This is a genomic window from Streptomyces sp. NPDC057253, assembly GCF_042669125.1.
Lineage (GTDB): Bacteria > Actinomycetota > Actinomycetes > Streptomycetales > Streptomycetaceae > Streptomyces.
Genome location: NZ_JBHUXV010000024.1, coordinates 1 through 57,201, shown reverse-complemented (window position 1 = coordinate 57,201; position 57,201 = coordinate 1). Strand labels below are relative to the sequence as shown.

47 protein-coding genes and 3 pseudogenes (1 of these 50 only partly in view) are annotated in these 57,201 nt (G+C 69.6%); 24 read left to right on the top strand and 26 right to left on the bottom strand.

All coding sequences use genetic code 11. The features are described from left to right. The 5 genes from ACFULQ_RS16055 to ACFULQ_RS16035 all read right to left on the bottom strand — a co-directional run. On the bottom strand, window positions 1–921 hold the 5' end (the start) of the coding sequence (locus ACFULQ_RS16055; protein ID WP_383543702.1) for an AAA family ATPase. 1,854 nt of this gene lie to the left of the window's left edge; 921 of the gene's 2,775 nt are visible here — the first part of the coding sequence; the start codon lies at window positions 919–921; its stop codon lies off the left edge, out of view. A 146-nt stretch (window positions 922–1,067) separates the two neighbouring features. Further along, window positions 1,068–3,869 carry an ATP-binding protein gene (locus ACFULQ_RS16050; protein WP_383543699.1) on the bottom strand — a complete coding sequence of 934 codons (2,802 nt, stop codon included), beginning with the start codon at window positions 3,867–3,869 and terminating at the stop codon, window positions 1,068–1,070. Window positions 3,870–3,913: 44 nt separating this feature from the next. Further along, the gene (locus ACFULQ_RS16045) at window positions 3,914–4,222 is read right to left on the bottom strand and encodes a WhiB family transcriptional regulator (protein ID WP_383543696.1); all 309 of its coding nucleotides are present in this window, start codon (window positions 4,220–4,222) and stop codon (window positions 3,914–3,916) included. Continuing rightward, a complete protein-coding gene (locus tag ACFULQ_RS16040; protein WP_383543693.1) occupies window positions 4,219–5,652 on the bottom strand; it encodes a sugar porter family MFS transporter in 1,434 nt (477 codons plus the stop codon). Before ACFULQ_RS16040 ends, ACFULQ_RS16045 begins: the two co-directional genes overlap by 4 nt. Before the next feature lie 105 nt (window positions 5,653–5,757). Further along, a complete protein-coding gene (locus ACFULQ_RS16035) occupies window positions 5,758–6,756 on the bottom strand; it encodes an ROK family glucokinase (protein ID WP_383543690.1) in 999 nt (332 codons plus the stop codon). A 219-nt stretch (window positions 6,757–6,975) separates the two neighbouring features. On the opposite strand from ACFULQ_RS16035, the gene ACFULQ_RS16030 reads away from it, so the two are divergent. Together ACFULQ_RS16030 and ACFULQ_RS16025 are read left to right on the top strand one after the other, a co-directional pair. Further along, the gene (locus tag ACFULQ_RS16030; protein WP_383543800.1) at window positions 6,976–7,371 is read left to right on the top strand and encodes a cupin domain-containing protein; all 396 of its coding nucleotides are present in this window, start codon (window positions 6,976–6,978) and stop codon (window positions 7,369–7,371) included. A gap of 53 nt (window positions 7,372–7,424) precedes the next feature. Continuing rightward, window positions 7,425–10,250 (top strand): ATP-binding protein, encoded by a 2,826-nt coding sequence (locus ACFULQ_RS16025; RefSeq protein WP_383543687.1) that lies wholly within the window; start codon window positions 7,425–7,427, stop codon window positions 10,248–10,250. Here ACFULQ_RS16025 and ACFULQ_RS16020 read toward each other — a convergent pair. Then, window positions 10,204–12,894: an AAA family ATPase gene (locus tag ACFULQ_RS16020; RefSeq protein WP_383543685.1), complete on the bottom strand. Its 2,691-nt coding sequence runs from the start codon at window positions 12,892–12,894 to the stop codon at window positions 10,204–10,206. The genes ACFULQ_RS16025 and ACFULQ_RS16020 overlap by 47 nt on opposite strands. Before the next feature lie 297 nt (window positions 12,895–13,191). Between ACFULQ_RS16020 and ACFULQ_RS16015 the strand changes: the two genes are divergently transcribed. The 4 genes from ACFULQ_RS16015 (at window position 13,192) to ACFULQ_RS16000 (ending at window position 15,884) form a co-directional block, all read left to right on the top strand. After that, a complete protein-coding gene (locus ACFULQ_RS16015; RefSeq protein WP_383543683.1) occupies window positions 13,192–13,602 on the top strand; it encodes an SsgA family sporulation/cell division regulator in 411 nt (136 codons plus the stop codon). 76 nt (window positions 13,603–13,678) lie between these two features. Further along, window positions 13,679–14,056 (top strand): DUF1003 domain-containing protein, encoded by a 378-nt coding sequence (locus tag ACFULQ_RS16010; protein WP_383543680.1) that lies wholly within the window; start codon window positions 13,679–13,681, stop codon window positions 14,054–14,056. Window positions 14,057–14,151: 95 nt separating this feature from the next. After that, entirely contained in the window at window positions 14,152–15,507 is a 1,356-nt protein-coding gene (locus ACFULQ_RS16005; RefSeq protein WP_383543677.1) for an NAD(P)/FAD-dependent oxidoreductase, read from the top strand. Beyond that, complete coding sequence (locus tag ACFULQ_RS16000; protein WP_383543675.1) at window positions 15,504–15,884, top strand: hypothetical protein; 381 nt, start codon at window positions 15,504–15,506, stop codon at window positions 15,882–15,884. Before ACFULQ_RS16005 ends, ACFULQ_RS16000 begins: the two co-directional genes overlap by 4 nt. A 10-nt stretch (window positions 15,885–15,894) precedes the next feature. On the opposite strand, the gene ACFULQ_RS15995 is transcribed toward ACFULQ_RS16000, so the two are convergent. Next, window positions 15,895–16,308: a hypothetical protein gene (locus tag ACFULQ_RS15995; RefSeq protein ID WP_383543674.1), complete on the bottom strand. Its 414-nt coding sequence runs from the start codon at window positions 16,306–16,308 to the stop codon at window positions 15,895–15,897. A gap of 187 nt (window positions 16,309–16,495) precedes the next feature. Here ACFULQ_RS15995 and ACFULQ_RS15990 point away from each other — a divergent pair, with 187 nt between their 5' ends. Then, a complete protein-coding gene (locus tag ACFULQ_RS15990; RefSeq protein ID WP_383543671.1) occupies window positions 16,496–17,455 on the top strand; it encodes a sigma-70 family RNA polymerase sigma factor in 960 nt (319 codons plus the stop codon). On the opposite strand, the gene ACFULQ_RS15985 is transcribed toward ACFULQ_RS15990, so the two are convergent. Further along, entirely contained in the window at window positions 17,412–18,263 is an 852-nt protein-coding gene (locus tag ACFULQ_RS15985; protein WP_383543670.1) for an RNA polymerase subunit sigma, read from the bottom strand. The two genes, ACFULQ_RS15990 and ACFULQ_RS15985, sit on opposite strands and share 44 nt — an antisense overlap. Window positions 18,264–18,454: 191 nt before the next feature. Here ACFULQ_RS15985 and ACFULQ_RS15980 point away from each other — a divergent pair, with 191 nt between their 5' ends. Both ACFULQ_RS15980 and ACFULQ_RS15975 read left to right on the top strand, forming a co-directional pair. Continuing rightward, window positions 18,455–18,685: a WhiB family transcriptional regulator gene (locus tag ACFULQ_RS15980; RefSeq protein ID WP_383543667.1), complete on the top strand. Its 231-nt coding sequence runs from the start codon at window positions 18,455–18,457 to the stop codon at window positions 18,683–18,685. After that, window positions 18,682–20,247: a cytochrome bc complex cytochrome b subunit gene (locus ACFULQ_RS15975; RefSeq protein ID WP_383543664.1), complete on the top strand. Its 1,566-nt coding sequence runs from the start codon at window positions 18,682–18,684 to the stop codon at window positions 20,245–20,247. Before ACFULQ_RS15980 ends, ACFULQ_RS15975 begins: the two co-directional genes overlap by 4 nt. On the opposite strand, the gene ACFULQ_RS15970 is transcribed toward ACFULQ_RS15975, so the two are convergent. Next, on the bottom strand, window positions 20,244–23,015 hold the full coding sequence (locus tag ACFULQ_RS15970) for an AAA family ATPase (RefSeq protein WP_383543662.1): 2,772 nt from the start codon (window positions 23,013–23,015) through the stop codon (window positions 20,244–20,246). The two genes, ACFULQ_RS15975 and ACFULQ_RS15970, sit on opposite strands and share 4 nt — an antisense overlap. A gap of 316 nt (window positions 23,016–23,331) precedes the next feature. Between ACFULQ_RS15970 and ACFULQ_RS15965 the strand changes: the two genes are divergently transcribed. After that, a complete protein-coding gene (locus tag ACFULQ_RS15965) occupies window positions 23,332–24,018 on the top strand; it encodes a sigma-70 family RNA polymerase sigma factor (protein ID WP_383543659.1) in 687 nt (228 codons plus the stop codon). On the opposite strand, the gene ACFULQ_RS15960 is transcribed toward ACFULQ_RS15965, so the two are convergent. The 8 genes from ACFULQ_RS15960 to ACFULQ_RS15925 form a co-directional block, all read right to left on the bottom strand. Then, complete coding sequence (locus ACFULQ_RS15960) at window positions 24,004–24,171, bottom strand: hypothetical protein (protein ID WP_383543656.1); 168 nt, start codon at window positions 24,169–24,171, stop codon at window positions 24,004–24,006. The genes ACFULQ_RS15965 and ACFULQ_RS15960 overlap by 15 nt on opposite strands. Window positions 24,172–24,241: 70 nt before the next feature. Continuing rightward, window positions 24,242–24,988 carry an SDR family oxidoreductase gene (locus ACFULQ_RS15955; protein WP_383543653.1) on the bottom strand — a complete coding sequence of 249 codons (747 nt, stop codon included), beginning with the start codon at window positions 24,986–24,988 and terminating at the stop codon, window positions 24,242–24,244. Between the two features lie 85 nt (window positions 24,989–25,073). After that, window positions 25,074–26,774 (bottom strand): FAD-binding protein, encoded by a 1,701-nt coding sequence (locus ACFULQ_RS15950; RefSeq protein WP_383543797.1) that lies wholly within the window; start codon window positions 26,772–26,774, stop codon window positions 25,074–25,076. Window positions 26,775–26,877: 103 nt separating this feature from the next. Beyond that, window positions 26,878–27,375, bottom strand: coding sequence for an Ohr family peroxiredoxin (locus ACFULQ_RS15945; protein ID WP_383543651.1), 498 nt, complete (start codon window positions 27,373–27,375; stop codon window positions 26,878–26,880). Between the two features lie 76 nt (window positions 27,376–27,451). After that, complete coding sequence (locus ACFULQ_RS15940; RefSeq protein ID WP_383543649.1) at window positions 27,452–28,348, bottom strand: RNA polymerase sigma-70 factor; 897 nt, start codon at window positions 28,346–28,348, stop codon at window positions 27,452–27,454. A gap of 80 nt (window positions 28,349–28,428) precedes the next feature. After that, window positions 28,429–29,193 carry a class I SAM-dependent methyltransferase gene (locus ACFULQ_RS15935; protein ID WP_383543647.1) on the bottom strand — a complete coding sequence of 255 codons (765 nt, stop codon included), beginning with the start codon at window positions 29,191–29,193 and terminating at the stop codon, window positions 28,429–28,431. Beyond that, on the bottom strand, window positions 29,190–31,844 hold the full coding sequence (gene aceE, locus ACFULQ_RS15930; protein WP_383543644.1) for a pyruvate dehydrogenase (acetyl-transferring), homodimeric type: 2,655 nt from the start codon (window positions 31,842–31,844) through the stop codon (window positions 29,190–29,192). The genes ACFULQ_RS15935 and aceE overlap by 4 nt, the downstream gene beginning before the upstream one ends. 52 nt (window positions 31,845–31,896) lie before the next feature. Continuing rightward, entirely contained in the window at window positions 31,897–32,637 is a 741-nt protein-coding gene (locus tag ACFULQ_RS15925; RefSeq protein ID WP_383543641.1) for an SDR family oxidoreductase, read from the bottom strand. A gap of 161 nt (window positions 32,638–32,798) precedes the next feature. Here ACFULQ_RS15925 and ACFULQ_RS15920 point away from each other — a divergent pair, with 161 nt between their 5' ends. The 7 genes from ACFULQ_RS15920 to ACFULQ_RS15890 all read left to right on the top strand — a co-directional run bounded on the left by ACFULQ_RS15920 (window position 32,799) and on the right by ACFULQ_RS15890 (window position 38,317). Then, window positions 32,799–33,242 carry a cupin domain-containing protein gene (locus ACFULQ_RS15920; protein WP_383543639.1) on the top strand — a complete coding sequence of 148 codons (444 nt, stop codon included), beginning with the start codon at window positions 32,799–32,801 and terminating at the stop codon, window positions 33,240–33,242. A gap of 10 nt (window positions 33,243–33,252) precedes the next feature. Continuing rightward, window positions 33,253–33,831, top strand: coding sequence for a DUF5134 domain-containing protein (locus tag ACFULQ_RS15915; RefSeq protein WP_383543636.1), 579 nt, complete (start codon window positions 33,253–33,255; stop codon window positions 33,829–33,831). 20 nt (window positions 33,832–33,851) lie between these two features. Continuing rightward, a complete protein-coding gene (locus ACFULQ_RS15910) occupies window positions 33,852–34,787 on the top strand; it encodes a patatin-like phospholipase family protein (RefSeq protein ID WP_383543634.1) in 936 nt (311 codons plus the stop codon). Further along, window positions 34,784–36,016: a macrolide family glycosyltransferase gene (locus ACFULQ_RS15905; protein WP_383543630.1), complete on the top strand. Its 1,233-nt coding sequence runs from the start codon at window positions 34,784–34,786 to the stop codon at window positions 36,014–36,016. Before ACFULQ_RS15910 ends, ACFULQ_RS15905 begins: the two co-directional genes overlap by 4 nt. Next, a complete protein-coding gene (locus ACFULQ_RS15900; protein WP_383543627.1) occupies window positions 36,016–36,504 on the top strand; it encodes a hypothetical protein in 489 nt (162 codons plus the stop codon). Before ACFULQ_RS15905 ends, ACFULQ_RS15900 begins: the two co-directional genes overlap by 1 nt. Next, window positions 36,501–37,439 (top strand): hypothetical protein, encoded by a 939-nt coding sequence (locus tag ACFULQ_RS15895; RefSeq protein ID WP_383543625.1) that lies wholly within the window; start codon window positions 36,501–36,503, stop codon window positions 37,437–37,439. Before ACFULQ_RS15900 ends, ACFULQ_RS15895 begins: the two co-directional genes overlap by 4 nt. A gap of 551 nt (window positions 37,440–37,990) precedes the next feature. Further along, complete coding sequence (locus ACFULQ_RS15890) at window positions 37,991–38,317, top strand: hypothetical protein (RefSeq protein WP_383543622.1); 327 nt, start codon at window positions 37,991–37,993, stop codon at window positions 38,315–38,317. 364 nt (window positions 38,318–38,681) lie between these two features. Here ACFULQ_RS15890 and ACFULQ_RS15885 read toward each other — a convergent pair whose 3' ends face one another. From ACFULQ_RS15885 to ACFULQ_RS15865, 5 genes and pseudogenes are all read right to left on the bottom strand, one after another. Continuing rightward, window positions 38,682–40,301, bottom strand: coding sequence for a serine hydrolase domain-containing protein (locus ACFULQ_RS15885; protein WP_383543619.1), 1,620 nt, complete (start codon window positions 40,299–40,301; stop codon window positions 38,682–38,684). Next, window positions 40,298–42,157, bottom strand: coding sequence for an alpha/beta fold hydrolase (locus ACFULQ_RS15880; RefSeq protein WP_383543616.1), 1,860 nt, complete (start codon window positions 42,155–42,157; stop codon window positions 40,298–40,300). The genes ACFULQ_RS15885 and ACFULQ_RS15880 overlap by 4 nt, the downstream gene beginning before the upstream one ends. Window positions 42,158–42,998: 841 nt before the next feature. Further along, window positions 42,999–43,298: pseudogene (locus ACFULQ_RS15875) on the bottom strand (transposase); the annotation flags it as partial. 178 nt (window positions 43,299–43,476) lie between these two features. After that, a complete protein-coding gene (locus ACFULQ_RS15870) occupies window positions 43,477–43,776 on the bottom strand; it encodes a hypothetical protein (RefSeq protein ID WP_383543613.1) in 300 nt (99 codons plus the stop codon). Window positions 43,777–43,908: 132 nt separating this feature from the next. Further along, on the bottom strand, window positions 43,909–45,303 hold the full coding sequence (locus ACFULQ_RS15865; protein ID WP_383543794.1) for an alpha/beta hydrolase family protein: 1,395 nt from the start codon (window positions 45,301–45,303) through the stop codon (window positions 43,909–43,911). Window positions 45,304–46,127: 824 nt separating this feature from the next. Between ACFULQ_RS15865 and ACFULQ_RS15860 the strand changes: the two are divergent. The 3 genes and pseudogenes from ACFULQ_RS15860 to ACFULQ_RS15850 form a co-directional block, all read left to right on the top strand. Then, window positions 46,128–46,453, top strand: a pseudogene (locus tag ACFULQ_RS15860) (helix-turn-helix transcriptional regulator); the annotation flags it as partial. A 247-nt stretch (window positions 46,454–46,700) separates the two neighbouring features. Beyond that, window positions 46,701–46,997 (top strand): hypothetical protein, encoded by a 297-nt coding sequence (locus ACFULQ_RS15855; protein WP_383543610.1) that lies wholly within the window; start codon window positions 46,701–46,703, stop codon window positions 46,995–46,997. Window positions 46,998–47,184: 187 nt separating this feature from the next. Continuing rightward, window positions 47,185–47,331, top strand: a pseudogene (locus ACFULQ_RS15850) (IS30 family transposase); the annotation flags it as partial. 267 nt (window positions 47,332–47,598) lie between these two features. Here ACFULQ_RS15850 and ACFULQ_RS15845 read toward each other — a convergent pair. The 3 genes from ACFULQ_RS15845 to ACFULQ_RS15835 all read right to left on the bottom strand — a co-directional run bounded on the left by ACFULQ_RS15845 (window position 47,599) and on the right by ACFULQ_RS15835 (window position 51,611). Further along, on the bottom strand, window positions 47,599–48,765 hold the full coding sequence (locus ACFULQ_RS15845) for an acyl-CoA dehydrogenase family protein (protein ID WP_383543608.1): 1,167 nt from the start codon (window positions 48,763–48,765) through the stop codon (window positions 47,599–47,601). A gap of 12 nt (window positions 48,766–48,777) precedes the next feature. Then, entirely contained in the window at window positions 48,778–49,893 is a 1,116-nt protein-coding gene (locus tag ACFULQ_RS15840; protein ID WP_383543605.1) for an acyl-CoA dehydrogenase family protein, read from the bottom strand. Window positions 49,894–50,051: 158 nt separating this feature from the next. Beyond that, window positions 50,052–51,611, bottom strand: coding sequence for a class I adenylate-forming enzyme family protein (locus tag ACFULQ_RS15835; protein ID WP_383543603.1), 1,560 nt, complete (start codon window positions 51,609–51,611; stop codon window positions 50,052–50,054). Between the two features lie 90 nt (window positions 51,612–51,701). Between ACFULQ_RS15835 and ACFULQ_RS15830 the strand changes: the two genes are divergently transcribed. Together ACFULQ_RS15830 and ACFULQ_RS15825 are read left to right on the top strand one after the other, a co-directional pair. Then, the gene (locus ACFULQ_RS15830; RefSeq protein WP_383543600.1) at window positions 51,702–52,874 is read left to right on the top strand and encodes an acyl-CoA dehydrogenase family protein; all 1,173 of its coding nucleotides are present in this window, start codon (window positions 51,702–51,704) and stop codon (window positions 52,872–52,874) included. 26 nt (window positions 52,875–52,900) lie between these two features. Continuing rightward, window positions 52,901–53,920, top strand: a complete 1,020-nt coding sequence (locus ACFULQ_RS15825; protein WP_383543598.1) for an acyl-CoA dehydrogenase family protein — start codon at window positions 52,901–52,903, stop codon at window positions 53,918–53,920. 161 nt (window positions 53,921–54,081) lie between these two features. Here the strand turns inward: ACFULQ_RS15825 and ACFULQ_RS15820 are convergent, their stop codons facing one another. Continuing rightward, complete coding sequence (locus ACFULQ_RS15820; protein WP_383543595.1) at window positions 54,082–55,560, bottom strand: class I adenylate-forming enzyme family protein; 1,479 nt, start codon at window positions 55,558–55,560, stop codon at window positions 54,082–54,084. A gap of 156 nt (window positions 55,561–55,716) precedes the next feature. Here ACFULQ_RS15820 and ACFULQ_RS15815 point away from each other — a divergent pair, with 156 nt between their 5' ends. Together ACFULQ_RS15815 and ACFULQ_RS15810 are read left to right on the top strand one after the other, a co-directional pair. Next, entirely contained in the window at window positions 55,717–56,517 is an 801-nt protein-coding gene (locus tag ACFULQ_RS15815) for an enoyl-CoA hydratase/isomerase family protein (protein ID WP_383543593.1), read from the top strand. A 262-nt stretch (window positions 56,518–56,779) separates the two neighbouring features. Further along, window positions 56,780–57,201: methyltransferase domain-containing protein (locus tag ACFULQ_RS15810; protein ID WP_383543590.1), on the top strand; the 422-nt coding region annotated here is incomplete at its 3' end.

Sequence of the window (57,201 nt, the reverse complement as noted above, 5' to 3'; positions counted from 1 at the left end):
CGCGCCTTCGTGCGACACGGCGGCGTCGGCGTCGATTCCGAGGTGCTCGGCCACGCGCCTGAGCAGGGTCACGTCGCCCAGCGGTTCGGCGGCGGCGATCAACAGGAGAGAGCGGGTTTCGACGGGAAGCGCCTGAATGCGGCGGAGGAACTCCTGTTCGAGCTGGCTCGACAAGGGCCATGCGTCCGGACGCTCGAACCCTCCGGCCATCTCCGCTGGGGACAACCCGCGGGGCAGTTCGAGCAGGGCCAGCGGGTTTCCGCGTGACTCGGCGACTATGCGTTCACGCACCCGTTCGTCCAGCGGACCTGTGACGACCGAGTCAAGCAGGGTCCAGGAGTCGCGTTCGGTCAGTCCCGTGACGGACAGTTCGGGAAGGTTGCCGAGCGCGTGCTCCGCACCGGTGTCACGAACGGCGAACACGAGCACAACCGATTCCGCGAGCAGTCGACGGGCCACGAACTCCAAGGTCAGCGCAGACGCCCTGTCCAGCCACTGCGCATCGTCGACGACGCAGACCAGCGGCTGGTCACCCCCGGCGTCCGCGAGGAGACTCAGCGTGGCCAGACCTACGAGGAACCGGTCGGGGGCAGCGCCCACGCGCAGGCCGAAGGCCGTGCCGAGCGCGTCGCGCTGCGGTTCGGGCAGCTGGTCGAGACCTCCGAGCAGCGGAGCGCAGAGCTGGTGCAGACCCGCGTAGGAGAGTTCCATCTCGGACTGGACGCCGGCCGCCCTGATGGTGCGGCATCCGGTGGCGCGAGCAAGGAGGTGGCTCAGCAGCTCGGTCTTGCCGATCCCGGGCTCACCGCGCAGGACCAGGACACCGCTGCGCCCGGCTCTGGCACCTGCCACGAGATCGTCGAGAATCTTGCATTCGCTCGCTCTGCCGAGAAGCCCGGCCCGCGCACCGCGCCTCGCCATGGCAGCTCCCTTGTCAGGACTCCTCGCTGGATATGGTAATCCGTCTCCTGATCACCGCGCTCATGGTCTACCGGGACGACGGCTTTGCCTCGGGTCGGCGCAGGCAGTTGCCGGATCCCATGGCGTTCGGAGTGCGGTCGGCCGGCTCAGCCGACGTCGGCCTCCGACGGGTCGGTCGCCGGGTGTCCGTCCTGGAGTGCGGCGAGCGCGGCGCCGAGCTTGCCCCGGCTGGTGATGCCCAGGCGGGGATAGATGCGGTACAGGTGGGCTCCTACGGTGCGATGCGAGATGAACAGACGCTGGCCGATCTCCCGGTTGCTCAGCCCCTGCGACGCGAGCACCGCGATCTGCATCTCCTGGGCCGACAGCCGGTCGCTGGTGTTCGCGTGCCGTCGGCCGCTCGACTCGCCGGCGGCCCGCAACTGCTCGCGAGCCATCTCGGCCCAGGGCCGCGCGCCGATGCGGTCGAACTCGTCGCGGGCACTGCGCAGCGGGTTACGGGCGTCGACGTAGTGCCGTTGCCGACGCAGCCGGCGGCCGTGGTGCAGGTGCAGCCGGGCCCGCGCCAGAGCCCAGCCGGCGGGCAACGCGGCCAGTGCCGCGGTGTAGTGCTCCTCCGCCGTGTCGTCCGGCGCCAGCGCTGCCTCCGTGTAAGCGTGGGCCACCACCATCATCTCCGAGGGCAGCCGGACGGCCGACTCGGTTAGTTCTCCCAGTAGTTCCCGGGCCTGCTCTACGGTGCCAGCGGCCACCGCGGCGTCCGCCAGATCCGGTGCGAGCAGCCAGCGGCTGACCGAGTGGTAGTGCGGGTCGTCCGGGTCGAAGGCGCGGGCGAGGACGTCGTACGCCTCGGCGGAGCGGCCGTCGAAGAGCGCGAGCAGGCCCTCGATCTGCTGCGCCATCACGGCGGCGAACGGCATGCCGGGGAACAGCCGGTGGGTGCGCAGTTCGCCGAGCATCCGTGCCGCGGCCTCGGTCTCTCCGCGTATCGCCGCCACCAGGCCGCTCGTCGCCTTCACGCCCAGCCAGACGATCCACTCGCCGGTCTCCTCGGCAAGGGCGAGTCCTTCACCGGACTCCTCACGGGCCCGGTCGAGCTGACCGAGGTAGACCCGAGGCCAACTGCCCGCGAGCGACCGGGCGAGCAGCCCGAGTCTGCCCTGCGACCGCCATGCCGTGGCCGCCCGTGACAGGTGGCGGGCGGCGAGGGAGACCTCACCCAGGACCATCGCGCCGCTGCCGAGGAAGTGCATGGTCCGGCCGTCCTGGCGGTCCGGCTGGAGGTTGCCGAGCCGTGTGATCACCTCGGCGCCGTACCGGTACGGCTCGGTGTACGCCCGTACCGTCAGAACGACGGGAGCGTCTGGATCGGGGTTCCACCGGTCCAGCTCGGCCGCGGCCAGCGAGCGCACCCGTGCGTCACCGTCCTGGAAGAAGCACCGGGCGGCGGCCCGCCACAGCAGGTTCTCGGCGACCCGCACGTCTCCTGTGTCGAATGCGCCGGCCGCAGTGGTCACCATGTCCTCGATCCGGCGCTGCGGTTCGTCGGGTTCGAAGGCCGCCTTGTCCGATACGACCATGAGGCGCGCCCGCTCCAGCGGGCCGAGTTCGCTCATGTCGGCTCGGTCCAGCAGAAGCTGGGTGTGGACCCGGTCGTTGATCTCGCTGGCGGACTCGGCCGCCCGGACCAGGATCTCGGTCCTGCGGCGCGGATCCTGGACGAGTTCGGCCGCCTGGCGCAGTGCCGGCACGGCCGAGGCCACCTTTCCCCGGGCCAGCGCCGTATCGGCGAAACGTTCCAGCTGAGCGGCGAGTTCCTCGTCCGGACCGATCGCTGCGGCAGCCAGGTGGAAAAGCCGGCGCTCGGGGGTGTCGGCCATCGCCTCGGCGACGGCGCGGTGGGTGGCCAGCCGGTCGGCGACCGCGGCGCGGGTGTAGATCGCCGAGCGCATCAGCGGATGCCGGAACTCGAGGGCGCGGCCGATCAGACCGACCAGGCCGGCGTCGACCGCCTCCTGCACCGCGTCCAGGGTGACCTTCGTGCCCGTGAGACCGCTCGACACGTCCAGCAGCCGGTTCAGTGGTGCGTTGGGCTCGGCAGCCAGGGCCAGCAGGAGCGTTCGGCATTCCGGGCTCGCCGAGTCCGTACGCGCGGCGAACGCGTCCTCCAGCCGCTGAGTCAGGGGCAGATCGTCCAGCTGCGGCGCGGCGTCCCGCACCGTCTTGGGGAGCTCGACCAGGGCCAGCGGGTTGCCCGCGGCTCGCTCCAGGACAAGGGCCCGCAGCGGCGCCGACAGGTCCGGTGCACCTGCGTCGAGCAGTTCGGCGGCGGCCGACCCATCGAGCGGTCGCAGGGGAAGGTCCGGCTGCGCGCTCGGGGCGTAGGAGCCAGGACTGTGGGTCCGGGACGCCGTCACCATCAGTACGGGGAGATCGCGGGTGCGCCGGGCGACGAAGGCGAGGACATCCCGGCTCGGCGCGTCGATCCACTGGAGATCGTCGACGAGGAGCAGGAGCGGTTGCCGGTCGGCCTCGTCGGCGAACAGTTCGAGCACGGCGAGCGCGACCTGGAAGATGTGGGGCTCGGTCTGCGTGGCGCTGAACGCGTCGACCAGTGCGGTCCGGTGCGGGGACGGCAGCTTCCGGATGCCGTCGGCGGCCGGTTGCAACAGCAGTTGCAGGGCCGCGAACGGCAGCCAGAGCTCGGTCTCCACACCGGCCGTGCTCAGCACCTTGAAGCCGCGCTCGGTGCCCGCTGTGCCGACCGCCCGCAGCAGAGCCGACTTGCCCACGCCCGCGGTGCCATGGATCAGCAGCGCGCCACCGCGTCCGGCTGCCGCGTCCGCGAGCAGCCCGCGCAGGATGTGCAGTTCCTCGTCCCGGCCGATCATGGCGCGGGGGCTGCTGCTGGGCTGGGCATGTGCGGCTTCCTCCGAGCGGAGAGTCACGTCGCACCGCATCCTAGCCGTGGCCCGTTACACCCTCGGGTCTCTCACACCATCGGTAGAACGACTTGAGCAGTGTCTGCGGCCCAGCGCGGAGACACAGATTCCGCAGCTGTCACTCCCGGTTCAGCCGGCGGCGGCCCGATGCGCAGGAGCGTCTCGCGGGTTTCTTCGGTCAGGCCGCCCCAGATCCCGTACCGCTCCCGGTGGTCGAGCGCGTACCGGCGACAGGGGATCAGCACCGGACACCGGCCGCAGATCAGGAGCGCCCGCCGGACGGTCGCCAGATCGCCAGGAGCGGGGAAGAAGGTCGCGGTGTCGGTGCCCCGGCAGGCCGCGATACGTGGCGCTGTCATCCCATCTCCTCCAGCTTCCTGCCATTGGTCTCCCGCACCCGGACGGCGACGAACACGAACGAGAGCAGCGCGAAGCCCGCGTAGAGCGCGTAGGTGGACGACAGGTTCCAGTCCGACATGCGCGGGAAGCTCTCGGTGACGGCCCAGTTGGCGATCCAGTTCGCGGCCGTCGCCACCGACATCGCCGCGGCACGGATCCGCAGCGGGAACATCTCGCCGACCATCACCCAGAGCACCACACCCCAGGAGACCGCGAAGAAGAACACGAAGCTGTGGGCGGCGACCAGCGCCACGGTCCCCTGGGTGTCCGGGATGGACAGACTGCCGCCGCTGCCCGTCTTGTACGAGAACGCCCAGGACGCGAAGGCCAGCGACACGGCCATGCCGGCTGAACCGGTCAGCGCGAGCGGCCTGCGGCCGACCCGGTCGATCAGCAGCATCGCCACGACGGTTCCGACGATGTTGACGATCGATGTGGAGAGGCTGATCAGAAGGGAGTTCGCCTGGTCGATGCCCACTGACTGCCACAGCAACGACGAGTAGTAGAAGATGACGTTGATGCCGACGAGTTGTTGGAAGACGGCCAGTCCGATGCCGACCCACACGATCGGCAGCAGGCCGAAGCGGCCGTCGAGCAGATCGCGTACCCGCGGCTTGTGATCGGTCTTGAGAGCGTGCCGGATCTCGGTGATCCGGTCTTCGGCGCCCGTGTATGTGCCCTGGAGTTCACGCAGCGCGGCGAGGGCCTCGCCCTCACGGCCCCTCGCGACGAGGAAATGCGGCGACTCGGGGATGCGCAGGGTGAGCAAAAGGTAGGCGAGCGCCGGTACGACAGCGGCCATGAGCATCCACTGCCAGGCGTGCAGGGCACCCAGCGGGTTCTCGCTCCTGCCGTCGGCTCCCTGGGCGATGCCCCAGTTGACGAGCTGGGAGGCGGTGATGCCGAGCACGATGGCCGCCTGCTGGAACGAGGCCAGCCGCCCTCGATGGTCGGGTGGGGCGACCTCGGCGATGTAAGTGGGCCCGATCAGCGAGGCGAGGCCGATCGCAGTGCCCCCGACGACGCGCCAGGCGCCCAGGTCCCAGACGGAGAAGGGCACGGACGAACCGAGCGCGCTGATCGCGAAGAGGACCGCGGCGAGGTGCATCACGCGCCGACGGCCGATGCGGTCGGCCAGTCGCCCGGCGACGGCCGCTCCGAAGGCGGACCCGAGCAGGGCCGAGGCGACGATGGTGCCCGTCTCGCTGGAGGTGACGTCGAATCGGTGCTGGATCCCGGTGACGGCGCCGTTGATGACGGCACTGTCGTAGCCGAACAGAAAGCCGCCGATCGACGCGGCCGCCGAAATGTAGGTGACGCGTCGGAGGTTGGTCGGGCGGAGCGCGGCCCTTGGGTGGGCTCGCCCCTCGGATGAGGCGTTCGCGGTCATGGAAAGCAACTCCTTCACGGGACGGGGCCCGGCACGCTGACAGGATCACCAGTCGGAGAGGACGTGGATCGGGAAGACGGCTGGCGGCTGACCAGTGCGCACGGCTCAGACGCCGGCCACCGGGGCTACGAGCAGTTCGTGGAGGCGGGCGAGGTTCGCCGCGCCGATGAGTCCGGCGTCCGATCCGGCGGTGGCCGTGCGGACCTCGGCGTAGACACGGTGTTCGCCGCCGCCGAGGGCCCGTCGGTAGGCAACCTCGGCCGGGCGCCTGATCAGCTCGCCGGTGTCGCCGAGGCCGCCGCCGATGACGAGGACGGACGGGTCGAGGATGGAGGCGAGGTCGGCGAGGGCCTGGCCCAGCCAGCGGCCTGACTCGGCGAACACGTCGAGGGAGAAGGGGTCCCCGGCGAGGGCGGCCTCGGTCAGATGGCGCCCGTCGAGGCCGGCGGGCGTGCCGTCGCCCAGCGCGAGCACCTGAGCGGCGCGAGCCGGATCGGCGGCCGCCATCACGCGGCCACGGCGCGTGTGAGCCGCCCCGCTGGCGTACTGCTCCATGCAGCCGAACTGACCGCAGGGGCACGGCAGTCCGTCGGGAACGGCCCGGTAGTGGCCGATCTCGCCGGCCATACCGAAGCGGCCGCGGAAGAGCCGGCCCCTGCTGATGATGCCGCCGCCCAGGCCGGTGCCCGCCATGACCATCAGCATGTCGTCGTGTCCGGCACCGGCACCGTGGATGAACTCGCCCCAGGCGGCGGCGTTCGCGTCGTTCTCGACGACGACCGGAAGCCCGGTGGCCTCCTGGACGAAGTCCCGGATCTCCTTGTCGTGCCACCCCAGGTTGGGTGCGAAGCGCACCGTCGCGCGGTCCGCGTCCACGTATCCGGCGGCTCCGACACCGACCGCTCTGACGTCGTCCCGGTCCTTGCGGACCTGCTGGACCGCCTCGGCGATCGCCCGGGCTATCCGGTCCGGGTCGCGCGGGGTGGGGACCCGCATCCGGGAGACGACCTCTCCCGCGGGGTCGACCGTCCCTGCGGCGATCTTCGTGCCGCCGAGATCCACGCCGACGGTCAGCCCGCCGTTCTGTTCGAGACCGAGAGACATGGTGTGGTTCCTCACGTTGTGATTCCGTGTGAAGACGGTGCAGTGCACCGTCGATTCGACTACCGGCTCAGCTTCCTTGTTGCTGTGGCGAGTTGCATGAGTCATTCGACTGCGGTCAACCGGAGTCGCTCGTTGTGTCACACATCCGGGCCGCGCGTTGTCTTCTTCCTGAACAGTCGGATCGACCGGAGGTAGGACACGGTGTTGGACAACGAATCGATGAGCGGGACCGGGCCCAGGATGCTGGCGGACGTCAAGCCGCCCTTCGTGCCGGAGGGCGCTTCGGCGATGACCGTGGTGGTCGAGTGGCCCCCGGGACACCCCGGGACCCCGCCGCACCGCCATTCGGGGCCCGCCTTCGGCTACGTCACCGAGGGTGCCGTCCGCTGGGAACTCGAAGGTGAGCCGGAGCGGGTGATCAAGGCCGGTGAGACGTTCTGGGAGCCCGGCGGGGACGTGATCCACTACCAGAACGGCAACGCCCTGTCGGACACGCCCGCCAAGTACGTCGTCATCATGCTGTGCGCGCCCGGCCGCCCCATGCTCACGCTGGTCGACGAGGAGGAGCTGGAGAAGCGGTCACACCTGCGCGCCCCACGACCTGACGCCGACTGAATCACGGCCCAGGACGAGTAGTCCGCCACGTCAGTTTCCGAAGGGGGCCAAAGGTGGCCGGTCACGGCTCGGTGCCGCGCAGCACGACCGGGGCACTGGTGGGACGCGACAGGGAGCTGGAGCTGCTTCGGTCGTACGTCGGCCAAGTGCCCGAGCGCGGTGGGGTGCTGGTGCTGTCCGGGGAGCCCGGCGTCGGCAAGTCCGTGTTGTTGGACGCCGCGGCGACGGTGGCAACGGCGGCCGGTGTGCTGGTCCTGCGCTCCGACGGGATCGAGTTCCTCGCGGATCTGAGCTTCGCCGGACTCCACCACGTGCTCGAACCCTTGCTGCATGAGTGCGAAGGGCTCGACCCGGTGCACCGCCAGGCCCTTGACGTGGCGCTGGGCGGAGCTCTCGGCGCGGCTCCGGGCGGAGGCGACGGCGCCCCGGTGGACCGACTGGTCCTCTACGGGGCCGTACTCGCGCTGCTCCGCCGGGCCGCGCGCGAGCGCCCGGTTCTGCTGGTCCTCGACGACCTGCAATGGGTCGACCGAGCCAGTGCCGCGGCGCTCGCGTTCGTGGCCCGGCGGCTGAGCGGGAGCCGGGTGGGCCTTCTCGCCGCCTACCGTCCGGGATTCGAGAGTTTCTTCGAACGGGCGGGACTTCCCGAGCTCACCGTGTCCCCGCTGGACGGCGGAGCGGCGGCCGACCTGGTCGGTTCCCGGTTCCCGTCGCTCGGCGGTCGCGAGCTGCGACGGGTCCTGGCGCAGGCCCGCGGCAACCCGCTGGCACTGCTGGAGCTGCCGACAGCGCTCGGCGACTCGCGGGGCAGTGCGGGCGTGGTGCTGCCCGAGGTGCTCCCGCTCAGCCGTCGGCTGCAGGACCTGTATGCCTCCCGGGTCGCGGAGATGCCTGCCCCCACCCGCAGGCTGCTGCTCCTGGCCGCGCTGGAGGGCGGCGGCGACCTGTCGGTGCTGCGGGCCGCCACCCCTGGCGAGGACGTGCTGTCCCTTCTCGCGCCAGCGGAGCGGGCGCAGTTGGTGCGGATCGAGCACCGCGGACTGGGGCGGCTGACCTTCCACCATCCGCTGATCCGCGCGACCGTCGTGTCCGGCTCGACCAGCGGTCAGCGCCTTGCCGCCCACCGCACTCTGGCCGAGGCCCTGACCGGGCAGCCCGATCGCCGGGCCTGGCACCTGGCCGAGGCCACGCCCGATCCGGACGAACAGGTCGCGGCGCTCCTGGAGCGCACCGCCCACCGGGTCCGCCGGCGCGGCGACGCCGTCGGCGCGTTCAACGCGCTGGTGCGGTCCGCGGACCTCACTCCGGGTCCCGCGGACCGCGGCAGGCGGCTGGCCGAAGCCGCCTTCGTGGGCGCGGACGTCGCCGGCGAGTTGCGCACGGCGGCCGAACTACTCGTCGAGGCCCGGCGTGCCGACCCCGAGCTGAGGGGGTCGCTGCGGGCGGCGGCCGCTGCGTCCCAGGTGCTGCTCAACCGCGACGGTGACGTCAATACCGCGCACCGGCTGCTCGTCGGTGCCATCACCACCCGCGACGGCCGGTCCGACGGCGACGACGAGGCGCTCTTCGAGGCGCTGTGCACCCTGCGCAGGGTGTGTCTGTGCGCGGGCAGGCCCGAGCTGTGGGCCGCGCATCATGCAGCGACGGCGCAGCTGACCGTGCCGATGCCGCCCCTCCAGGAACTGCTCGGCGACGTCTACTCGGACCCGGCGCGCTCCTCCCCCGCAGCCCTCGGCCTGCTCGACGCGGTGATCCAGGACCTGCACCGGGAGACCGACCCGAGCCGGATCGAGCGGATCGCGATGGCGGCCCTCTTCGTGGACCGGGCCACGGGGTGCCGTACGGCGCTCTGGCCCGTGGTCGAGGACGGCCGCGAAGGCGGCGCGGTGACGTCGGCCCTCATCGCGCTGGTGGTGCTGTGCCTGGACGACTTCATGACAGGCCGGTGGGACGAGTGCGGCCGTCTCGCCGCGGAGGGGCTGGCGCTGTGCGAGGCGCACGGCTACCAGATGCTGGCGCAGCAGTTCCGCCGGGCCCAGGGCCTGCTGGCCGCCGCACGGGGCGAGGACGGCACGGTGCGGGGACTGGCACAGGGGATCACGGACTGGGCGGTACCCCGCGGGGCACGGACCGTCGAGCACTTCGCGCGGCACATGACGGCGCTGGCAGCCTTGGCGCGCGGCGACCACGAGAAGGCCTACCTCGAAGCATCGGCAATCAGCCCTTCAGGCGTGCTGGTCCCCCATGCCCCGCTGGCTCTCTGGGTTCTCCTGGACCTGGTGGAGGCCGCCGTCCGCACCGGACGCCGAGCCGAGGCGCTCGCCCATGTCGCCGTGATGCGACAGACCGGTCTGCCTGCCGTCTCCGGCCGTCTTGCGCTGGTCACCGAAGGTTCGGCGGCGCTCGTCGCCCCCGAGGACCGGGCCGTCGACGCCTTCGAGAAAGCCCTCGCCGTTCCCGGTGCCGAGCGCTGGCCTTTCGAGCTCGCCCGGGTCCGGCTGGCCTACGGACAGCACCTGCGTCGCACACGGGCCGTCGCTGACGCGCGTACGCACCTGTCCGCCGCCCTCACGACCTTCCGTCGTCTCGGAGCCGCTCCCTGGGCCACGCGGGCGGCGGAGGAACTGCGCGCGACCGGCCGTACCGGCCTCGGGGCCCTCCAGGATCCGGGAACCAGTCCGCTCACCGAGCAGGAGCACCAGATCGCCGCACTCGCCGCCGCGGGACTGACCAACAAGCAGATCGGTGAACGTCTCTTCCTCTCCCACCGCACCGTGGCGGCCCACCTGCACCGGATCTATCCGAAGCTCGGCATCACCTCGCGGGTGACCCTCAGCGAGGCCCTCGCGGCGCGGGGAGAGACGCCAGCGCATCCCTGAGGGCCGCCCGTTTGGCGATTCCCAGCTTCGGAAACAGCTGGTAGAGGTGCGTACCCACGGTTCGGGGCGACAGATGGAGACGTTCGCCGATCTGCTTGTTGGTCAACCCGGAAGCGGCGAGTACGGCGATCTCCCGTTCCTGTGCGGTCAGGGTCACGGAACCGTGCTTCGCTCCGGTGCGGGAGCGGTGGGTGGCGCGGAGTTCGCCCGCAGCCCGATCCGCCCACGGCCGGGCGCCCAGATACTCGAACGCCTCGCCCGCCGCTTCCAGTTGGGCTCGTGCCTCCGTGACGAAACGCATGCGTCTCAGACGCTCCCCGTAAGCCAGCCGGATACGGGCCAGATCGAAGGGCCGGTCCTGCGCTCCCGGGACGGCGAGGGCTTCCTCGAAACGTACGATCGCGCCGTCATCGGGTGCGACCAGTGCGGCCGAGCCCGCCACCAGCAGCGCCAGTCGCGGGGAGCGGGTCGCGACACCGGCCTCCTGGAGCGCCCGCACGTGTGCCCGCGCCTCGGCGGAGCGCCGGGTGCGCGTGGCCGCCTCCACCAGGTCCATGCAGCCCCACAGCGTGTGCGGAGGTCGGGAGGCAACTCGGCCGACGGGAGTGATCGCCACCGCGTGGCGGTACGCGCACTCGTAGTCGCCCGCGCCGAGTTCGGTGAGGACACGGGCATGGTCCGCGAAGTCGGCCGCCGTCAGAACCCCGCGCGGCACAGCCCATTGCGTGATCCGGTCGGCCGTGCTCCGGCTCTCCTCGAAGTTCCCCTGGACGGCGGCGAGCAGGGCCCGGTGGTACTCGAAGTACCAGGAGAAGAACGGGTATCGGCGCTCCTCGCAGACCCTCAGGCCCTCAGCGGCCAGAGCTCCGGTCTCCTCCCACCGGCCGGCCGGGAAATTCTCCAGGCACAGGTACATGAGCCCGTCGATGTGCCTGCGTACGTTGCCGCCCCGGCGTCCCCGACGGACCGCGTCCCAGGACACGTCCCGTGATTGCCTCAACCAGTCGGCACGGGCGGTGTCCAGGTGCGGCGCCGCCGGCTTCAGACGGTCGAGGGCGGCTCGGAAGGGTGTCCACCGGTCATCCCGGCCACCGGACCAGCACACCAACCGCAGCATGCGCAGTGCCTCACGGAGGGCGTCGTCCTCGCCGTCGTCTCCGGTCTCGACTGCGTCCACGAGGAGTCGGTGCGCCATGTCGAGGTCGCCGTCGCCGTCGCCGTTGAGCAGGAGGAGGGCCGCCGTCGCGGCGGCGAGTGGGGACCCGGTCAGTTCCGGGGCCGCGCGCCGGGCTCGGTCGAGGAGTCGTGACGCCGTGCGCAGTTCACCGGTCGCGTCGGCAGCGAGGTGGGCGGCCAGGACCAGTCGGCGTGCGCGGTCCGCGGCTCGGGAACTCAGCTCGGCGGCCCTGGTGAAGGTGGCAACCGCCGCCGTGGCGTCACCCCGCCGGGCGGCGCACTGCCCGGCCTCTTCCAGCAGGGCGGAGACGCGCTCGTCGGGAACGAGGGTCGCCCGGCCCAGATGCCAGGCCCGCCGCTCGGGTGCCTCCGCACGGATCTCGGCGAGCGTGCGATGGGCCTGACAGCGCTCGGTCAGAGTGCTGGTCTCCATGACCGCGGCCCTGGTCAGCGGATGTCTGAAGACGAACCGTCGGCTCGTGTCGTCGAAGGCGACGAGACGGTCCGGCGTCGCCGCCGACAGCGCCGCGAGCACCTTCGGGTCGTCCGATCCGGCACGGAGGACTCCCGGGTCTCCGGTGCCGTCGAGGGCGAGGAGCAACAGAAGTCGGCGTGATGCGGCCGGAAGGCGAGCCACGCGCGAGGCGTGGCGGCTCCGAAGGCGTGGGGAGAGAGGCAGTACGTCGGGCAGATCGGCCGACGTGTCGTGTTGGGGGCCGCTCAGCGCGGCGGGCAGCTCCACGAGAGCCAGCGGGTTGCCCCGCGCCTGCGCCAGGACACGCTCCCGCGCCGGTGAGGCCAGCCCGGGAAAGCGGGCCCGGAGCAGTTCCGCCGCCGCGTCGGGGTCCAGCGGCGGCAGCTCGCACTCCGTGAGTCCGGCTCGTTCGAAGAAGGTCTCGGCTCCCGATCTGCAAGCGGCGAGAAATCCGACCCGGATGCCCGCCGACCGGCGGGCGACGACGCCCAGCACCGCCGAACTGGCCCGGTCGAAACTGGCGAGTTCGTCCACGACGACGAGCACGAGACCCTCGGCTGCCGCCCGACGCAGCAGGACGACCACCGACTCGGCGACGTGCCGCCCGTAGGGAACCCCATCGCCCCCGTAGCCCAGCGCGCTGCGCAGCACCCCGCGATGTGGATCAGCCAAGCGCTCGATCCGGTCGTTCAGCGGCAACAGCAACTGGTGGAGTCCGGCATAGGCGAGTTCGGCCTCGGACGGGACGCCGACGGCCGACAGCACCCGGGCCCCGGCCTCGGACATGACCCTGCCGACCTCCGCGAGCAGTGCGCTCTTGCCCACGCCGGGCTCCCCGGAGAGCAGCACGGCACGGCTGCTCGCGCCAGCGCCCTGCCCGAGTAGCGCCATGAGCTCCTGAAGTTGCCGCCCGCGTCCCACCACCTCAAAGGGCCGACCGCCGTCCTCAGCAGGGGTCCGGGGCGACCGTTCGACACGTGAGCCGACTGACATGGGGTACTCCGTACGTTCGCGCCGTCCTTCCCACCGCACGCTGGGAAGGCCTGGGTTCACCGTGCACCGGCCCGCGAGGACAAACATCAGTCACGTGACTGCGTGACGACTTGCGGGTCATTTGACTGATGGTGCCCACCCACACAGGTCTCGCAGAATCGGGTTGTCCCTGGATCACATGAGAGGGCACATGAGACAGCACACCGTGTGTCTTCCGATCCTCCTTTGAGCCCCACCGATTCATCGAGCGGTGATGTGATGAGAGAACCCGACAGTCGCACGCCGGTGGTGTGCCGAATGATGGTCCGCCTGGTCGTCGCCGAAGGAGTGGACCGGCCCGTGCTGCTCGATCTGTCCTACGACAGAGCCGATCCCTACGCGGTGTCGCTGAAGTTCCACATGTGCACCGACGCGACCGTGCGGTGGGTGGTCGGCCGCGATCTCCTCCTGGACGGGCTGGAGAGGCTCGCCGGCCTCGGCGACGTCCAGGTCTGGCCCTGTCGGGACCCGCTGGCGGACAGGGTGCACATCGCGCTGTGCCCATGGCCGAAGGAGAAGGCGGTCGTCGTGACCGTCTCGGCTCAAGCCCTGAGGGCTTTCCTTCGGCGGACCCTCGCGCTGGTGCCCACCGGCGGCGAGGAGTGCCACCTGGACATGGACGGAGCCGTCCACCAACTTCTGGGCGGCCCCGGTGAATCGCGCCGATAGGGGGCGTCGGATCCGGACCGACCGGCGCCGGTCGAGATCGCCGTCCCAGGCGCGCAGGCACCCGGTCTATCTGGAGGTGCAGAAGGAGCGCGCCGAAGACGTCCAGTTGCGGATCGCCGACGGGATCACCCGGTTCGCCGGGTCGATGTGGTTCGTCTACGTCCACGTGGTCGGGTTCGCCGCGTGGATGATCTGGACGGAGAGGAGCCCGTGGCCGACGCTGACCCTGGTCGTCTCGCTCGAAGCCATCTTCCTGTCCACGTTCGTGATGATCGGCCAGAACCGGCAGGCCGAGTTCACCCGCAAGAAGGCCGACCACGACTACGAGGCACAGGAACTCGAACTGCGTCACAACACGCAGGTCACGGAGCTCGTCCACACGCTCACCGTCGAGATCCACAAAGCAGTGCACGCCGTGGCCGCGGGAGAGCAGGACACAGGCGAGAACGCCTAGCAGGTACCCACCTCCACGCCCCGAGTCGTCGCCGCATGTCACATCGGCGCGGCCTGCTCGGTCTACAGGGTGACGGACAACAAGCAGAGGCAGTCATGCGAGAGATTCTGATCGTCGGCGGCGGCTACGCGGGCTTCTACACCGCCTGGGGCCTGCAGAAGAAGCTGCGTCCGGGCGAGGCTCGGGTCACGGTCGTCGACCCACGCCCGTACATGACCTATCAGCCGTTCCTGCCCGAGGTGGCGGCCGGCTCGGTGGAGGCACGGCACGCCGTCGTGTCGCTGCGGCGGCACCTGCGCGGCACCCGCCTGATCTCAGGCACCGTGACCAGGATCAGCAACGCGGACCGCACGGTCACCGTCCGCCCCGTGCGCGGCGACGCCTACGAGCTGGGCTACGACATCCTCGTGGTCACCGCGGGCGCGGTGACCCGCACCTTCCCCATTCCCGGACTCGCGCAGCGGGCCATCGGCCTCAAGCACGTGGAGGAGGCCGTGGCCATCCGGGACCGGCTGATGACCGCGTTCGACCAGGCCGCGTCGCTGCCGGCCGGCCCCGAGCGGCGAAGGCTGCTCACCGTCACGTTCGTGGGAGGCGGCTTCTCCGGAGTCGAGGGCTTCGGCGAACTGCTGTCGCTGGCGACCGCGATGCTCAGGTCGTATCCGGAACTGAGCCCCGACGACCTGTCCTTCCACCTCGTCGAGGCCCGCGGCCGCATCCTGCCGGAGGTGAGCGACAGACCGGGTGCCTGGGTGGTGGGTCACTTGGAGAGCCGCGGTGCTCATGTCCATCTGAACACCCAGCTGCTGTCCGCCGAGGACGGCCATGTCGTCCTCTCCGACGGAACGGAGTACGACTCCGAACTGCTCGTCTGGGCCGCCGGCAACGCCGCCAACCCGGTCGTGCACAACCACACGGACCTGCCGCTCGACGAGCGCGGCCTGCTCCGTGCCCGCGCCGATCTGCGGGTGGGCACCGACGCCGGCCCCGTGCCGGACGTGTGGACCGCCGGCGACGACGCGTCCATTCCCGACCTGGCCTCGTCGGTACCGGGCGCACGCACCGTGCCCAACGCACAGCACGCCGTGCGACAGGGCAGACTTCTCGCCAGGAACCTCGTGGCCGACCTACGCGGGCGGCGCGTGCGGAACTACCGCCACAGCAGCCTGGGCGTGGTGGCCACGCTGGGCCTGGGACGGGGCATCTTCCAGTACAAGGGCATCGTCATCAAGGGGTTCCCGGCGTGGCTGATGCACCGGGGCTACCACGTGCTCGCGGTGCCCAGTTGGGAACGGAAGATCCGCGTCCTGACCGTCTGGCTCACCGGGGCCCTGACCGGCCGGGATCTCGTGTCCCTGGCCTCGGTCCAGCACCCGCGGAACGCCTTCGTCACGGGTGGGCAACCGCAGATGCCGAGTGCCGACCGTGCGAAGGAAGGCAGCACACCATGACCATGTGGGGTTCTCGTTTCCACCGGGGGTACACCGTGGCCGCACGCGAGGAGGCCGCACGCGGCCTGCCCGACATCGAGGGCTTCCTGTACCGGGAGGCTCACAGGGGAGCGACACTCCGCCGTGTCACGGCCTTCACCGCGCGCGTGGAGGGGCTCACCCCCGAGCAGAAGCGGGACATCGAGCAGTGGTACGTCGACGAGCAGAAACAGGTCGCCCGTATGGTGACCGATCACATCGCCGAGCGCACCGGGGTGATGGAGGCGCAGCACCACGTCAGGATCCGGCACTGGCTGCGGGGAACACTCACCGGGATGGCACTGATCACACTGGCGCTGATCGCGTGCGTCGTGGTGGTCCTCGGCTCGTCGCGGTGACCGCCGTGCGCTAGGAACTCCCGGCGCGATACAAACCCCTGCCGGCGCGCCGGACGCGGGAGGAGGCGACGAGGCGGTCGAGTGTGCTGCGGACCGCGTTGATGCTTCCGCTGTCCGCGTCGCGACCGAGCGCCGCCGCGACGTCACGGGCTCGCACCTCGACGTCACCGACCTCGGCGAAGTACGCGAGGATCTGCTCCGTGAGCTTTCCGTACTGCTGCTCGTCCGTCGGAGCAGCGGCGGCCGGCGTGACCAGCGCGCTCTCCAAGGCGCCGAGGGCCCGCTGCACCGAGCCGAGATGGGCCACGACCGCCGCCAACTCCCTTTCCAGCGCCTGCTTCTGGAACTGCAGCCGGGACAGTTCCTCCTGAAGGCCCTCGGCGGTGACCTCGATGCTGTGGGCCGTACGGCTCGCGGAGACCATCGGTTCTCCCCTCCTCAACGCTTGTCGACATCATAGGCAGCGCTTCGGGTGTCAGACAGAGCATCTCGGTGTCTCGAACAGTGGCATGTGGCAGGTCCGTGGAAACACATCGTCCGTTGCTGTCACAAGCATGGGTCGGTCGCGGTCCATGCAGCGGATGAACCGTAGCAACGGAGGCCAGTGGATCATGCGTGTCGAACCGTCCCCCACCACACCTGACGACCTTGAGGACGCCGTCGCCGTCTTCGTGCACCACCGCGGTCGGCTCTTCGGAATCGCCTACCGCGTGCTCGGCAGCACCGTCGAGGCCGAGGACGTGGTCCAGGAGGTGTGGCTGCGCTGGCAGAAGACCGACCGCTCGGTGGTGCTCAGTCCCGCGGCCTTCCTGTCGAGCGCCACGACCCGCCTGGCCATCAACGTCGCGCAGTCGGCGCGCCTGCGTCGGGAGACGTACATCGGACCGTGGCTGCCGGAACCCGTCGACACCAGCGCGGACCCCGCGCTCGGCGCCGAGCGCGCGGAGGCGGTGGAGATGGCGCTGCTGCTGGTACTGGAGCGACTGACTCCAGTCGAACGCGCCGCCTACGTCCTGCGTGAGGCGTTCGACTACGCCTACGCCGAGATCGCCGACATGCTCGACGTCAGCCTCACCAACGTGCGGAAGATCGTCAGCCGTGCCCGTCGGCATCTGCTGGACGAACGGCGGGAGAGCCTGGACGCGGCTGAGCACCGACGCCTCCTCGACACCTTCGTGTCAGCGGCCAGAACGGGAGACATGGCGTCCCTGGAAGCCCTGCTCGCGCCCGATGTCGTCAGCCTCTCCGACGGCAACGGCATGCGGGGCTGTGCCCGGGTACCCGTGGTGGGCCGTGCCCGGGTGGCCAGGCTCTCGGCCTACGGTCGGCTGTGGCAGGGGGCGGTATCCGAGCTGGTCGACGCCAACGGCTCGTCGGGCGTGCTGCTGCACCGGGACGGTCGTGCCGTCGCCTTCGTCACCGCGGCCGCCTCCCGGCACGGCATTCACCAGATGCTGTGGGTGTTCGCACCGAGCAAGATCGCCGCCTTCCTCGGCTCGCGGTCACGTTTCGCGGCCGCCCCTGGTCTCACGCAGGGCGGTGGTTCCAGGACCGCAGTTTGTCGGGGTTGAGCATGACCCAGACCTGGGCGACACGGTCGTGCGAGACGTCAAGGCTGATGACAGCGACGACCCGGTCGCCGTAGCGGGCGACGAGACCGGTCCGGCCGTTGACCGAATGAGGGGTCAAGGTGGTGCGCGGGCTTCGGGCCAGGAGCGTCAGAAGGCTGTCGGTGACCTGCCGACAGCCGTGGACCGGTCCGGTCAGCGCCCGTACCTTGCCGCCACCGTCGAAGAACGCCGTCGCGTCCGAGCACAGCAACGACGTGAGCAGTTCGCCGTCCGCGATGGCACACGCCCCGTGCACGGCGTGGACGACGGCGTCATGCTGCCGCGGTGTCGTGGAGCGGGTGCGGCGCAGTCGCAGCCGCTGCCTGGCCCGTGCGGCGAGTTCGATGAGTTCGGGCTCCGTACGGCCCACGAGGTCGGCGACAGTGCCCGGTGCCATCCCGAAGGCACGGAACACGAACGCGGCGCGCTCGGCGGTCGACAGCGACTCCAGCGCGTTCAGTACGACCCTCCCGGCCTCCTCCTCCACCTGCGAGGGCCGGGTCCCATGCCGCTCCCCCTGGCCGGCCGCACCAGGGGCGGATCGCGCGAGACGGTCCAGGCAGATCCCGCCCACGGTCTTCGCCAGCCAGGACCGGGGGCCGGTCACCTGCCGACGTGCCGCGTCGGACAGCCCGTACCACCGGCGGTACGCCTCGTCGACGACGCTTTCCGCGGCGTCCGGGTCGCCCAGCATCCAGTGGGCGACGTCGAGCAGAAACCGGCGCTCCTCCCACAACTCGCCGATCGGCACCGCATCGCTCTGGTCCACAGGGCATCCTCGCTCTCGCTCGCGCTGCCCCGCACGCGGCAGGGTGTCGGCTCACCCCGTAAGACCGGCAACGCCCGGATCGTGTGACACGGGCCCGTCGCAGCCACGTGTCACATACGCGGCCGTTGTCCGGTCTTACAGAACAACACCGCGCTTCTTTTCCCTTGAGTGCTGAACGAGGTGACCATGCCATGCAGTGGCGTGAACGGGCGGCCTGTCTGCACGTAGACCCCGACCTTTTCTTCCCCATATCCAGCAGCGGTCCCACCCTTCGGCAGATCGACGAGGCGAAGGCCGTCTGCGGACGCTGTCCGGTCGCGGAGCGGTGCCTCGACTGGGCTGTGCGGATGGGCCGGGTGGACGGCATCTGGGGTGGAACGACGGAAAGTGAACGGCGAGCGATGCGGGTGGCAATGCCATGAGCAAGGGTGAAAAGGTGGCCGACTGGGCCGAGGGACGCTTGGGCGTTCGCCGTCCGGTCAGAGAAAGGACGCGACGGGCGTTTCCCGACCACTGGTCCTTCATGCTGGGCGAGATCTGCCTCTACAGCTTCGTCGTTCTCGTCGTCACGGGCGTGTATCTGACCTTCTACTTCCATCCGTCCATGAAGGAAGTGCAGTACAACGGGAGTTACGCCCCACTGCGCGGTCAGATGGTGTCGGAGGCCTTCGACTCGACCCTGCACATATCCTTCGACGTCCGCGGCGGTCTGCTGATCCGGCAGGCCCATCACTGGGCGGCGTTGGTCTTCGTCGCCGCCCTGCTGGCCCACATGATGCGGGTCTTCTTCACTGGCGCCTTCCGCAAGCCACGCGAACTCACGTGGCTGATCGGTTTCCTCCTGTTGGTCCTCGCCATGTTCGCCGGGCTGACGGGATACGACCTCCCGGACGACCTTCTGTCCGGTACCGGCCTCGCCGTGGTGAACGGAACGATCCTGTCCGTTCCCCTCGTCGGAACGTACCTGTCGATGTTCCTCTTCGGCGGCGAGTTCCCCGGCGACGAGCTGGTGGCGCGCTTCAACACCATCCATGTGCTGGTCATCCCCGGCCTCATGGTGGGACTGCTGACCGCCCATCTGATCCTGATGCTCCGCCACCGGCACACCCAATACCCGGGACGCGGGCGTACCAACAGGAATGTCGTGGGTGTGCCGGCGAAGGTGCACATGGTCAAGTCCGCCGGGTACTTCCTGCTGGTGACGGGTGTCGTCTTCGTCATGGCCGCGGTCGCGCAGATCAACCCCGTCTGGCAGTACGGTCCCTACCGTGCCGACCAGGTGTCGGCCGGGTCGCAGCCCGACTGGTACATGGGCGTGGCGGACGGACTGCTCCGGGTGATGCCGGGCTGGGAGGTCAGCTTCTGGGGTCACACCCTGGCACTCGACAACCTCATTCCGCTGACCGTGGGTGTCGGTCTCTTCCTCGCCCTGGGCGTGTATCCGTTCATCGAGTCCTGGGCGACCGGTGACAAGCGCGAGCAGAACCTTCTTGACCGCCCACGCAACCGTCCCGTTCGGACGGCATTCGGAGTCGCATGGCTCAGTTTCTACGGAGTGTCCTTGATCGGCGCCGCCAACGACATCATCGCCATCCGTTTCCACGTCCCGATCGAGTCGGTGACATGGGCGGTCCGCATCGGACTCCTAGTCGTTCCTGTCACGGCGTTCGTACTGACCAAACGCCTGGCCCTCGGCCTCCAGCGCGGCGACCGCGACAAAGTGCTGCACGGACGCGAGACCGGCATCATCAAACGATTGCCCGACGGCGAATTCGTCGAGGTGCATGAGCCACTGCGTCAGGAGGAACTCCACGTCCTCACCCAGCACGAGCAGTATCAGCCGATCGGTCCCGGTGTCCGCCCCTCCCAGCGACTGCGTTCCCGGATCAGCGGCATCCTCTACGGAGAAGGCACGCAGATCATCAAGCCGACCGCTCGGGAATACCAGGCGCTGCACAAGGGGGCCGGCGGCGACCACGCCTAGGCTGACGCCGCCTCGCCCGTCAGCCTTACGGTGCGCATCTCCTTGCGGGAGGTGATGCCCAGTTTCGAGAACACCTTGCGCAGATGCCATTCGACCGTGTGGGGACTGATGAACAGCTGGGCGCCGATTTCTGGATTCGTCAGACCGTCCCGGACCAGGCGGGCGATCTGCTCCTCCTGAGGGGTGAGAGCCACCTGCGCGGCGGCGGAATTCCTGCGGACCCTCGCTCCCGTCGCCTGCAGTTCGCGGCGCGCGCGTTCGGCGAAAGCCTCGGCTCCGATGTGGCCGAGCATGTCGTGCGCGGTGCTCAGGTGCGCACGAGCGTCGGCCCGGCGGTTCTCGCGGCGCAGCCATTCCCCGTACAGCAGGTGGGTCCGGGCGAGGTCCATCCGCACGCCTGTGCCACCGAGCCGCTCGATCGCCTCGCGGTACAGGGCTTCGGCCACCTGCCCCTCGCTCACCAGGGCACGAACACCGGCCGCGGTGCCGAGCGCCCAGTCGGTACCGCTGGCCTGCGCCATGTCGCTGATCTTGGACACCGCCACGGCCGCGTCCGCGGGTCTGCCCAGTCGTACGGCAGCCTCGATCAGCTCGACCGTGGACTGCAGGGAGAGACCGAGTTCCTGCGGGTTTTCGCACCCCCGCAGAGCCGCCGCATACGCCTCCGCGTATCTGCCGAGGCCGTTGTACAGCACCGCCGCGGCCCACTGCGTGGCGGTCTCCACCTTGCCCTCCCCGCGCAGCAGGAGGTCCTGGGTGACCGCGTCGATCGCCTGCCGGGTCGTGGCCTCCCTGCCCTTCCAGGGCTCGACGACCAGCGCGCTGTAGTGCGCGAAGAAACTGCTCCCGGTCGCCTCACCGATCGCCGTCGCCTCCGCCACGAGAGAGCGGGCACCGGCGAGATCACCGGCGAAGACCCGGTTCGAGAGACGGAGCAGCAGGGCCGAGGGCAGCACCGAGACCGCTCCGGTCTCGCGCGCGAGGTCGACCAGCCGTGCCGAGAGCACGGACCAGCTTTCGAAGTCCCAGGTGCTGTGGGCCAGGCGGCAGGCGAGCGGCAGCCAGCCGAGCCCTTCCTTCGGCGGGATCCCGCCGGCCCGGAACTCGGCCAGCGCCCGGCGCAGCAACGGCGCGCCCGCGGCATAGCCCTCTGTGATCAGCCGAGCCTGCCCGTCCAGCAGGAGATCGTCCCGCGTCGGCTCGGCGGGCGCGGGTGTGGCGAGAATGGCCTGAGCCACTTCGAAGATCCCCTTGCCGTGCGGCAGCCGGCCGGCGGTGAGGGCCGCGTAGATCGCGTCGCGGTACGTCTCACGGGCGAGCCCGGCGTCCAGCGGCTCCAGCCGCCGTGCCGCTTGCAGCAGCAGCGGCAGACCCGCGCCGGCACTGCTGGACGCGGTCATGATCCGACCGCGCAGCAGGATCGACCGTGCGGCCCCGAACTCGTCGAGCGGGCCCAGCTCGGCCGCGCCCGCCAGTTCCCGCGCGGCCTCGAAGGCGCCGGCCTGGTATTTGGCGTGTGCCGCCGCCAGTGCCCTGGCTCCACGGCTGGCGGGATCGGGCGTCAGCTGGGTGGCCCGGTCGAGGAAGGCCGCCGCCGCGGCCACTCCCCCACGTGCCTGCGCACGGTCCGCCGAACGCTCCAGTTCGACGGCCACCGCCTCGTCGGGGCCGACCGTCGCACGCGCCAGATGCCACGCCCTACGGTCCGGATCGAGCTTGGGGTCGGTCACGTCGGCCAGGGCTCTGTGTGCCTCGCGCCGGTCGTCCGGGACCGCCGCGCGATAGGCCGCCGAACGCACCAGCGGGTGCCGGAAGCGCGCCCAGGTGCCGAGGGTGATCAGTCCCGACGCTTCGGCGTCCGCCGCGGCCGCGTCCACGGCGATCCCCAGTTGTTCGGCGGCGCGCCTGAGAAGTGTCGTGTCACCGACCGGTTCGGCGGCGGCGATGAACAGCAGGCGCTGCGTCTCGGCGGGCAGCGCCCGGACACGGCGTAGGAAGTCCTGCTCCAGTCGGTTCGACACGGGCCCCGTACGGACGCGCCCCGAGTCGCCGGTCAGTTCCAAGGCCTTCAGCGTGTGGGGCAGTTCAATCAGGGCAAGCGGGTTGCCACGCGTCTCCTCGACGATGCGGTCACGCACTCTGCGGTCGAGCGGGCCGGTGACGACCGAGGCGAGAAGCTTGCGGGAGTCTTCCTCGAGCAGCCCGGTCAGAGGCAGTTCGGGCAGGCCGATGAACATCTCGCTGGTGGTGGGCTCGCGCACGGCGACGGCGAGCACGACCGACTCCGCGAGCAGTCTGCGGGCGACGAACTCCAGGGTCTGTGCGGACACGTGGTCGAGCCATTGCGCGTCGTCGACGACGCAGAGCAGCGGCTCGCTCCCGGCGGCGTTCGAAAGGAGGCTGAGTGTGGCCAGACCCACCAGGAACCGGTCGGGCGCGGCTCCGATGTGCAGCCCGAACGCAGTGCGCAGCGCGTCGCGCTGGGGTTCCGGGAGGCTGTCGATTCCTGGCAGAAGGGGCGCACAGAGCTGGTGCAGGCCCGCGTAGGACAGCTCCATCTCGGACTGGACGCCTGCAGCGCTGACGGCACGGCATCCGGTGGCACGCTCCAGCAGGTACTTCAGCAGCTCGCTCTTGCCGATCCCCGCCTCACCTCGCAGGACCAGGACTCCGCTCCGCCCGTCCTTGGCGCCCGCCAGCAGGTCGTCGAGAGCGCGGCGCTCATGCTGCCTGTCGATGAGCCCTGCTCCGGAACCGCGGCTCGTCATGGCAGTCTCCCGCGTCAGATCCTCCCGGCGGCGCGTCGGCCGGGGCGTGCCGGATCACGGCGGCCGTGGTGCGACCGAGGCGAACCTGATCCATCGTAGACGGCTGCGAAAGCGGGGAACTCCCGGGTTTGACCGAACGGGACGGATCAACCACCGACCGGAACGGCGATCCGGCCGGGCCCCGGCCACGGACCCCCCACGGCACGACCACGCAGTCCCCTACGGGCTTCCAAGGGCGCGCCGGACCTCCCCCGGGCGCGACATTGGTGCCGGCTGCCCTTCGAGCTGCTGACCTACGAGGCAGAGGAGCCGGACCGTGGACACACATGTGAGCGAAACCAGGAAGAGCCGGGAGACGGCGGGCACGTCCGCCATCGCGCTGGACGACGCGACCTGGTTGTTCGTACAGGCCAGGCCCGCACTGCTCACCCTCGCCCGGCAGATCGTCGGAAACGCGCACGAGGCCGAGGACGTCCTCCAGGAGGCGTGGTTGCGGTGGCAGGGCGCCGACCGCAGGGCTGTCTCCAACCCGTCGGCGCTGCTCAGGAAGACCACCGTCCGGCTGGCCATCAATGTCGTCCAGTCCGCCTGGAAGCGCCGGGAGTCCTGCGTCGGCCCCTCGTTCCCCGAGCGGATGGACGACGAGGCGAACCCCGAAGCGGTGGCCGCGCGCCAGGACGCCGTGGAGCGAGCGGTTCTCCTGCTGATGGAGACCCTGACGGCGCGGCAACGTGCCGCGTACGTCCTGCGGGAGGGGTTCGGCTACCCGTACGACCGGATCGCCGAGATCCTGCACCTCAGCGTCGTCAACACGAGGCAGCAGGTCGCTCGCGCCCAGCGGCGTCTCACCGGGGATCTCAACGGGGACCACCGCGGGCAGCCAGTCGACTCCGTCGCGCACCGGCGTCTCGTTCAGGCGTTCTTCTCGGCGGCGCAGACCGGTGACCTGGGGCACCTGGAAAGGGTGCTGTCGACCGCGGCGAACGGATCAGGATCTCGTTGACCTCAGTGCGGTGGAGATGACGTTCATTCGCTCGCCTAGATCCGCGAGTTCCTGGCGCAGTTCCGTGACCCTGATACGCAGCTCGGCGGCTTCCGCGGTGAGCCCTTCGAAAGTGGCGGAAAGGTCGACGCGGTTTTCATCGACGAGGGACATGGTGTCTCCAGGACTTTGCACGCAAGGGTGGCCCTCTCCCTTCGATGAGGATGAGGGCCACCCGGGGACATTACTTCTGCTGTGCGAGCCAGTCGGCGAACCGGGTCTGCGCGATGTGCGCGTCCGGGCCCGGAAGGAGCGTGTTCTCCTCCAGCGGTGCACCCCAGTACGTCGCCTGCGGGTCCGTGACGATCTTCCGCGGGTCGTCCAGGGCGGTCAGCCCCATGCGGATGAACTCCTCTAGTTGGAACACGTCAGGGCCGCCGACCTCCACCACCCCGCCCACCGGTGCGCCGACCGCGGTGCGGGCGACGGCCGCGGCCACGTCGTCGGAGACGATGGGCTGGATCTTCGCGTCGGGCAGGTGGACGGTGTCGCCCTGGGTGACACCGTCGGCGAGGCCCTTCGCGAACTCGAAGAACTGGGTGGCGTGGACGATGGAGTAGGGGTTGCCGGATGCCTTGATCAGGTCTTCCTGGACCTGCTTGGCCCGGAAGTAGCCGCTTCCCAGCAGGCGGTCGGTGCCGACCACGGACAGCGCCACGTGATGCGCCACGCCGGCCTGGGTCTCGGCCTTCAGCAGGTTGGTCGTCGAGGTGCGGAAGAACTCCATGACCGCCTCGTCCTCGAACGAGGGCGAGTTCGACACGTCGACCACCACCGACGCACCCTCCAGGACCTCGGCCAGCCCCTCGCCCGTCAGCGTGTTGACGCCGGTGTTGGGTGACGCCGCGACCGCCTCGTGTCCGTGCGCGCCGAGCCCGGCGACCACCTTCGAGCCGATGAGCCCGGTTCCACCGATCACTACGACCTTCATGACGGAATTCCTTTCGGGTTGTCCTGATGCCTGTATCAGTAGAGACCGGGCACCGGATCTGTTTGTGACACCTTCTGCCGGGTTCCTATTCGACGAGTTTTCCCGTGGTCGAGACTTCCTGCATGAGGGAGGAGATCTCGTCGGGGACGGTCGGAATGCTTTCGCGGGTGACACCCGTGGTAGGGGACCACACGAGATTCACCTGGAGAGTGGAATCCAGGTCGGGATAGTCGCTGCGGTTGTGGCAGCCACGCGTCTCGCGGCGCTCCAGCGCCGACTCCAGGGTGGCCCGGGCGGCGAGTGCGGCGGACTTGAGGTCGAAGGCGTGCGCGAGGTCCTGGTAGCCGGCGATGTCCGGGTGGATGCCGACGTCCTGCATCCGCTTCTCGATCACCGCGAGTTCCGCCAGCCCCGCGCGCAGTCCGTCCTCGTCGCGGACGACACCGGCGTGCTCGGTCATGCTGTTGCGGATGGCGCGTTGCAGCGCGCGCACGTTCTCCGGCCCGTCCGCGGCGAGCAGGTCGTCGATCTCGGCGCGGGCCTCGGCGACAGCCGAGGCCGACCGTGGTTGCGCGGTCAGCGACTGCGAGTAGGTGGCGGCCGCCTGACCGGTGATCCGGCCGAACACCAGCAGCTCGATCAGGCTGTTCCCACCGAGGCGGTTGGCGCCGTGCAGCCCGCTCGACGCCTCGCCGATGGCGTACAGACCGCGCACGTCGGTGCTGTGGTCCTCCGGACGCACCCACACCCCGCCCATCGAGTAGTGCGCGGTGGGCGCGATCTCGATCGGCTCGCGGGTGATGTCGAGCATCTGGAGGTCGAGCAGGGTCTGGTAGACGCGGGGCAGCCGCGTCATGATCGTCTGCCGGGGCAGGTGCGAGACGTCGAGCCACACACCTCCCTTGGGCGTGCCACGGCCTTCCTTGATCTCCGTGTACGCGGCCAGGGCGACGCGGTCGCGGGTGGACAGCTCCATGCGCTCGGGGTCGTAGCGGGCCATGAAGCGTTCGCCGAGCGCGTTGCGCAGGATGCCGCCCTCGCCCCGGGCCGCCTCGCTGACCAGGGTGCCGGCCGCGTTCTCCGGCTCGATGATCCCGGAGGGGTGGAACTGCACCAGTTCGGCGTCCCGGAGCCGGGCTCCGGCCTCGACGGCCAGCCGGAAGGAGTCGCCCGTGTTCTCGTCACGCCGCGAAGAGGTGCGCCGCCAGATGCGGGTGTGGCCGCCCGCCGCGAGGATGACCGCGTCGGCGTGGATCAGGTAGCGCCTGCCGCTGGTGAGGTCGAAGCCGTACGCCCCGAACACGGCGCCCTCGTGCACCAGCAGCCGGGTGATGTACACCCCCTCCAGCACCGGGATGTCGAGTTGGTCGGCCCGCCTGATCAGCGTGCGCTGGATCTCCAGGCCCGTGTAGTCGCCGGCGAAGGCGGTCCGCCGGAACTTGTGCGCGCCGAAGAAGCGCTGCGAGATACGGCCGTCCTCCTCGCGGGCGAAGGCCATGCCGTAGCGCTCCAGGTCGTCGATGCCCCGGGCGGCGCCCTGGGTGACGATCTCCACGGTGCGGGGATCGGCTAGCAGGTAGCTCTCCTTGAGGGTGTCGGCGGCGTGCTGCTGCCAGCTGTCCTCGGGGTCCATGGTGGCTAGCGCCGCGTTGATGCCGCCGGCCGCCAGTGCCGTATGGGCGTCCTCCTTGGGGCGCTTGCCGACGGCCAGGACGTCGATGCCGGCCTCGGCCAGCTCGATCGCCGCGCGCAGACCGGCACCTCCGGTGCCGATCACCAGCACCATGGTGGCGAGACGTTGTTCGGTGACGGGCACGGTCCACTCCGATCGCTGGGGTCTTCATCCAGTACGACCGGACAGTCCCGCGTTCTGTGACACCGAGCGGGCTTCAGGGGGCCAGGGTGATGGTCGTCGGTGTGCCGTGCCAGGCCATCCTCGCGTAAGGGCACAGCGCGTCGGCCCGTTGCAGGAGCGGAGCGGCGGCGTCGGGGGTGACGCCCGGCCAGTCGACGACCAGGTCGATGTGCAGGGCGTAGCCCCCGTCCTGCGGACTGCGGCCGAACGCCACGGTCGCCTCGACGGAGATCGTGGCGGGGTCGAGCGCGGCCTGGCGGGCGACGAGGCTCAGCGCGCCGTGGAAGCAGGCCGCGAACCCGGCGGCGAACAGCTGCTCGGGGTTGGTTCCCCGGCCGTCTCCGCCCAGTTCGGCAGGGAGGCGCAGGTCGAGGTCGAGGAAGCCGTCGTCCGAGCGCGCCCTGCCCGAGGCTCTCCCGTGGGCGGCCGTCCCGCCGGTCACGGTGACCGTGGTGGTGTAGAGGGGAGCGAAGGAGTCCCCGTCGAAGTCCTGCTCGGTGGACAAGTCGGGCGGCCGGACAGGTTCGGTCATCGGGCGCACCTCTGTGTGGGGGTCTCGGACCACTGGTTGACCGACGAGGGCCCGTTGGTGTGACGCCCCGGCCCGTTCAGGGGCGCCGGGATGCCACGTAACGTGCCAGTTTCTCCGGGTTCATGACCCACATGGCCCGCTCGATGCCGCGCTCCGAGATGTCGAGGGTCAGCAGGACCACGGGTGTCCCGCCGTCCGTGACGAGGGCGGCCGGACCGCCGTTGGCCTCGACCCACTCGATCTCCTTGTGCGGCCAGAAGCGCGGGCCGAAGGCGGCGAGGTACCTGGAGACGTGCACCGGGCCGAAGACCGGAATCCGGGAAGCCCCGCGCAGCCCGTTCCCGTCGGTGTAGCTCACCACGTCCTCGGTGAGGATGTCCTCCAGCACGGCCAGGTCACCGGTCTGTGCCGCGGTGAGGAACACCTCCATGAGGCGTCGGTGTTCGGCGGCGTCGACGGGCTTGCGGCGCTCCGAGGCGATGCGCTTGCGCGCGCGGCTCACCAGCTGGCGTGCGTTGGTCTCGTTGGTCTCCAGCATGTCCGCGATCTGCAGGTACGGGTAGTCGAAGGCCTCCCGCAGTACGTAGGCCGCTCGCTCCACCGGGTTCAGTTTCTCCAGGAGGAAGAGGACCGCCAGGTCGAGCGCCTCGGCCCGTTCGGCGCCCAGCTGCGGATCGGCGCGGGTGTCGATGGGCTCAGGCAGCCAGGGACCGGTGTACGACTCGCGCCGCACCCTCGCGGACTGGGCGAGGTTGATCGCCAGCCTGGCGGTGACGGTGGTGAGGAACGCCTTCGGCTCGCGGACCGCGCCACGGTCGGTGTGCTGCCAGCGCAGCCACGCCTCCTGGAGAATGTCCTCGGCCTCCGCGGTGCTGCCGAGGACGCGGTAGGCGATGCCGTAGAGCTGGGGCCGCACCGCCATGAACACCGTGGTCGCCTCATCGAGGGAGTTCACGCCGTCCCCCATACCCATACGTGCCGCCTTCAGTTCCGACCCGTTCCCGCAAACGCTTGCCCATCGTATGCGGGCGGGTCACGACCGCGCGGCGCACATCATGGTGGGGCCAGTCGTACGGCCAGTACGGACGGCTCCGGTCGTACGGGCAGCGCGATGAAGCCTTCCTCCTCCAGTTCCGCGATCAGCCGACCGCGCGACGCGGGCCACATCCAGAACGTCTCGTCGTGCCGGCGCAGCACCCGCCCGTCACCGCACACCCAGTAGTCGAACCGTGCCCGGATTCGGTCCCCCTCGGCCGACGTCACCAGGCGGCCCCCGTACTCGTGCCGGCCGACCGTCCGGGTCGGCAGCGCATGGGTGGTCGTGCGACGCGGCAGGCGAGCGGGTGGCAGCTGGACGAGCAGGACCCCTGTGGGTACGAGTGCCTCGGCCACGGCCGGCCACAGCGCCCGGCGTGCGGCCGGGTGCAGACAGGCGACGGTGTTGTGGCACACGGCCACGTCCGCCACCGCACACAGTCCCGTCTCGTCGAGCGCCTGCGGATGCACGGTCACCCGCGTCGTGAACTCCGCGCCCAGGGATGCCAGGCGCGTCATCAGCGGGGTGCGCATCGAGCGGGCCGGTTCCACCGCGTGCACGGGGACCCGCGACTCCACGAGACTCATCAGCGTGACCCGCCCGGTGCCCGCGCCGACGTCCAGCACACCGGTCCGGGCCCCGCGGACGTCGTCGCGGTAGAGCGAGCGCACCCGGGCCTCGTCCCGCTCCGCCTGGAGGACGTCGTAGAACTCGGCACTGATCGCATAGGCGTCCTGATGCCGCTCAGGGGCATCGACCGGCGGCGGGTTCACGACGGTCACCCGCGCCATCCGTACCACTCGCGGGCCTGCCCGACCGACTCCGAGCTGACCGCTCCGGCGCGCGCCAGCCGGTCCAGGGCGGCCACGACGATCGACTCGGCGTCCACACGGAAGTAGCGTCGTACGGCGTCCCGGGTGTCCGACAGCCCGAAGCCGTCCGTGCCCAGTGACGTGTAGTCGTGGCCGACCCACTGGCTTATCTGGTCGGGCACCTGCCGCATCCAGTCGCTGACCGCGAGCACCGGTCCGGACGCGTCAGCGAGCGCCGCCGTCACATAGGGGACGCGTTCCTCGCCCCTCAGCCGTGCCCGGTCGGCGTCGAGCGCATCGCGGCGCAGCTCCGTCCAGGAGGTCACCGACCAGACGTCCGCATGGACGCCCCACTGGGACAGCAGCAATTCCTGGGCGTACAGCGCCCAGTGGATGGCCGCGCCGGAGGCCAGCAGCTGGATCCGCGGCTCCGTCCCGGCGGGCTCGGCTGCCTGGCGGAACCGGTAAATGCCCCGCAGGATGCCCTCCTCCACGCCGGGTCCGGCGGGCATCGCGGGCTGCTCCTTGGGCTCGTTGTAGACCGTCAGGTAGTAGAAGACGTCCTCGGGACGGTCGCCGTACATACGGCGCAGACCCTCCTTGACGATGACCGCGATCTCGTAGGCGAACGCCGGGTCGTAGGACACGGCCGCGGGATTCGTGGAGGCCAGCAGGTGGGAGTGTCCGTCGGCGTGTTGGAGTCCCTCCCCCGTCATCGTCGTACGGCCCGCCGTCGCACCGACGACGAACCCGCGCCCCATCTGGTCGGCCAGCGCCCAGAACTGGTCGCCGGTGCGCTGGAAACCGAACATGGCGTAGAAGATGTAGAACGGGATCACGGGTTCGCCGTGAGTGGCGTACGAGGTCGCCGCGGCGGTGAACTCCGCCATGGAACCGGCCTCGGTGATGCCCTCGTCGATCAACTGGCCGTTGCGCGCCTCCCGGTAGTAGAGCAGCTGGTCCGCGTCGACCGGTTCGTAGGTCTGACCGTCCGGCGAGTAGATTCCGGCCGTCGGGAACAGGGACTCCATGCCGAAGGTGCGGGCCTCGTCCGGGATGATCGGCACCCACCGCGGTCCCGTGTCCTGGTCGCGCATCAGGTCCTTGACCAGGCGTACCAGAGCCATGGTGGTGGCCACTTCCTGATGGCCGAAGCCCTTCTCCAGGGTTTCGAAGGGGCGGTCCGGCGACTGCTTCAGCGGCTTGGCCACCACCCTGCGCACGGGAACCGGGCCACCCAGTGCCGCCCGCCGCTCATGCAGGTACCGCACCTCCTCCGACTGCTCTCCCGGGTGCCAGTACGGCACCACGTCACCGCTCAACGCACTGTCGGGGATGCGGAGTTCGAGCAGGTCGCGCATCTCGCGGAACTGCGCCATGGTCAGTTTCTTCATCTGGTGGTTGGCGTTGCGCGACGCGAAGGCCGAGCCGAGCGTGTGCCCCTTCACCGTCTGGGCGAGGACGACCGTCGGTGTCCCCCGGTGCTCGACGGCCGCGCGGTAGGCGGCGTGGACCTTGAGCGGTTCGTGCCCGCCCCGGGAGTCCGCGAACAATTCGGTCAAACGGCTGTCGCTCAGTCCGGCGGCGAGAGCGGAGAGCGCGTCGCCCGTGAAGAAGTGCTCGCGGAGGTAGGTGGCGTCCCGGGCGGCGTACGTCTGCAGCTGGGCGTCGGGCACCTCGCCGAGACGGTGGACGAGGGCTCCGGTGGTGTCCTGGCTCAGCACGGGGTCCCAGGCCTCGCCCCAGAGGGCCTTGACCACGTTCCAGCCCGCGCCGCGGAACCTGGCCTCGAGTTCCTGCACGATCTTGGAGTTCGGCCGCACGGGCCCGTCCAGGCGTTGGAGGTTGCAGTTGACGACGAAGGTGAGATTGTCGAGGCGCTCGCGGGCGGCGAGCGCCAGCGCCGCCGTCGACTCCGGCTCGTCCGTCTCGCCGTCGCCGAGGAAGGCCCACACGCGCGACGCGGAGGTGTCCTTGATGCCGCGGGCGTGCAGGTAGCGGTTGAACCGGGCCTGGTAGACGGCGGCGAGCGGACCGAGACCCATCGACACGGTCGGGAACTCCCACAGCCACGGCAGGCGACGCGGGTGTGGGTAGGACGGCAGCCCGTGGCCGTCGGCCTCCCGCCGGAAACCGTCCAACTGCGCCTCGCTCAGGCGCCCTTCGAGGAACACCCGGGCGTAGATGCCAGGCGAGGCATGCCCCTGGAAATACAGCTGGTCGCCCGAGCCGGTGCCGTCCTTGCCCTGGAAGAAGTGGTTGAAGCCGATCTCGTACAGCCAGGCCGCCGACGCGTAGGTGGAGATGTGGCCGCCGAGCCCGAAGCGGGAGCCACGGGTGACCATGGCCGCCGCGTTCCACCGGTTCAGGGCGGTGATCCTGGCCTCCATGGCGACGTCGCCGGGAAAGGCGGGCTGCGCCGATGCCGGGATCGTGTTGATGTAGTCGGAGGTCAGGAGCCCGGGCAGGGACACACCGGACCGGGCCGCGAACTCGTGCACCCGTCGCAGCAGGTAACCGGCCCGGTCCGGCCCCGCGTTCCGTACGACGGCGTCGAGCGAGGCCTGCCATTCAGCGGTCTCCTCCGCGTCCCGGTCGGGTAGTTGGTCGAGCTCACTCATGGCTGATTCCTGTCGGGGTGCGGTGCGGGGAGACGGTGGGGTGCCGACGGGCTCATCGCCGAGCCAGCCACTCGGAGAAGGTCTCGTGCCCCAGACGGGCGTCCGCCGCGGGCAGCAGTGTCCCCTGCCCGAGCGTCGCCCCGAAGAAGGGGGTGTGGGCGTCCGGGACCACGTTCCGCAGATAACCGCGAGCGGCGAGCAGCTTCCCGGTGAGGTCGTCGAGGCGGTGCTCCTCGGGACCGGCGACCTCCAGCACACCGAACAGCGGTACTCCCACGGCGACATGGGCGATCGCGGCGGCGACGTCGTCCGTCGACACGGGGCGGATCAGGACGGGCGCGACATGGACGACGTCGCCGTAGGTCGCCGCACGCGACATGTACTCCACGGACTCGAAGAAGGGCGCGGCCCGCACGATGGAGTACGGCACGGCCGAGCGCCGCACCTGCTCCTCCTGAAGCGCCTTCGCCCGGAAGTAGCCCGCCCGCAGACGTTCGGCCCCCAGGATGGACAGGGTCACGTGATGTTCGATGCCTGCCCTCGCCCCGGCCTCCAGCAGGTTGCGGGTCGCCGTACCGAAGAACTCCAGGCTCTCCACCTCCCCGCGGGAGGGTGTGTCGGTGACGTCGACCACCACGTCGGCGCCGTGCAGGGCCTCGTCGAGGCCTTTCCCGGTCGCGACGTCCACGCCCTCGCCGCGCGACACACGTACGACCTCGACACCATGGTCACGAAGCCTGGCGACCGTCCTGGAACCGATCAGACCGGTGGCTCCTGCTACAGCGACTCGCATTTCGGGCCCTTTCCGTAGATCCCTCACACACCTAGGACAGGGCTCCTACCAATGTTGTGACACTGGTGTGGTCGCATGTGTCACAGACGCGTGCGGAGCCCGGTCATCACTGGAGACGGCCATGGCGGTCATGGCCGGTTGAATCCCAGGGAGGCCGACACATGTCGGAACAGGACTCAGCGCAGGAGACCGGAGTGCAGACCCGGTCGGAGGGCTGGAAGACGGCGGCGAACCTGCTGCAGGACACCGCTCCGCTCACCGTCCCCGAGGGGGCGTCGGCGATGACCATCTTCGTCGAGTGGGAGCCCGGGGACCCGGGAAGCCCGCCGCACCGCCACTCGGGACCGGCGTTCGGCTACGTCATCGAGGGCGCCGTCCGTTTCGAGATGGAGGGCGAGCCCGAGCGCGTGGTCGAGGCGGGCGGGACGTTCTGGGAGCCGGGCGGCGACCCGATCCACTACCAGGACGGCAACGCGCTGTCCGATGCGCGCACCCGGTTCGTCGTGACGATGCTGTGTGCGCCGGGCAAGCCCATGCTCGAACTCGTCTCGGAGGAGGAACTGGCCCAGCGGGCCCATCTCCGCGCCCCACGGCCCACCGACTGACGTCCAGGGCATGAGCGCCGCCGATGTGGTGAGCGGCATGCTGACGGCGCTGTTCACCGCCGCGGCCGTGTACGCGCTTAGGCATGCCGTGCTGCCACGGGGCTCCGGGTGGCTCGGCCGAGGCGACAGTCTCCTGCACGCCGTCATGGCGTCGGCGATGGCGGTGATGCCGTGGCATCCGCTCGGTGAAGGGCCGTCACCGGGGCGGACGGCCTTCTTCTTCGCCGGCGCGGCTCTGTGGTTTCCGCTGACCGCGGTTCTCGGCCGCAGCGGTCCCGGACTGGCTGTCCTCGTGCGCAGGGCCCCGCACGCGGTCGGCATGGCCGCCATGGCGTGGATGCCTGTGCGGCACGGCGGAGTCACGGACGCGCGGACCGGCGACCTGGTCACCGGTGCGCTGACGCTCTGTCTGCTGGCTTACGCCCTCTGGTCGCTGACCCGGGACATGCCCACGCTGCGCGGAACTCCGGGCAGCGTGGGCGGGTCCGCCGGCCTCAGCAGGTCCGTCGACCTCAGCGGGCCCTACGACCACTTCTGGCATGGATCGACCGCCATGGGCACGGCCCTCATGCTGCTCATGCACCACTGACCCGACCTGAAAGGCGGATCATGATGGGACACCCCGGAACGACGGGCCTGCGCACCCTTCCGCGCCCCGTGGCCGTGGTGGTGGGCGCCGGTGGCGTGCTCGGAGCGGCGCACATCGGTGTCGGCCACGCGCTGGAGCGCCACGGATTCGTCCCTGACCTGATCGTCGGCACCTCGGTGGGTGCCCTCAACGGGGCCATCGCCGCCGCCCATCCCCGACGGGCGGCACCATGGCTGGACCATGTGTGGACCCAACTGCGCCGCCGAGACGTGTATCCGCTCGGCTACCCCTCCTCACGGACCAGTGTCTTCACCGATCGTGGGCTGCGTCGACTGATCGCCCGGGCCGTACTGCCCTCGCGGATCGAGGAACTGGCCGTCCCGTTCACCGCCGTGGCCACCGACCTGGCCACCGGCGCCGGGGTACTGCTCGACCGGGGAGATCTCGAGTCCGCGCTGCTGGCCAGCGCGGCCATTCCCGGGATGCTGCCACCGGTTGATCGTGCCGGCCGGACACTCGTCGACGGTGGGCTGGTCGCCTACGTCCCGGTGCTCGCGGCCCAACAGGCCGGTGCGGCCAGTGTGGTGGTCGTGGCGACCGGGCCGGAGAGTGCGCCGTTGCACCCCGTTGTTCCACGTCGACGCGCCGGCGCGATCGCCGCCAGGGCCGGGCTGCTGATGGTGCACCACCAGATCGAGCGTGACCTGCACGAGGTGTCCCGGCACATCCCGACCGTGGTGCTGCCGACCGGCATCGAGACCTGGCCCGCGCCGTGGGACTTCGGACAGTCCCAGCGGCTGATCAGCACCGCGTGCACCACCGCGGAGCGCTTCCTCAACGTGCTGCGCGTCAGCGGGCCGGGGCTGTACCGGGTCGAAGAACTCTCGGCGCCCCGGGAAGGCCCGCGCGAGGCATCCCTCTCTTCTCCACCGAACACAGCGGAGGTCGGCCTGTGAGCACCATCGCGTTCCTCGGCATCGGCATGCACGGGCATGTCAATCCGACGCTGCCGGTCGTGGCCGAACTCGTCCGACGCGGCCACACCGTCACGTACCACACCTCGCCCGCGTTCCGGGAGGAGATCGAGGCGACCGGCGCGACGGTGTACCTGTACCCCGGGGGTGATCAGCCGGTCCCCGATCCACCCACTCCGGTCTCATGGATGGAGTCACTCGCGAGTGCCGCCGTCCAGTTGCTGCCCCCTGCGCTGACCGACCTGCGCCGCGTCCGACCCGACCTCATCGTCCACGACAGTGCCTGTCTGTGGGGCGCGGTGGCCGCCCGTGAACTCGGAGTACCGGCAGCCTCCTCCTTCACCACGTTCGCCCTCGGCCGACATGTCCCGAGCCCCACCCGCGGCTCCTGGAACCTGCTGACCATGGCCGCGGCGCAGCCCCGCAGTGTCCGGGGCTACCTGCGGTCCCGCTGGGCGCTGCACCGCCGCTTCGACGCGCGCGGGTTGCCCCTGCTCGACGTGGCGGACATCCGCCAACCGCTCAACCTCGTCTACACATCACGGGCGTTCCAGCCCGCCGTCGACGGCTTCGACCAGTCCTACCGGTTCGTCGGCCCGAGCATCGGCGCCCGACCGGTCGACCCGTCGTTCCCGGCCGACCGGCTGCGGGACCCGGTGCTGTTCGCCTCGCTGGGCACGGTGTTCAATGCCGCCCCTCGGCTGCTGCGCGGCCTGGCCACCACGCTCGCCCCACTGGGCGGCACCGTGGTCGTCGCCACCGGGCAGACCGATCCCGAAGCGCTGGGACCGTTGCCGGCCAACGTGCTCGTCCGTCGTTTCGTGCCGCAGCCGGAGGTGCTGGCCCACGCAGCGCTGTTCGTCACCCACGGCGGGATGAACAGCGTCAACGAGGCCCTGTACGCCGGGGTTCCGCTGCTGGTGGTCCCGCAGGGTGCCGATCAGCCGATGGTGGCCCGGCGGATCGTAGAACTCGGCGCCGGTTTGTCGATGCGCACCCAGGAAGTCGCAAAGGGCGAGGCGCACACCCTCGCCCGGCAGCTGCTCCATGACCCTCGGTTCCGGACGGCCGCCGGCAGCCTGCGGATCGCCCAGCGCGAGGCGGGAGGATACCGACGCGCGGCCGACGAACTCGAGCGGTATCTGCACACGACTGGCTCACCCGGGCCCGGTGAGCCTGCTCCGTCGGTACGGCACGGCGAGGCCGAGTGATGTCCCCCGCAGTCGTCGTCCTGCTGTTGTTCGCCGGGCTGTCGGAGGCCGCCGGGCGTGTCCTGCCTCTTGCGGCGCGCCGCTCCGGTATGCCGCGGACTCTCGTGGCGGCGCTGCTGCTGCCCGCCGGTCTCGTCGAAGGTGTGGTCTTCGCGCTGTGGCCGTTGACCGCTTGGTCCGTGGCCGAGTCGGTGCTGTCATCACCGTCCCCGGGCACCGGCTTGGTGTGGACGCCGAGCATGGTCGCCCCGCTGGTGCTGGCCGCGGTTCTCGCCTTCCCGTTGCTCGGACCACTGCTCCACTTCTTGCTCTTCGTGGGGGTGGGGGCGGGTCTGGTCGGCCCGCTCGCCGCGGCGAGCGGGCTGGGCTGGTGGAGCGCGGCCGGTTGCGTCGCCGTCGCCGGGACCGGGCTGGGTCTCGCCGTGGAGACCGTTCGGCGCCTTGTGGTGAGGATCGGTGCGACCGAGGCACAGGAGTCGATCGCATGAACGGTTTCCTGCTCTGGGCCTGCCTGGTCGGGCCCGCTCTGCTGGCCGAGGCGTTGCTGGCCCGCTACGAGGTTCTGGCGTACGGCGCCGGTTGGCGTGTGCCTGCCACCGAGCTCCCGGAAGGCGTTCCGTACGCCCGGGGTGCGACCCCTGACAGCCCCCCGGGCGCCTACCTGGTCTACCTCGACGGCATCGGCAAGCGCCACGTCCGTGACAGCCGGGACGGTGGCCAGCTGGTCGAGGCCCTGATCGCAGGAGCGCCAGAGCTGCGGGTGCTGGGACAGGTGCAGCCCTATTCACCACTGGCCGACCCGCTTGCCGACAGGCTGGTGTGGGCATGGCTGCGCCGCCACATCGGGCTGCTGCTGTTCCTTCACAACGTCATGCAGACCTTCGTCGCCGCCGACCACCGCTACCGCCCCCTGTACAACCAGGCCGTCGGTTCCCAGATCGCCACTCAGCTCCGGCTCGCCGGCTACCGGCCCGACAGCGGCACGACCGTGGTGCTGCTCAGCTACAGCGGCGGCGCGCAGGTCGCCACGGGCGCGGTCGAGGAGCTGTACACCCAACTGCGCTGCCCGCTCCTGCTGATCACGCTCGGCGGGTTCCACAACGGAGCCAACGACCTCACCCATGCCGAGCATCTGCATCAGCTCACCAGCGCGAACGACCGGATCGAGCAGATTGCGACCTGGATCTTCCCTCAGCGCTGGAGGCTGTCCCGCCATAGCGGATGGAACCGGGCCGTCCGCGCGGGGAAGGTCACCGTGCAGCGGCTCGACCCGGCTACCCACTTCGGCCCGCGGAGCTACATCAGCCCAACGGCTCTGCTGCCTGACGGCCGCAGCCACCTCGACCGCACCGCCGACACGGTCATCGCGGTCATCCGGGCCCACCACGGCTCCGCCCTTCCGCAAGGCGACCCGCTGCCGTGACGCTCTCGTCCCTCACTCTTGGCCGTGGCCACTCTCGCCGACGCGTACGACCTGCTAGGGGCATGGCGTCGGTCACGGGAGTCGCAGTCGCCCTACCGAGGCCAGGAGCCGGACCATGCCCGGACCAGGACGCGCCCATGTCCCGCATGTCTGACCGATACCGCGGTGACCTCCGGCGTTCTGGCTCCGAGTTAGGCAATTTGCCCGGCGGAGGCAGCGATCAGAATGTCCGAAAAATGGCGGTCGCCAGCTCCAACCATCCCCCTGTCCTCTTTGTCTGACAGGGCATCGATGCGCGACACACAGGAACGGAAAGGGGCTGCTCACCGATGAGACGCTTGGCAACGGTGCTGGCGACGGTGGTACTGATACTGACAGGGACGGGCGCCGTGCCGGCTGTCGCTGCCACGCCGCAGACCGCCGCATGTGAGACGGCGTGGGGAAGCATGGCGAAGGCAGGACCCGGATCGCTCGCGATGGCCGGGGCTCTGACGGATGTCCGCACCGGCCGTCACGCCTGCTACGACCGGATGGTTTTCGACATTCCGGGCATGACGACTGCTGATCCAGCCGGTTACTGGGCGCGGTACGTGCCCGGCTTCGCCCACATTCCGTCCGGGACCGGGATCCCCGTCGCGGGCGGGGCAGTCATCGAGATCAGGTTCACCGCGCCGGTCAACCAGTCGCAGTATCCGGTCGGGCTCGCCGCTCCGCTGCCGGGGCTGGACCTCAGTGGCTACCAGACCTTGCGGGACGCGAAGTTCGGCGGCTACTACGACTCGGCAACCCACATCGGACTCGGTGTCCGGGCCACGCTGCCGTTCCGGGTGCTGGTACTGCCCGGACGACTGGTATTGGACGTGGCGCACAGCTGGTAGCCGAGCCCAGGCCGCTCACCGTCGCCGCCTTCCGCAACCGGCGGCCGCAGAGGGCCGCGTGGCCAGCTCCGCACGACACGGCGGCGGCCGTCGGCTGCGCGGCACTGGGCACCGAACGGCACGCGAGGGCCAACCTCATCATCTCGAGGCGCATTGTGACCGAGGCCCTTCGCCCAGCTCCGGCAGTTCGTGGAGTACAAGCCACGCCGCGCCGGTGTCCCCGTCCTGTTCAGTACTGGACGGTGGAGACCACCCAGCAGCCAGTTGGGCACTCCCCCACCCCAGAACCTGACCAGGTACTTCAAGTCATTCCTCCGGGTGCTGCCCGAGCATAAGTACGGCCCCCGGCCCACGGGCGTCCGGTTCAGCCTGTCTGGTGGCGGTGCAGCCGTCCGTGGTTGCGCCACCAGAGGACCTTTCCGTCGGGTCCCCGCACGAAGTTGGAGCGGGTGCCGACCGGCTGGCCGTCGGGATCGAGGTCCAGCGCGAAGTCGGTGCGGTAGAAGGCGACCCCGACATCGCTGCTCTCGCCCTGTCCGGTGTCCATTTCCTCGGCGGCGGCCTGGCTGCTCGGGCCCTGGACCGTCTGGGTGCCGTGCAGCCGCCCGTTGTGCCGGGTCAGCGTGATGACGGTGTCCTCCATCGCGCCCTCCTCGTTGATCCGCTGGGCAATGTAGGAGCCCTCGTACGGTGCCAGTTGCGCGCCGCTGAACGACCTGGCCGTAGCGGGGAGGTTGGTCACGCCGGCGAACAGGTTCAAGGCCCAGTCGTCGGTGAACAGTTCGTCCCGGAGCGCCGTCCCTCCTTGGGAGTTGGTCAGCAGGGTAAGTGCGAAGCCGCGGCTCGGAACCACCACAAAGCCCGAGATCTGCCCCGGCCAGGTCCCGCCGTGCTGCACGATCCGCGGCCCTTGGGCGGTAGGGCGCAGCATCCAGGTGATTCCCATGCCGTCGAGTTCCACGACCAGGGTGCCGCCGGGGCCGGGCCTCGAGCGCATCTGTTCCAGGGATTGCTCGCTCAGCAGTCGCGTGCCGTCAGGGGCCCTACCGTCTCCCAGGTGGAAGCGGGCCCAGTTCAGCTGGTCGCGCACGCTGGAGATCAGGCCTCCGGTCGGCGCGAGGCTTCGTGGCTGAGGCCAGAAGGACGGCTCCAGCACGGCCTTGCCGTCGACGACGTCGTGTGACGCCGCGACATTGAAGCCGACGATCTCATCGCTGGAGAAGCGGCTGTGGCCGAGTCCGAGCGGATCGATGACCAGTGTGCGAACCGCAGCCTCGTAAGTCGTGCCCGTCACCGCCTCGATGATCCGCCCGGCCACGCACAGCGCCGCGTTGTTGTAGGCGAACACCTCACCGGGAGGGGCGAGTTGGGGAAGTCGTGCCATCGATGCCACGAAGCGGGCCAGAGCGTCGTCGCCGGGACCGAAGTCCTGGTAGTCGTCACCGAGCCACCCGGCACTGTGGTTGAGCAGCTGCCGTACAGTGACCTGGGCCGAGGCGTACGGGTCGGCCACCGCGAAATCGGCGAGGTAGCGGCGCACCGGGGAGTCCAGGTCGACGCTGCCCCGCTCGACCAGCCGCATGATGGTCGTTCCGGTAAAGGTTTTGGTGGTCGAACCGACACGGAAGACGGTGTCACCGTCGACGGGAACCGGATGGTCGACGTTGGTGACCCCGTAGCCCTTGACGTACTCCTGGCCCTCCCAGAGCACGCCCACCGCCGCTCCGGGAATCGCATACGTGTGCATGCCGGCCTGGATTTTGGCGTCGAGGGCCCGCAACGGCGAGGTGTCGGTGGTGCCGGTGCCGCCGCCTTGGACGGTGGATGGCGGCGCCGCGGCCGCCTGCCCCGGCGAGATCGTCGAACAGCCCACCGCTGCCGTGGCTCCGAGAAAGCCGCGTCGAGACCATCGCATGGCACCGCCGTGTTCGGACGAAGCACCGCGCACAGCGTCGGACTCGGCCGACAGCACGTCCTCGTTCACGAACCGGCTCCTTCACTGCCGACGACGAACGTCGGCGGCTTCACGGAACTCACACACCCCGTGTCGGGGTGGTCAGGGTTGTCGAAGAAGGACGTGATCACCTTTGCCCCGCACGGATTGTCGAAGGTCCCGTGGGCGACTCCGGCCAGGGTCACCACCGTTGAGCGGGGAAGCGTGCGAGCCACGAAGCGCCCCCACTGGGCCCCGGTCTGTGCGTCGAAACTTCCGGAGATGGCAAGTGTGGGGATGTTGCTTCGAGTGACCGCACGAATCGAGTCGGACGCCTTCGGGACGGGCCACTCCTGGCATGCCTGCCGCAGGAACGGCAGCTGGGGCGCCTGGGCCAGGACCGAACGGGGAAGCTCGGGAAAAGCTTGCTGCCCCTTGGCGAGCTGCTCGCCGGGGGTCTCGAACGGCACCCATTCGCTGCACCACACGCTCAGCGAGAACCCGTGAGCGAACATCCCCTGTGAGCCGGGAATCCAGGCCGACGCCCACTGCTCGGCGATGCGCTCCGGGTGGCCGTGGGCCAGTTCGTCCACGGCCAGCGGGAAGTCGTCGGGGGCGTGGCTGGCACGCACCAGCCAGTTGAGGAGCGCCCCTCCGTCCAGGACCACCTTCACCTTGCCGACCTGCGGCACTGTCGCGTAGGTGGTGACCGGATGGGCCTCGAGCTGACGCACCATGCGCAGGAAAGTGGCACCGATGTCCGGGTAGTGCTGCTGGCACGAGGGCTGGGCCGCGCAGGCGCCGACGATGTTGTCGAACGCCTCCCTCATGCTGCTCCACGTCCAGCCGGGTGTCGCCTCCGACGGCGGCACGACGCCGTCGACGGTCACCGAGCGGATCCCCTCAGGGAACATGCGCATATAGGTCAGCGCCAGCTGCGTCCCGTAGGAATGCGACAGCACGTTCCACTCTCGGATGCCCAAGACCTGGCGCAGATCCGCCAGGTCGGCGGCGTTCTCACTGGTGTTGTAGGCGGCCGGGTCGATTCCCTGGGCTGTCAGGCGCTCGTGGCATCGTGCAGCCGCCTGAGCGTACCGGTCTCCGGTGGAGGGTGCGTCGTAGCGGAGGTGCACGCGGTCCGCGTAGAACTGGTCGATCTCAGGGCACGTCAACGGCCGCTGGGAGGAGTACGTCCCGCGCTGGGCCAGGACGACCATGTCGCGGTCACGGTTCAGGCCGGCCTCGGTGAGTTCGGATATGTTCCCCAGGGCGTCCGCGCCGGGGCCGCCGGTGAGGAACACGATCGGATCCTGGCGTGGTTTCGGCGATTGCGCGGACACGAGCGCAACGGCCAGACGAAGGGTCCGCGTGGACGGGTGGGCCCGGTTTTCCGGTACGACGAGGAAGCCGCAGCGGGTGTCCTTCAGTGGTCCGTACGTAGTGGGACACGGAGCGGGCTCGAACCGGGACGACGGCTGCGTCACCGCGTGATCGGACCAAGGCAGCGCAAGCTCGGTTCCCGGGAAGATCCGGTGACCTCGGTCGCTGGAGGCGTACCCGTGCCGACGGGCTGCATCCTCGATGGTGTGCTCATTGAGGGCATAGACGCTGTCCCACTGCATTCCGCTGCCAAGAGTGCGCTGAGCGATGTCCCACAGCGTGTTTCCGGAGGCGACGGTGTGCGTGCCACTCTGCGTGCCTTCAGGCATCCAGGTGTCGGGCATCCGTGCCGAAGACGGACCGAGCCGAAAGCGGTTGGCAAGCAGAGCGCCGTCCTGGCCCGCTGAAGGCTTGTGACCGAGGGCGGCCACGCCGGGCATGCTGTGGGCCGGAGCCGCGTACAGCATCGTCAAGCCGGCCAGAAACATGGCGGCGGCAGCAGCTGCCGAGCGGTTGCGTATGGGCATGTCGTCCTTCCGAAGAGGTACCGGAGGCAACCCAGAAGCACCGGTCGTACGCATCAGCAAACGGAGTGGTCGCCAGACCTCATGCTGTGAGGCCCGCCCGTGCCCCGCACTCCAGCGAGCCCGAAAGGAGCACACAACTGACGGCGAAAGGACGAAGCTGCTGCCCGCAGCTGGTCTGACCGTCTCTCCGCTTTCCTGTAGAGATCTCGTGGAGGCGATCAACGAAGATGCCCTGTCGTTCATAGGTGGCGCGGATCAAGTTCGCAGGAACTCGTTGATCGATGGCGGACCGAATGGGCCGAAGGAGGGGCCGCGGAGCCCCAGGGAGCCTGTACCACGCCTGCAAAGCCCGCCTTCGTGCGCGTGCACTGGGCTCCTTGGACGCACCCGGCCAGGGAGCCTTGCGCCTGGCCCGCTGCTTGTCCGACAGCCCGCCCGAGGACATCGTCGTTCTTACCCTCGACACCTGGCTCCAGGCGAAGGGATAGCCGCCCGGTCCCGGCTGCACCAGGCAGCCTGGCGGTCCGGGCTGGCTGGGCGCGTCTGACTGCAGGTTGATCTCACCCCAGTCGCCCACCATCTTGTAGCCGGCATCGAGCCTGGCAAGGGAGTCAACTGATCCGAAGTCGGCACTGTCGCCCGCGTCGGTTGCAGGCGTGATGACACTCTGGCCCGTTCAGTGCAGGTCACGTACGGACGAGAAGACGACCGTGGCCGGTCGGAAGCAGGCACGTACGTAGCTGTCCTCCAGGCTGACATTCTCGAACCCCGGGAAGCTCGGGGTAATTGTCGTGCATGGCTCACCCCTCGGACCGGCTGCAAGCTGAGATCGTGACCCTGACCAGAGGAAGATGCCAGCGATATAGAGCCCGGCCAGGTAGATCGTCGCGGTCTTCTCGTAGCAGGTGGTGATGCCTCGCCACTGCTTGAGGCGGTTGATGCACCGCTCCACGGTGTTGCGTTGTTCGTAGGTCTCCCGGTCGAACGCCGGCAGCCTGCCGCGACGCAGCCGGTGACGCTGCCGGTCGGCCGGGGCTGGGATCACCGCTCGGATGCCGCGCTTGCGTAGGTGCTCACGGATCGCACATGAGGAGCACGCCTTGTCAGCCAGCACCACGTCCGGCCTTGTCCGAGGCCGTCCACGGCGTCGGGACCCGCTGGGCCCCATGAGCGGGCGTCACCATACGGTCGACGATGGGGTGGCCTCCCTTCCCTTTGACTGCGCACCACGCTGTCGTTGAGCCACTTCATCTGATCGCTGCGACCTCGGCCGGCCAGGTCATCGGTGACAAGACCTACAGCTCCCGTGAATTCCGCGCCTACCCACGAAACACGGCATCAGGTGCAACATCCGGGAGAAGGACGACCAGCGGCGACACCGCCGCCGCCGTGAACTCGTACTCGCCGGCCAGTCGATAGGCGTACTCAAGGGCAAGCTGCGTCATACCTTCCGCACCGCGGCTGTCCAGAGCCAGCACCGCTACCCGCTGCCTGTATGCCGACTCCTCCCGCAGGTGCACCAGGATGCTGTCCCTGCCGGTACATCCGGCCTCGAAACAAGCCCCAGGCAGGTCCACGTCGCACATCAGCCGTCGGACCATCTGGTCAACGAAGTGCACGGCAAGACTCCGGCCGCCGCCACGGCAACGGCCGGGGTCTCGTGCAACCTGACGCAGCCACGGGAGAAGTAGGGCGTTGACGCCCCCCACGTTGGCGGCCAGACATGTGGCTCGGCCCGCTCGGCCAGCACCTTACGGTGCGATGCCGACCCCGCCCATCCGGCTCCACGCCTTCTCCTGCTGAGCCGTCATGGCCGGCCACGACCGCCCTCCCGGCCGGGGCTCGACGCGGGAGGCGTACGGGAGAGGGCGGAAGTCGGGGTCGTAGAAGCAGCCCGTGCCGTAGGTGCGGTCGTGGACGGCGCAGGTGGCTGCGACGGACCGCGGCGTGGGCTTCTTTCCTGTACGTACCCAAGTGGCTAGGGCGGCAATGGAGTTGGCGTACTCGGCGTTGCTCAGTTCACTGTGCTCGTGTTCCGTCGTGAAGGTCTGAACGAGGTGTTTCGCCCGGTGGGCGCCTTCCAGAGTGGCCCGGTACGCGGCCTCGTGCTCGATGAAGGCTGTGGGGTCGTCGATGGCGTGCAGGGTGAGGACGGGGATCGAGACCCGGCCGGTGAGGTCGCTGTCGTAGGACAGGTCGCGCCGCGCCTCCGGGTCGGCGGAGAAGCGTTCGACACCTTTGTTCAGGGCCTTGTCGTCGTGTGAACCGGAGTACCTGACCCCTGCGTTGCTGAAGGGGTTTCGGTCGCCGAGCCGGTTGTGCACGATGTCGCGGAACGTGAACACGGAGAAGCGCAGGTGTGATTCGAGGGTCCGCTCCGGGATACGTGTGACCGCGAGGATGTCGTCGAGGTTGCGTTGCTGCAGAGCGGTGCGGTCCTGGGGTGCCGACGTGTATCCCGTGCACTCCCGCAGGCGGGCTCGCAGTCCTGCCGTGGTCAGGGTCGAGGAGGGCCGCAGTCCCTGCCACAGCGGGTACTGGGGTTCGGTGGGGCGGGGCAGGTTCTGACAGTAGTACTGATAGACCACGCGGAGGTCGACGCGGTAGTCGTATCCGCGTGAGCCGCCACCCAGGACCCCGTTCGTGAGCAGAGCACCGTCATAGGCACCGTGTTTGCCGTACACCTCCACGACCTTGCCGGCAACGTTCCCGCCCCAGGACTGGCCGTGCACGAAGGTCCGTTCGGGATCGCCGAACTCCTTCACGAAGAGCCGGCGAACATTCTCCGTGTCGTCGGCGGCCGTACGGGTCCCGTATCCCCCACGGCGGTAGGACGAGCCCGCCCAGGCGTATCCCTGGTCCACCATCACCGACCAGCGTTCCAGGTCGCCGACGCTCCGCTCGGGGTCGGATGCGTCGCCCAGGTCGGGGCCGCCGTGAGCGTGCACGACGAGCGAGCCGTTCCACTGCTTGGGAACAGCAATCGCGTAGAAGGCGCCGTTGGTGTCCTGGCCGGTGTAGCAGGTGGCCTTCTCCGCCAGGTTCGCAGGGCAGGAGACGAGTGCTGGGGGCGTCTCTGCGGCCGCCTGGGCCGGGCTGATGCCACTGAGCGACCCAGCAACGAGGCCTGTGACACCAGCAGTCAGCGTTACGAGGCGTCGTGCGCGGGTCCGGAGGCGACGAGGGGGAAGAGTGATCCGGCCTGAGCGATTCACAGCGATGCTCCTGAACTCCAGGGGCGCAGTTCGCGCCGAGCGCTGTGATGTTAGGAACGCGTGCGTCGGTGCACCATGTGGCGCTTGATTCTGTTCATAGTGTGCGCACAGGTCGTGCATACCTCGATGTTGGGGGAAGCCTGCCGGTCGACTCCCCGACCAGCCGGTAGGGCCGACGAGCGGTCCTACGGCGCGCTTGCCACGCTGCCAGGCGCCGCGGATGGACAGAGTGCATCGGATGTCCTTGGTGGGCCGCCGTCCACCAGCAGCAGATCGGCCTTGAGGCCAGGTGCGTGGCGTCCACGATCGGCCAGTCCAGCGGGGCGTCGCCCGGACGCTGAGCTGAGAGGTCAGCCTGGTCGCGACCGGTCTGGACTACTGGCATACGAGGGGACCGGTGACCACTTACCGGCGGACCTACTGCGCCCCCGGTTACCGGTACGGCTACCGCAACCGCTATATCTGAACCGGCGGTCCACAAGATGGTGGCCCCGCCGCCGTGACATGACCATACGCGGAGACATGTATGACCATCCCCCCGGACTCGATACGCGGGCTCATCCTCTTCGCACGCTCTACCAATCCCTGGCTACTTCTCTCCGCACGACTCGCAGTCTGGACCGTTTTGTCGATCCTGTCGGCCCTCACCCCCGTCTACAACGCCGACGCCTCCCTCTGGATCTGGCCCTTCGCTCTGATCTCCTGCCTCCTCATGACTGGTCAGACGATCGGCGCGATGAGACACAAGAGGCAGGGCCGACAACCGCTCCCTGGCGGCCCTGGGCAGGCAGGTCGGCGCCAGTGACCGCACCCTGTCACGCCTGTTCAAGGCCGATCTCGGTATGACGTTCCGCAGTAGCGCAATCAGCTGCGACTCTCCCGCGCCCCTGTGCTGCTCGCCGAGTACGCTCCGGTGACGGTGGCGGCGCACTTGTGCGGTTAGTCCTCGCCGAGCGCGTTCATCGACGTCTTCCACCGTGCCTTCGACCACACGCCGGGACGCGCCTCAGACATGGGACAGGCAACAGACCGAAACCAACAACAGTCGCCCACACGCACAACCCTCGGGGAGCGACGCTGAAGCGCGCAGGGTTTGAGTGAGTGTCAGGTCCATCATGCCTGGTCGACGCAGCTTTCGGTAGGACGAAGCGCACGCCCGTACGGCCTTGTTGAGGGTGGTGTCGTGACCGCAGACTCGTCGTCATCCACTCTCCGGCCAACGGGCCGGCATCCGTCACCGGCTGCCGGCGCGTTCGCCGTGCTGTCTCGCCGTGTGACATGTGCCGGCCGGGGAGGGACGGGGACGAAGGGGATCGATGGATCAGGACATGGTTGTGCTGGCGAGGGTCAGGCTGCTTGGTGCCAACCGCCGGGTGGTACGAGGCACCGAGGGGCTGTGGATCTACCGTCTGCTGACGCAGGTCGAGCCGGAGGTGTACGGATCGAAGCTGGCGTACGTCCTGGTGGAGGAGAGCGGCTCACCGCTGCTGCAGGAAATGCCTGAGCGCAGGCTGGCCCTGCTCCACGAGGCCGTGGAGGTGGCGCAGGCCCTCAGTCCGGCCAACCCGTACCGGGAGAAGGTACTGCAGAGAGCACTGGCCGCGAGAGCCCGCACGATGCCATAGCCCCGAGCGGGGCCCGGGCAAGACATCCGGTCTAGTGGTCGTCGCAACACCCCAGTGAGCGGGAGGAATACCTTCGGCTTGTGGTTGGGGTCAGCAACACGGAAGCCTGCCGGATCGTCGGCGTCACCGCCGCAATGGCACTCGATGCCTCTACGGCCGGCAGGCTTCCGGGAAGGCGTACGCGCCCATGGCCGACACCCAGGTTCCATGGGAACCCCGGCAGGTGTCTTCCGGGCCGGACGCAGAACCAGAGCAGACGGGTCCGTCACTGTATCTGGGCGAATTGGACCGCATCCACATTACGGACCGGCCGCGGGAGAAGGCATCCAACCGCACCATCGCGGCCAAGCTCGGCCCCAGCCCCTCGACCATCAGCCACGAGATCCGCCCCAACCCAACTGTCACCCCGGCGGCTCCTGGTCCTGTCGCCCCCACGCCACCCAGCACCGGGCGGATACATGCAAGGCGAGACCCAAGCCCGGCAGTACCGGCCGGAACGCCGAACTGCGGGACATCATCCAGGACCACCCACTCCTGGCGTTGCTCCCGCCCGTCGACTCCGGAAGGCCAGGAGCCGACCGCACGGCCTGGCGCGGTGTCCTCAGCGCGGCGGCATCGCCGGGTCGAAGGGCATGCCGAGAACCTGCTCGGCCACCGCGTTGCGTTGGATCTCCATCGTGCCGGCTCCGATCGTCGAAGCTCGCGTACGCAGGTATCCGTAGGTCCAGCGGCGCCCCTGGACACCGTCGGGCCCGTCGAGCAGACCGGCCGGCCCGAGCAGTTCCAGGACGATCTCGTGCAGGCGCTGCTCGAAGCCCGAGTTGATCAGACGGCTCACCGAAGCGATCGGGCCGGGTTCGCCGTACTCCTGGATGTGGGACAGGATGCGCATCGCGTTGACCTGCAGGAGGCGGGTCTGCACCTCCAGTTCGGCAAGCCTGTCGCGAGCCACCGAGTCCTCGGTCACACCCCGCTCGCGGAGGAGGTCGTAGATCTCGTCGACGATGGTGCGGTAGAACGCGGCCTGCGTCAGCACGCCGGCCGACCGCTCGTGTCCGAGCGTGGTGCGGGTGATCTTCCAGCCCTCGTTCTCCTCACCGATGCGGTTGGCCACCGGCACGCGAACGTCGTCGAAGAAGATCTCGCAGAAGGTCGATCCCCCGGTGATGTCCTTCAACGGCCGCACCGTGACGCCCGGCGACGTCATGTCGATGAGCAGGTAACTGATCCCCTTCTGGCGGCTGTCACGAGCACCGGTGCGCACCAGTGCGAACGCCATGTCGGCGGCATCCGCCGTACTGTTCCAGACTTTCTGGCCGTTCACGACGTAGTCGTCTCCGTCGCGGCGGGCGGTCGTCGTCAGCGACTGCAGGTCGCTGCCGGCACCGGGCTCGGAGAAGGCCTGACACCACACGACGTCGCTGCGGAGCATCGGCCGGAGGAAACGCTCGCGCTGCTCGGGGGTGCCGTACTTGATGATCGTCGGGCCGCACAGACCGACGCCGGTGCCCGGATGCGAGGGGACGCGGGCCCGGGTGAGTTCCTCGTGGTAGATCACCTGGCGACGGAGGTCTAGCGCCATCCCGCCGTACTCCTCGGGCCAGCCGGGCCCGGCGTAGCCGTTGTCGAACAGCGTGGCGTTCCAGCGGCGGGCCCAGGCGATACGGCCGGGCTTGTCCTTGGGGGGCTTCCCCAGGTCCACAGTGTCCAGAAACTTCCGCAGTTCGGCGCGGAAGGCCTCCTCCTGGGGCGTCCAGTTCAGCTTCATTCCGACTCTCCCTCAGAGCTTTACCAGGTCAGCGAGCCTGCGGCGGTGCTCGCCCGGACTTCCGAAGAGCTGGTGCGACGACTTGGCGCGACGCAGATAGAGGTGGGCGTCGTGCTCCCAGGTGAAGCCAATGCCGCCGTGCATCTGCAGGTTCTCCTGTGCTGCCTGCAAATACGTCTCCGATGCCCGGGCACCGGCCACACAGGCCGCGACCTCCAGTTCCGCCGGATCCTCCTGCGCCGCCCAGGCCGCGTAGAGCACGGCGGAGCGGGACTGCTCGACCGAGAGGAGTACGTCGGCGCAGCGGTGCTTGAGGGCCTGGAAGCTGCCGATCGGACGGCCGAACTGTTCGCGTAGGTGCGAGTACGCCACGGTGAGATCCAGACACCTGGCGGCGCCGCCGACCTGCTCGGCGGCGAGCGCGGCGATCGCGACATCGTGGGCGTGGGCCAATGTCGCGGCGGCGGCCGCCCCGGTGGCGAGCACGGTGCCTTCGGCGTCGTTCAGGGAGACGATGGCCAGCCGCCGGGTTCGGTCGAGGGTACGGACCGGGGTCACCTCGACACCCGGGGCGGACGTCTCCACCGCGACCAGCACCGGCTCGTTCGCCGTGACCGCCGTGACGAGGAGGACATCGGCGACGCCGGCGTCGAGCACGTATCTCTTCACCCCCGTCACTCGTGCCGTGCCGCCGTCGATGCGCGCCTGGGTGTCCGCGGGGGGCCGGAAGAACGCGTCGCCCTCGGCCTCCGCGAGGGTCACCACCGTCGTACCGTCGGCCACACCCCGCAGCAGGGCTCCCGCCGCGTCGGATCCGACGGCGTTGAGCGCCGCGGTGGCGATCACCGTGGCCAGGAACGGACCGTCGTACAGGACGCGGCCGAGTTCCTCCAGGACCAGCAGTTGCTCGGCGAGAGAAGCACCGGCCCCGCCCCACTCCTCGGGGATCGCGAGTGCGTGGGCGCCGAGCTGGCTGGCCAACTGCTGCCACACCTCACGGTCGAATGCAGTGACGGGGTCCTCCACATCCAGGCGTGGCCGCAGGGTCTCGACGGGAGCCTTCGCGTCGAGGAACCCGCGCAGCGTGGTGCGGAACTCTTCCTGCTCCGCTGACCAGGTCAGCTCCATATCCCAGCCCCTTCGCCGGTTCTGTCCTGATGGCGTCTGCGCCACCTTACATCTCACTAAGTTACCTGAGTGAGCGAGGATTGACTCCGTCGGGGTCCGCTTCCGTCGAGCCTTTCCGGCGACAGACGCGCCGGCACGGTGACGACCGCGACGACGCCTCACGCCTCGGTAAGCGTGCGGACCAGCTCGTGTTTGCGGATCTTGCCGGTGCCGGTGCGCGGCAGCGTCTCCACGAACTCCAGGCGCTCGGGGATCTTCTGCTTCGCGACCCCGGACTCGAGGAAGTGCGCCGCGAGCTTCTCGAGGTCGAGCGTCGCGCCCTCCCTGAGCACGACGAAGGCACAGACACGTTCCCCGTACCGCTCGTCCGGGATCCCGACGACCGCCACCTCGGCGACCCCGGGATGCGTCGCGACCACACCTTCGATCTCGGTCGCCGAGAGGTTCTCGCCGCCCCGGATGATGATGTTCTTCTTGCGGTCGACGACGGTGAGGAGGCCGCGGTGATCGCTCACCCCGATGTCCCCGGTCGGGAACCAGCCGTCGCCGGTGAAGACCTGGTCGTCGGGCACGTTGGTGTATCCGATGAACTGCTCCGGACCCCGCAACTGGATCTCGCCGGGCGTACCGGGGAGCACTTCCGCGCCGTCCTCGTCGACCAGGCGCACCCGGTTGCCGCCGGTGAGGTAGCCGTCGTGCTCGGCCCGCACTCCGAGCGGGTCCCGCCAGCGGCCGATGGCGACCGTGGGATGCTCGCTCATACCGTACGCGCGCACCAGACCGACACCGCAGGCGTCGGCCCGCCGCACCAGGCCGGGCGCGACCGGGGCGCCGCCGCACATCATCATCCGGATCGAGCTGAGGTCGTACCGTCCGGCCTCCGCGAGTTCGATCATGCCGACCGCGTGGAACGGTGTGGCGGCCATCGCGGTGACCTTCTCCGACTCCACGAGCCGGCAGGCCAGCTCGGCGTTCCAGCCGTCCATCACCAGGGTGCGCAGGCGATACAGCACCGCCCGGAGCGGGAACAGGTATCCGCCGATGTGGCCGGCGGCCGAGCCCTGGAGATAGACGTCGACGGCGCTGTCGCCGTAGGCGCGGTAGTCGTAGTCGTACGCCTCGGCCAGGAGGCTGCGCCGCGAATGCCGTACCCCCTTGGGCACGCCCGTCGAACCGGACGTGTAGATGACGAGACAGCAGGCGCTCTCGTCGTGCAGCGGCTCGTCGGCCAGCGGCTCGGCCTGCTCGAGCGACGCCCAGGTGACATAGCCCTCCGGTGTGTCGTCGAGCATGTCGAGCATCACGACGCAGGGCGGGCGGAGCTCCTCGGGAACCGCCTCGACGACCGAGAGGTAGTCGAACTTGTTCCACCCGCGCTGGGTGAGGTGCACCCTCGGACGTGCGTCCTGGAGGACCTGGGTCACGTCACGAGCGCCGAAGACGGGGACGATCGGCACCAGCACGGCGTCGGCCATCAGCACGGCGAACTGCGCGATCACCGACTCCAGCCGGTTGCTCAGCTGCACCGAGACACGCGAGCCGGGCTCGACGCCCGACTCCCGCAGCCCCTGGGCGACGCGGCGTGCACGGGCGTGGATCTCGCCCACCTTCACCGTTCGTGCGGAGTCCGGCGACACGAACTCGAGCTCGGTGCGGGCGTCCGCTCCCCCGGCGCGGGCGATCAATTCCGTCAGCGTGTTCGGTGTGTGCAAAGTCATTCGCCTGCCCCGTTCCGACGACATCATCATCTAAGTTAACTATCATTGCTTCATAGTTGTAAGGGGCGGCTAGGACAGGGAGCGGTGGTCGTGGATCTGCACTTCACCCCGGAGGACGAGAGTTTCCGCGACCAGGCCCGGACCTGGCTCGAGAAGAACCGCCCGCGCGAGCCGCGGCCCGAAGATCCCGTCGACGCCCGGCCGTTCGACACGGCATGGCAGCGCCGCCAGTTCGACGGCGGCTGGGCCGGCATCAACTGGCCGTCCGAGTACGGTGGCCGCGATCTCTCCCTGATGCAGCAGCTCATCTGGTACGAGGAGTACGCGCGCTCCGGTGCTCCGACCGTCGGCGTCTGCTTCGTCGGCCTCGCCCACGCCGGGCCGACGCTCATCACCCGCGGCACCGAGGAACAGAAGGCGCAGTACCTGCCCCGAATCCTCCGCGGTGACATCGTCTGGTGCCAGGGCTTCAGCGAGCCGGGCAGCGGCAGCGACCTCGCGAGCCTGCGCACCCGCGCGACCATCGACGGCGACCATCTGGTCGTGAACGGGCAGAAGATCTGGACGAGTTACGCCCAGGCAGCCGACGTCCAGGAACTGCTGGTGCGCACCGACCCCGCCGCCCCGAAGCACAAGGGCATCACCTGGGTCATCAACGACATGCGCACCCCCGGGATGGACATCCGCCCCATCCGCAACCTCAACGGTGTCGAGGACTACAGCGAGGTCTTCTACGACGACGTGCGGATCCCGCTGTCCCACGTGGTCGGCGAGATCAACGACGGCTGGTCGGTCGCGATGTCGACGCTCTCCTTCGAGCGCGGCACGGCCTTCATGGCGGACATCGTCGAACTCGGCCGCACCGTGGAGGAACTCGTCGAGACCGCTCGGGAGACCCGGTCGTGGGACGGCAGCGGCACCGCCTGGTCGGACGACCATCTGCGGGTCGAGCTGTGCCGCCTGCGCGCGGAAGTCGCCTCACTGCGCGCGCTCAACTACGCGACCGTCTCGCGCGTCGCACGCGAGGGCAAGCCGGGAGCGGAGGCCTCCATCGTCCGCCTCCAGTTCGGACTGCTCACCCAGCGCACGTTCCACCTCGCCGCCCAGGTCGTGGGACCCGGCAGGGCGGAAAAGGTCGGCAGCCGTGCCAGGTGGAGCCGCGGCTACCTCAACAGCTTCCGCACGGTGATCGCCGCGGGCACCAAGGACATCCAGCGCAACATCATCGGCGAGCGGGTGCTCGGCCTCCCGAAGGACCGCTGAGAGGCGGTGTGCTGAAAGGACTTCTCGTGGATCTCCTCCCCTCCGCCGACCAGGCGGACATCGTCACCTCGCTCGCTGAGCTGCTGCGCGAACAGGCACCCCTCGACTTCGTACGCGAGTACGCCGCTCCCGGCGACCTCGCCGCCCTGTGGGCGCGGCTGACCGGTATGGGCGTGTTCGGACTGGGTATCGACCCGGACAACGGTGGCATCGGACTCGGTCTCGCGGAGGAGGTCCTGGCCTTCCGTGAGCTCGGGCGCGCCCTGACGCCCGGTCCCCTTCTGGGCACCGTGCTGGCAGCCCACCTGGCCGAGGAGGCCGGTGACAACGCCCTCACCGAGCGCATCGCCGGTGGTGCCGCCCGGGTGGCGCTCGCCGAGGCGTACGACGACCCGGCCGCGACGGCGGGCGGCGTCGTGTCGGGCACGTTCCGCGTGACGGACCTGACCGGCGCCGATCTCGTCCTGGCGGTGACCCCGGACGGTGCGGCGATCATCGACGCGGCGGGCGTCGAGGTGACATCCCTGCCCTCAATGGACCCGACCACCGAGATCGGCGTCGGAGTGATCGATTCCGAGACCGCACTGCGCTCCTCGGCCTCGGACCGGACCTGGTGGAGGGGCTGCGCCCTGACAGCGGCCCTCTCGACGGGAATCGCCGAGGCGACCCTCGGCCAGTCGGTCGAGTACGCGAAGCTGCGTGAGCAGTTCGGCCGACCGATCGGGACGTTCCAGGCGGTGAAGCACCGTTGCGCCGATATGGCCGTGCGGGCGGAGAGTGCCTATTTTCAGACCGTGTTCGCCGCCCTCGCGTGGAACTCCGGGGACCCGAACGGCACCCACCATCTCGCCTCGGCTCGCATCGTCTCCACCGACGCGTCGCGTCACAACAGCGCCGACAACATCCAGAACCACGGAGCGATGGGCTTCTCCCAGGAGGTCGACGCCCATCTCTTCGCCCAGCGTTCCCTGGTGCTGGAGACCACACTCGGCGGCGAGCGCCGGCATCTCGAGTACATCGGGAGCGCGGTACGCGTCGACTGGTGACGCGGGCAGGCCGCACGGTTCGGTACTCGACCCGTCCACGCCGGCTCCGGGGCCTTGTCCACCGTGGTTCCGGGAGGCGAGTGATCGCACCGGACCACCACGGCACACGAGCACGTCACGTCACTTCACTTCACTTCACTTCACTTCACTTCACGGAGCAACTACGAGACCCCGCGATCGGGACCCTCCTCGAACATCGCGGCGACCTCGGCTCGGCTGATCTTCATCGACGGTGTGCGGGGAAGCCGGTCGACGATCTCGACCGCCACCGGGATCTCGTACGGCGTGAGTTCGACCCGGCATGCCTGGAGGAGTTCCGCAGGCGTGACGGCGGCGCCGTCGGCCAGCTCGACCACGGCCACAGGTACCTGCCCGAGCCGCTGGTCCGCGATGCCCGCCACCGCCGCGGCACGGACCGCGGGATGGGACTGGAGTACCTGTTCCACCTTGTCGGGGTGCACCTTGAAGCCGCCGCGGAGGATGGCGGCGTCCGCCCGGCCGGTGATGAAGAGGAAGCCGTCCTCGTCGATACGGCCGAGATCGCTCGTCGTCGTCCACCGGCCGCCGGTCTGCGCCGACCGCACCTGGAGCCGGCCCACCTCCCCGGGGGGACGCGGCTCTCCTGTCTCCGCAGCGGTCGCACGGACCCGTACCCCTTTGAAAGGCCGGCCCACGCTGCCGCGCTTGGCGTCGTACCACTTCTCATGGTCGGCGTACGTCCAGGCGGCGATGGCGCCCGCGAACTCGGTGGCACCGTACGTCGCAAGCACACGAATGCCGTACTTGTCCACGAAGGTGTCGATCAGCTCCGGCGGGCACGCCGCGGTCCCCGACGTGATCGCCTTGAGGCTGCTGAGCGACTCCTTCGGCACGTCGGCGTCGACGACCAGTTGCAGAGCGGCCGGCACGAGGCTCACGAACTTCGGCCGGTACCGCTCGACGGCCGCCACCCAGTCGGCGACGCGGAACCGTTCCAACAGCACAAGGCGTCGCCCGGAAAGGACGGTGCTGATCACATGCCACAGGCCGCCGCTGTGCACCATCGGGGCGCTGACGATCCCCACGGACTTCGTGAAACGCGGGACCCCGCCCGAACCCTGTGCCGCGAAGGCCGAGTCGAACTGGGCATAGCCGAGTCGCACCCGCTTCGGCGGCCCGGTGGTGCCCGACGTGAGCATCTCCACCGCGGTGCCCGGGGCGTAGCCCTCCTCGGTGCCCGGCACCGCGGGCCCCGAGTCCAGCCGGCCGTCCGGCTCGGCCACCACGGCCACTCCGTGCGCCTCGATGGCGGCCCGGACCTCCGGAACACCGACCACGTTCCGCAGGCCGATCACGACCGGCGGTGCGTTCTTCACAATGTCGGCGGACAGCCGCGCCGGAGGCTGGAGCGGGTTGAACGTGGTGACGCAACGGCCGGACATGAGGACTCCGATGAGGAGCCCGACGAATTCCGGCCGGTTCTGCAGGAGAAGCCCGACCCGCGCTCCCTCGGTGAGACCCAGGCGATCGCACAGGTCGTCGACGCTCTCGGCGATGCCGCGGATCTGTCCCCAGGTCCACCACTCGTCACCCAGGCCCGCAGCGGGATCGGACGAGGGGGCAGCAGCGAGCAGTGCCTGAAGCTGGGTGCGAAGTCCCATGACGCCACCTTTTGGTGCCCACTTGATCTCGCGTGTGCACGACACGCCATCCCTATACTTAGTTGACTAAGATACATGCGCTGGCGGTGTGCAGGCCCCACTTCGTCAGAGGAAGTGCTTCACTTGGTTTACTTAGTTATGGCTAATCTGAACGGTATGAGCTACTCCGAGATAGCCGTGGACACTCCGGCCGAACATGTGCGTCGCGTGACCCTGTCCCGCCCTGACCACGCGAACGCGATCAACAAGCGAATGCTCGCCGAGATCCTCGATGCCGTGGAGGACATCGCCGCGGACGACTCCGTGCACGTGTGGCTGCTGCGCGGTGCGCCCCGTCGTGACGGCCGGCCGTGGTTCAGTGCCGGCGCCGACATGAAGGAGGCTCTTTCGCCGCCCGTCGACGCGACCGTCGACGGGGCGGACGTGTGCGACCGGATCGACGCTCTGCTCAAACCGTCGATCGCCGTGATCGGCGGTGTCTGCACCACCGGCGCCCTCGAACTCGCCCTCGCCTGCGACCTGCGGGTGGCGGGCCAGTCGGCGGTGTTCTCCGACTACCACCTCGTCCGCTCCGGACTCGGCATCGGCGCGTGGGGACTCGCCCCTCGGCTGAGCCGCCTCGTCGGCGTCGACAAAGCCAAGGAACTCCTGCTGCTGAGCTCTGACGTACCGGCACCGGAGGCGCAGCGCATCGGTCTCGTGAACCATGTCGTCGACGACGCCGCCCTCGACGAGGAGACCTTCACGATCGCGACACGCATCGCCTCGATGCCGCGACGCGGCGTGCGCGCCACGCTCGGCTTCCTCCAGGAGCAGGCCGGCCTCGGCGTGCACGACGCCCAGGCCCTCGCCCGGCGTTTCCCCGAGCTCATGGGAATCCGGTTGCGCCCGTTCAGCGACGCGGCCAGCCGCTTCTACACCGACCGGACGGGATCGACGCCGCCCGCGGCTCCGTAGGCAGCGTCGGTGCGCCGGCCCTGTCACGGAGGTGCGCTCCGGCCGTCGTTCCCCGACGGGCGGACCGACTGCGACGACAAGCAACTCGGCGAGACCATCCACCGCTACGGACGCGTCGGCCTGCTGTAAATCGACGCTAGGCGCACCCCGGCCTGGCCCGGCTGCCTACATGCTGCAAACCGCGGCCAGCGCAGCCGGCCGCGGCTACAAGCAGTAGTTAATCGAGCTCCTGGACGTCCAGCCAGGCCAGACCGCACTCGACGTGGGCTGCGGCCCGGGCACAGACCTTCCGACACTGGCGGAACGCGTGGGCGCGAGCGGCACAGTGATCGGCGTCGACCGCGACCCGGCCCTGCTCGCCCAGGTCCGCAGACGCGACAGCGACCTGCCCGCAGTCCAGATCCGCGAAGCAGACGCCCATGCCCTCCCCGTCGGGCCCGGCACGGTGGGCCGGGCCAAGATCAACCGGTTCCTCATGCATGTCACCGAGCCGGCCGGCGTGCTGGCACAACTCCACGCGGCCAGGAGCACGGATCGCTCTGGCGGAGCCGGACTGGGACACCCTGGTGGTCGACGCGGAAGATCTCGACACAGGCCGCGCGTTCACGCGTTACACCACGTCGGAAGTGGTCCGTCACGCCACCATCGGCCGCCGCCTCGCCCGTCACGAGGCCGGGCTGACGG

What these genes read in the sequence shown, in the direction of transcription:
- ACFULQ_RS15890 (WP_383543622.1), top strand. Translation starts at nt 37,991, where the DNA reads ATGACGACTGCTGATCCAGCCGGTTACTGGGCGCGGTACGTGCCCGGC.
- ACFULQ_RS15840 (WP_383543605.1), bottom strand. Translation starts at nt 49,893, where the DNA reads ATGGAGCTGACCTGGTCAGCGGAGCAGGAAGAGTTCCGCACCACGCTG.
- ACFULQ_RS16035 (WP_383543690.1), bottom strand. Translation starts at nt 6,756, where the DNA reads ATGTCTCTCGGTCTCGAACAGAACGGCGGGCTGACCGTCGGCGTGGAT.
- ACFULQ_RS16005 (WP_383543677.1), top strand. Translation starts at nt 14,152, where the DNA reads ATGCGAGAGATTCTGATCGTCGGCGGCGGCTACGCGGGCTTCTACACC.
- ACFULQ_RS15880 (WP_383543616.1), bottom strand. Translation starts at nt 42,157, where the DNA reads ATGCCCATACGCAACCGCTCGGCAGCTGCTGCCGCCGCCATGTTTCTG.
- ACFULQ_RS15815 (WP_383543593.1), top strand. Translation starts at nt 55,717, where the DNA reads ATGAGCTACTCCGAGATAGCCGTGGACACTCCGGCCGAACATGTGCGT.
- ACFULQ_RS16030 (WP_383543800.1), top strand. Translation starts at nt 6,976, where the DNA reads ATGAGCGGGACCGGGCCCAGGATGCTGGCGGACGTCAAGCCGCCCTTC.
- ACFULQ_RS15950 (WP_383543797.1), bottom strand. Translation starts at nt 26,774, where the DNA reads ATGGTGCTGGTGATCGGCACCGGAGGTGCCGGTCTGCGCGCGGCGATC.
- ACFULQ_RS16045 (WP_383543696.1), bottom strand. Translation starts at nt 4,222, where the DNA reads ATGACAGCGCCACGTATCGCGGCCTGCCGGGGCACCGACACCGCGACC.
- ACFULQ_RS16015 (WP_383543683.1), top strand. Translation starts at nt 13,192, where the DNA reads ATGATGGTCCGCCTGGTCGTCGCCGAAGGAGTGGACCGGCCCGTGCTG.
- ACFULQ_RS16020 (WP_383543685.1), bottom strand. Translation starts at nt 12,894, where the DNA reads ATGTCAGTCGGCTCACGTGTCGAACGGTCGCCCCGGACCCCTGCTGAG.
- ACFULQ_RS15960 (WP_383543656.1), bottom strand. Translation starts at nt 24,171, where the DNA reads ATGTCCCTCGTCGATGAAAACCGCGTCGACCTTTCCGCCACTTTCGAA.
- ACFULQ_RS15975 (WP_383543664.1), top strand. Translation starts at nt 18,682, where the DNA reads ATGAGCAAGGGTGAAAAGGTGGCCGACTGGGCCGAGGGACGCTTGGGC.
- ACFULQ_RS16000 (WP_383543675.1), top strand. Translation starts at nt 15,504, where the DNA reads ATGACCATGTGGGGTTCTCGTTTCCACCGGGGGTACACCGTGGCCGCA.
- ACFULQ_RS15820 (WP_383543595.1), bottom strand. Translation starts at nt 55,560, where the DNA reads ATGGGACTTCGCACCCAGCTTCAGGCACTGCTCGCTGCTGCCCCCTCG.
- ACFULQ_RS15980 (WP_383543667.1), top strand. Translation starts at nt 18,455, where the DNA reads ATGCAGTGGCGTGAACGGGCGGCCTGTCTGCACGTAGACCCCGACCTT.
- ACFULQ_RS15845 (WP_383543608.1), bottom strand. Translation starts at nt 48,765, where the DNA reads ATGAAGCTGAACTGGACGCCCCAGGAGGAGGCCTTCCGCGCCGAACTG.
- ACFULQ_RS15910 (WP_383543634.1), top strand. Translation starts at nt 33,852, where the DNA reads ATGATGGGACACCCCGGAACGACGGGCCTGCGCACCCTTCCGCGCCCC.
- ACFULQ_RS15945 (WP_383543651.1), bottom strand. Translation starts at nt 27,375, where the DNA reads ATGACCGAACCTGTCCGGCCGCCCGACTTGTCCACCGAGCAGGACTTC.
- ACFULQ_RS15955 (WP_383543653.1), bottom strand. Translation starts at nt 24,988, where the DNA reads ATGAAGGTCGTAGTGATCGGTGGAACCGGGCTCATCGGCTCGAAGGTG.
- ACFULQ_RS15990 (WP_383543671.1), top strand. Translation starts at nt 16,496, where the DNA reads ATGCGTGTCGAACCGTCCCCCACCACACCTGACGACCTTGAGGACGCC.
- ACFULQ_RS16040 (WP_383543693.1), bottom strand. Translation starts at nt 5,652, where the DNA reads ATGACCGCGAACGCCTCATCCGAGGGGCGAGCCCACCCAAGGGCCGCG.
- ACFULQ_RS15835 (WP_383543603.1), bottom strand. Translation starts at nt 51,611, where the DNA reads ATGACTTTGCACACACCGAACACGCTGACGGAATTGATCGCCCGCGCC.
- ACFULQ_RS15995 (WP_383543674.1), bottom strand. Translation starts at nt 16,308, where the DNA reads ATGGTCTCCGCGAGCCGTACGGCCCACAGCATCGAGGTCACCGCCGAG.
- ACFULQ_RS15970 (WP_383543662.1), bottom strand. Translation starts at nt 23,015, where the DNA reads ATGACGAGCCGCGGTTCCGGAGCAGGGCTCATCGACAGGCAGCATGAG.
- ACFULQ_RS15855 (WP_383543610.1), top strand. Translation starts at nt 46,701, where the DNA reads ATGGTTGTGCTGGCGAGGGTCAGGCTGCTTGGTGCCAACCGCCGGGTG.
- ACFULQ_RS15925 (WP_383543641.1), bottom strand. Translation starts at nt 32,637, where the DNA reads ATGCGAGTCGCTGTAGCAGGAGCCACCGGTCTGATCGGTTCCAGGACG.
- ACFULQ_RS15920 (WP_383543639.1), top strand. Translation starts at nt 32,799, where the DNA reads ATGTCGGAACAGGACTCAGCGCAGGAGACCGGAGTGCAGACCCGGTCG.
- ACFULQ_RS15915 (WP_383543636.1), top strand. Translation starts at nt 33,253, where the DNA reads ATGAGCGCCGCCGATGTGGTGAGCGGCATGCTGACGGCGCTGTTCACC.
- ACFULQ_RS15900 (WP_383543627.1), top strand. Translation starts at nt 36,016, where the DNA reads ATGTCCCCCGCAGTCGTCGTCCTGCTGTTGTTCGCCGGGCTGTCGGAG.
- ACFULQ_RS15895 (WP_383543625.1), top strand. Translation starts at nt 36,501, where the DNA reads ATGAACGGTTTCCTGCTCTGGGCCTGCCTGGTCGGGCCCGCTCTGCTG.
- ACFULQ_RS15940 (WP_383543649.1), bottom strand. Translation starts at nt 28,348, where the DNA reads ATGGGTATGGGGGACGGCGTGAACTCCCTCGATGAGGCGACCACGGTG.
- aceE (WP_383543644.1), bottom strand. Translation starts at nt 31,844, where the DNA reads ATGAGTGAGCTCGACCAACTACCCGACCGGGACGCGGAGGAGACCGCT.